Origin of the sequence: Burkholderia sp. FL-7-2-10-S1-D7, assembly GCF_001524185.1 — a bacterium.
Taxonomy (GTDB): domain Bacteria; phylum Pseudomonadota; class Gammaproteobacteria; order Burkholderiales; family Burkholderiaceae; genus Burkholderia; species Burkholderia diffusa.
The window spans coordinates 1-57671 of the sequence record NZ_LOWY01000079.1 but is presented as its reverse complement, the minus strand read 5'-3'; the positions used below and the strand labels follow the sequence as shown (position 1 = coordinate 57671).

Below are 57671 nucleotides of genomic sequence, written 5' to 3'. Positions count from 1 at the left end.
CGTCGTTGCAATCCGCGCATCTCGTGCGCGAATCGATTCAAAGGCCGGCGCGACGCGCGAGGGGCGTCGATCGAGCGTGCGCGCGGGCCCGTGTCAGATCTGCTCCAATGCTTGCGCGACATCGCTTTTCAGGTCGTCGATGTGCTCGATGCCAACCGAATAGCGAATGAAATTGAGCGGGATGTCGGCAGCGCGCATCTGCTCCGCCGACATCGTGCCCGCCCACATGGATGCCGTATGGATCGCGAGCGAATCGACGCCGCCGAGATTGCCTGCATTCAGCGGCAAGCGCAGCGCCTCGACAAAGCGCTGCGCTTCGCCGTAGCTGCCCCGCACACCGAACGCGACCACGCCGCCGAAACCGCGCATCTGCCGGCTTGCGAGCCCATGCTGCGGATGGCTGCGCAGGCCCGGATAGAACACGCGCTCGATCTTCGGGTGAGCTTCGAGGAATTCGGCGAGCGCCTGAGCGTTCGCGTTGATCCGCTCGACGCGCATCGGCAGCGTGCGCAGCCCGCGCAGCAGCAGCCACGCGTCCATCGGCGACAGCACCGCCCCGAGCGTGATGTGCGTATGCCAGATCTGCTCGGCGAGCACGCGGCTCGTGCAGATCACGCCGCCCGTCAGGTCGTGATGGCCGCCCAGATATTTGGTCGCGCTGTGCACGACGATGTCGACACCGAGCCGGTGCGGCTGCTGATTGATCGGCGACGCGAACGTGTTGTCCGCGAGCGTGAGGATGCCGCGGGCTCTTGCGATTTCGGTCACCGCGGCGATGTCGGTCACGAGCAGCAGCGGATTGACCGGCGACTCGAGCACGATCAGCCGCGTGTTCGGCCGGATCGCGCGATCGAACGCGGCCACGTCCGTCTGGTCGACGAACGTCACCTCGACGCCGAACCGGCGAAGCATGTCGTCGAGCAGCTTCGTGGTGCTCATGTAATGACGCGTCTGGCCGACCACATGATCGCCGGCCTTCACGACACTGAGGATCGCGGTCGCGATCGCGCCCATTCCGGATGCCGTGACGAGCGCGGTCTCGGTGCCCTCGAGTTCCGCCATGATCGCCTTCACGCGCTCGTGAACCGGATTGCCGTAGCGCGTGTAGTTGCGCGGATGCTGCGGCACGCTCGACATCTCCGCGAATTCCTCGCTGCCGGCGGCCTTGAATACCGCCGAATAGTGGATCGCCGGTGCGACCGACTTTTCGTCGGTCACGTCGCGGTCCGCGGCGAGCGCCAGCGTTTCAAGCTTGTATCCCATATCGTCCTCGGATCGTTCGTTGTGTCGCGTTCATGCGGCGCCCGTCAGGCACGCACGCTGCCCAGATGGCGATTCAGCAGACCTTCGACGCGTTTGAGCGCGGTCGAAAGCACAGCCGTGATACCGACGTACACGATGCCGGCCAGCATCAGCGCGTCGGTCGTATAGGTTTCGATGGAGATGCGTCGCGCGACACCGGTCAGGTCGAGCACGGTGATCGTGCTGGCAAGCGCGGTCGACTTCAGCTGCAGCACGATCTCGTTGCCGAGCGTCGGTGCGACGATGCCGATCGCGCGCGGCACGATCACGAACCAGGTGAGCATGAAGCGGCTCATCCCGAACGCGAGCGCGGCTTCCTTCTCGCCGGCGGGGACGCCGGCAATTCCGCCCCGGATGTCTTCCGCCATGTAGGCCGCGAGATTGAGCGTCAGCGCGCACAACGCACACGAGAACGATCCGCCGACCAGCAGCCACAGAGGCGATGCACGCACGATCGAGAACTGCGCGAGCCCGTAATACAGCACGAAAATCTGCACCAGCAGCGGCGTGCCGCGAAACACCGACATGAACAGGCGGCTCGGAATCGACAACCACCGGCACGCCGACGTGCGCGCGACAGCCAGCGGCACCGCGAGCGCGAACGCAAGGGTGCATGACAGCACCAGCAGCTCGAGCGTGATCCCTATGCCGCGCGCGACGTCCGGGCCGGACTGCTCGATGAGGGAAAGAAAGTCGTTCATCACATGGCCCTCTTCAGGTGCGTTTTGCGTAACCGCGGCCCGCGATGCGCTCGAGCCATGCGAACACGGGGTTGGATGCGGCGAGAAAGCCGAAATAGACGAGTCCGACCGTCACGTAGAAGACGAACGGCTGCTTGGTGAACTGCGCGGCGATGTTGGCCTTGCGCAACATGTCCTCGAGCCCGACGATCGACACCAGCGACGTGTCCTTCAGCAGGTTCTGCCACATGTTGTTCAGGCTCGGCAGGCAGATGCGCCATGCCTGCGGCAGCCGCACGTACCACAGTGTCTGCAGGCGTGTCATCCCGTACGCGCGCGCGGCCTCGATCTGTCCGGCCGGCACCGCGATGAACGCGCCGCGGAACATCTCCGACGAGTAGGCGCCGAACACCACCGCGAGCGCGATCACGCCGGCGGAGAACGGGCTGATGACCAGAGCGCCATCGAATTGCGCGTTGAGCAGATGCGACAGCCCGAAGTAGCAGATCAACAGGATCAGGAACTCGGGAATGCCGCGCAGGAAATTGGTCAGCGCATAGGTCGCATGCCTGAGCCACCCCAGGCTCGACAGTTTTGCCGACGCACCGGCGATGCCGAGCAGCATGCCGGCGCACAGCGCGGCGACTGCAAGCTCCAGCGTGACGAGCGCGCCAGCCGCGATCTGCGCACCGTAGTTCATCAAGATGTCCATCGTCATGTCGCTCCGTGTAAGACGCGGATCGCGCAGGCCGCCGTCCGGCGCCCGCGCGGTGCCGATGCGCGGTTATTGCGGCGCGATGCTGAACGGGAAATAGCGCTTGTTGGCCGCGGCGAACGTGCCATCCGCCTGCACCTGCGCGATACCCTTGTCGAACAGCGCCTTCAACGGCGCGTCGCCCTTGCGTACCGCGATCGCCGTACCGTCGCCGAAGATCTCCGCATCGGCGATCGGCTTGCCGACGAAGTCGAAGCCCTCCTTCCTGCCGGCCTTCGTCAACCAGTCGTACGCGACCGTGTTGTCGGCAAACACCGCATCGACGCGCCCGGCCGCGAGATCGAGCCACGCCTCGTCGAGCGTCTGATAGACCTTCACGTTGATCCCCGACTTGCTCGCCGGCAGGCGGCGGCGCAGATAGGATTCGTGCGTCGATGCCGTCTGAACGCCGATCGTCTTGCCGCGCAGCGAGGCGGCGTTGTCCGTGATGCCCGAGCCCTGCTTCGCGACGAGCTGCACGGGCGCCGTCGTGAAAATGCGCGTGAAGTCCACCGACTGCTCACGCTCCGGCGTCTTCGACATTTGCGCGAGCACCGCATCGATCTGCTTCGCCTTGAGTGCCGGAATCAGCGCGTCGAAATCCATCGTCACCCACTGGCACTTGACCTTCATCGCGTCGCACATCTTCTTGCCGATGTCGATCTCCATGCCCTGCAGCTTGCCGGACGCATCCTTGTATTCGAACGGCGCGTAATCGGCGAGCGTGCCGACCCGCACGACCTGCTCGGCATGCGCGACCGAACCGAGCAATGCCGCGCCCACGCACAGCGACTGAAGCAGCTTTTTCATGATTTCCCCCTCCGGTTGACATTGAATCCGCATCAGATGATGCTGGACAGAAACTTCTGGAAACGCGGCGATTTCTGGCTCGCGAACACCTCGTCAGGACTGCCGTCTTCCTCGATTCGCCCCTGGTGGACGAACACGACGCGGTTCGCGACTTCGCGCGCAAATCCCATCTCGTGCGTGACGACGAGCATCGTGCGTCCCTCGTCCGCCAGCGAGCGCATCACCTTCAATACTTCGCCGACGAGCTCCGGATCGAGCGCCGACGTCGGCTCGTCGAACAGCATCACGTCGGGGTCGGTCGCGAGCGCTCGTGCAATCGCGACGCGTTGCTGCTGGCCGCCCGACAGCTGGTTCGGATAGTGTTCGCACTTGCCGGCGAGCCCGACCCGTTCGAGCATCGCGATCGCCTTGTCGCGGGCGTCGCGCTTCGGCACGCCGAGCACGCGCACCGGCACGAACATCACGTTCTGCAGCACGGTCATGTGCGCCCAGAGATTGAACTGCTGGAACACCATCGCAAGCTTGCGGCGCACGCGCATCACCTGCCGCGCGTCGGCCGCGACGAGCGCGCCGTCGCGGCCTGCCTGTTTCAGCGCGAGCGTTTCGCCATTCACGCAGATCCGGCCACGGTCGGGCATTTCCAGCAAGTTGATGCACCTGAGAAACGTGCTTTTTCCCGACCCGCTGCTGCCGAGGATCGACACGACCTCATGATTCTTCGCAGTCAGCGAGATGCCCTTCAGCACCTCGACACCGCCGAACGACTTGTGAATATCCTCGACCACCAGCGCGTCCGCCGCCGGTTTGCATGCAGGAATTGCTGCTGGCATCCTCGACTCCTTCTTCGATACGTTGCTCACACCGCTCCGGTTCGCGCCGCGCCGGCCCGCGAGGGGCCCGCGCCTGCGCATCAGCTCGACAGCCGCCGGTTGCGCCTGAAGCAGACCACCTTCGGCTGCGTCATTTCCGTCATCGCGAACCGAACGCCTTCGCGGCCCAGCGACCCATGCTTGAATCCGCCGAACGGCATGCCGTCGAAGCGGTAATCGGACGAATCGTTGATCATCACGCCGCCCGCCTGCAGGCGCTCGGCCGCGCCGAGCGCCACCTCCAGGCGGTTGGTGAACACGCCTGCATGCAGGCAGCTCTCCGACGCGTTGGCCGCGTCGAGTGCCTGCTGCAGGTCGGTGAATTTCTCGATGGTCACGACCGGCGCGAATACCTCGTCGGTCCATACACGCGCGTCGTGCGGCACATCCGCGAGCACCGTCGGTTCATACAGCGCCCCGCGCCGCCGATGGCCGGTCAGCACCGTCGCACCGCCCGCGACTGCTTCGTCGACCCAGCGCTCGATGCGCGTCGCCTGTTCCTCGCCTATCATCGGCCCCATGTCGGTCGCGTCGTCCAGCGGATCGCCGACGATCATCCTGCCGGTCAGTTCGACGAAATACCGCACGAACGGCTCGTACGCGGCCTCGGCGACGAAGATCCGCTGCGTGCCGATGCAGTTCTGTCCCGCGGCCCAGAACGCGCCCGACACGCACGATTCGGCGGCATCCTTCAGGTCGCAGTCGGCCATGACGATCACCGGCGCATTTCCGCCCAGGTCCATCGCGATCTTCTTGAGCCCCGCATCGCGCGTGATGGCCTCGCCGGTCTGCGGGCCACCGGTAAAGGTCACCATCCGGATCCGCCGGTCGCGCACCAGAGCGGACGCGATATCCGCGCCGCCGTGCACGATCTGCAGCGCGGCGCGCGGCGCACCGGCTTCCCACAGGACCTCGACGAGCGCCTGTGCGGAAAGCGGCGCGAGCAACGAGGGTTTCAGGATGACCGCATTGCCGGTCGCGATCGCCGGCCCGAGCTTGTGTGCGACGAGGTTCAACGGGTCGTTGAAAGGCGTGATCGCGAGAATCACGCCCAGCGGTTCCAGCGTGTAGTAGCCGCTGCGATCCTCCGAGCCGGGATACCCGTCGAACGGGATCGTCTCGCCGTTGAGTCGTTTCGCTTCCTCGCCCGACAGGCGCAGCGTGTTCACGCAGCGCGCGACTTCCTTGCGGGCCTGCCGCAGCGGCTTGCCCGCTTCAAGCGCGATCGTGCGTGCGAACGTCTCCGCTTGTGCCTCCACGCTCACGGCTGCGCGAAACAGGATGTCGGCCCGCTGGCTGCGCGGCATGGTTGCGGCCGCGCGCGCGCCGTCGAGCGCGCGCTCGACGAGGACCGGCGCTGCATCGGCTCGCGCCAGACGAACCTGACCGACGATCGAGCCGTCATACGGCGACCGAACATCGGCTACGCCGGCTGCCGTGCAGTTGCTCATCACCGCATCGCGCGCGCTCATGCCGCCACCTCGTGCGAGGCTGCGCCAATCCTGTCCGCCAGTTCGATCAGGTCGGAGAGGATCGCGAACGCCGTTTCCTCGCGGCCGGCACCCGGCCCGCTGATCGTCACGCCGCCGAGCACGTCGGTGTCGAACGTGATCGCATTCGTCACGCCGCTCGCGGCAAGCAGCGGATGGCCGGCCGGGAGCTTGCGCGGTTCGACGCTCGCGGTCACGGTGCCGTCCGGATGGCGGGTGGCGGATCCGATCAACCGCCAGGACATGCGCTCCGCCGCCGCTGCGCGCACGTCGTGCTCGGTCAGTTCCACGATGCCGCGGCAGGTCACGTCGCTACGCTTGAGGCCGGCATTCCACAGTGCGTTCGCCAGAATGACGACTTTCAGCTGTACGTCAGAACCGTTGACGTCGGCCGCCGGGTTCGCCTCCGCATAGCCGCGCTGCTGCGCATCCCGGATCGCCGCATCGAAGCTCGCGCCGGCCTCGACCTCACCGAGCACGTAATTCGACGTGCCGTTCAGGATGCCGGCGAAGCCGTGGATGTCGCAGCCGCGCAGCGACGTCGCGAGCTGCCGCAGCACCGGCGTGCCGCTCATCACCGTGCCCTCGTACATCACACAAGCACCCGATTGCGCGGCGATCCGCGCCAGTGCCGGCTGCGCGAGCGCGATCGGCCCCTTGTTGGTCGTGATCACGTGCTTGCCGCATTCGAGCGCGGTACGGCAATGCGACAGCGCGGGCTCACCGGTGTTCGGATCGGTGAAGGTCGCCTCGATGACGACATCCACGTGATCCGACGCGATGGCCTTCAGCACCGCGCCGAAGCCAACGTCCGGCGACACCAGCGTGCCGGGATCGCGACGCAGCGCTTCGGCATCGACGCCCCGCCGAGCGGTTTCGTCGAGGACGTCCAGCGCGATACCGCGAGGATTCGTCGCGATCCCGAGCCGCAGGTCGGCGACCATCGTCACCGATACGTCGAGTCCCGCCGCACCCAGCATCGCACGCTTCTTTTTGAGCAAATCGACGAGTCCCTGATTGACTCCGCCGAAACCGACCAGTGCCAGTTTGAGTTCCATCTTGATCTTCTCCTGTTCATTGACGACACGACACAGGTTAGTTATGCGAATCGATTTTCAAATTAGGCGTTTCGCCCGATTCAAGTCATCATCCGTTGCGGTTTGTCATGCGGGACGGACGGATCGCCCGTCCCGCGCGAAACGAGTACGTCAGGTGGCCGGCGGTTCGTCGTCGCCGTCCTTGTCGACCGGCACGAACAGCCCGACCTTGACCGCGCTCAGCACGACATTCGTGTTGATCCGGCGGATCATCGGATTGCTCTGCATGATTCGCGCGGACAGTCGGTCGTATGCCTCGACGTCGTGCGCGGTGATGATCGCGATCAGGTCGACGGAGCCGGTCACGTAATAGATCTGCTGGATTTCGTCATGCGCCTTCGACCACTCGCGGAACCGGGCGACCGTCTCGTAGTTTTCGCGTTCGATCTCGATCGCCGCGATGAACGTCATCGGCCTGCCGACCGCCGCGCGGTCGACCACCGCGATTTCCGCCGAAATGATCTTTTCGGTGCGCATGCGCTTCAGCCGCTTTTGCACGGCCGACGTGGACAGGCCGATCCGTTCGGCGATGGCATCCGCAGTCGCGGTGCAATCGCGCTGGACGATATTCAGGATCTTGCGGTCGAAGGAGTCGAGTGCGTCGGTCATGGCGTGGCCTGCCGGAGAACGGGTGTTTGCGTCAAAGATAGAAAGGGCGCGCCGATCTGAGCCCGACCAGATGCCGGACACGGTCGAACGCGGTAACGAGTGTTTCGCGCCACTGCGCCGCCGGCCCACAGATACGCACCGGTGCGAAATGGATCGTATCCACACCCGCAGGAATTCGGAACGGACGCTCGATGCCATCGTCCGATTCGGTCACGAGTGCGGTGCCGTCGACTTCGGTCAGGCTCATCATCAGATGGGCGGATGCAGTCGCACCAAGCAAGTCGCGCAGAGGCGACGCGTTCGCGCACAACTGTTCAAGCAGCGGCAACTCGTAAGCGCCGGGCCACCAGGTGTCGTGCTCGTCGAGCCACGGGCCGACGCCCGGCATGCCGACCATCTCGAGGACGCGGTCCGCCCCGAGATGCGCATAGGCGCGACACCGGCCGGCCCCGTCGGTCGACGAGCGCGCCAGCCAGCCGCCGGCGCTCGGGACAGGCTCCGTCAACACGACGTTCGCAGGCTTCAGTCGGCCGAGCGCTTCAGCCGCGCTTGCAGCGGATCGGTGCCCTTCGCGGGACCGCTGCGCGTGCTCCGGGACGATCCTGCACACCCACTTGGGACCATCCTGCAACGCGGCCGGGACGTCGCCGGCCCGGACTTGAGCGGTTCGCCTGCGGGCGTGTTCAACGATGACGATTGGCGTGTCCGGCATACAACTCTCTCGTGCTTGCGGGGCCGCGGCGCAGCGATGCTGGCGCGCTTCATGGTTTGGCCGACGATGTTGAGGCTGGAGAAATCATATCGCCTCGATGCGACTGAAAAAATCTCAACCGTATCGAACATCGACGCAAAACGTCGAAAAACGCCGCTCGACGGACGTTTTGCATCCAGCCAGGCGCCGGGCAGGCTGGCGTCCCTCGCGAACGCCAGAGCCGCAGGTCACTGCGATGCACCGAACAGTTGAATCACGACGCCGCGCAGCCACCGGTTGCCTGCCTCATGGTGATATCGCGCATGCCAATGCTGCCGTACCGCGAACCCGTCGACCGGGATCGGACACGCATGAACCGCCAGATCACTCGCCTGAGCCAGTGTCTGGCCGATATGACGGGGGAGCGTCGTGATCAGGTCGGTCGTCTGGACGATCGCACCCAAACCCAGAAAACCCGGCAACTCCAGCACGACGTCTCGCTCGATGCGCGCCTGCCGCAGCGCCTGTTCGAGGAGTTGCGCCCCGGTTCCCGCGGTAATGGCGACATGTCCTTCGGAACGGTACTGCCTGGCCCCGAGCCGGCCGCGAATCCTCGGATGATGCCGGTTGGCCAGACATACCCAGTCCTGGTCGTACAGCTTCTGCTGATAAATGCCGCCACCCAGCCACGGCACATAGCCAATCGCGAGATCGGCTTCGCCGGATTCGAGCGCGCGTTCCGTATTGCCGTCGATCCGTGCGACTTCCAGCCGGACGCCGGGCGCCTGCGCCCGGACATGGGCCAGCAACCTTGGAAGCAGCGTGATGTGGCTCGCGTCGGTCATGCAGATACGAAAGCGCCGCTGGGCCGTCGCTGGATCGAACGCGATCTCCCACGCGGTGAAGCGCCGCAGGGATTCGAGAATTTCCCGGCATGGCCCGATCAGCGCATCGGCTTGCGGCGTCGGCGCCATGCCGCCGGGTGTCCGGATGAAGAGCGGATCGTGCAGGTGTTCCCTCAAGTGGCCGAGCCAGATGCTGACCGTCGGCTGGCTCTGGCCCAGTTGCTCGGCGACGCGCGTGACGCTGCGCACGTCGTACAGGAGATCGAACAGCTGAAGCAGCTTCAGGTCGGGCAGGTCGGCGGGCATCGTGGCGTTATTGTCCATAGCAATGATGCCATTGTATCCATTGCATTGTCGGCATGAGCGGCGACTCCTATCGTGATGCCATACGTCAAGGAGAAGCCATTGAAAATAGCAATTCTGGGCGCTGGCGCGCTGGGCTGCGCGATCGGCGCCACCCTTACCCAAGGCGGCCACGAGACCTGGCTGATCGACCGCTCGCCTGCACACGTCGATGCGATGCGCCGTGACGGCCTGCGCGTCGACGACGCGGGCGGCACCCGCCACGTACGCGTCCACGCGACGACTCAGGCTGCCGATGTCGGCGTGGCCGACCTGGTGGTGGTGCTGGTCAAGTCGTTCCAAACCGACGCGGCCATCCGCGGCGCCCAATCGCTGGTGGGTCCGGATACCGCCGTGCTGTCGCTGCAGAACGGCCTCGGACACGAGGACATCCTGATCGACGTCGTCGGCCGCGAGCGCGTCCTCGCGGGCAAGACCTACGTCGGTGGCGTGCTGCGCGGCGCGGGCCATATCGAGTCCGGCGTGATCGGCAAATACACCTATATCGGCGAACTCGACGGCCGCATCACACCGCGCGTGCAGGCAATCGCCGCCGCGTTCGATGCCGCCGGCCTCGCCACGACGATCAGCGACAACATCGTCGGCACGATGTGGGACAAGCTGCTGGTGAATGTCGCGACGGGTGCGCTGACCGGCCTCACCGGCCTCACCTACGGGCAGCTTTACGATGAGCCGCTGCTGAAGGCGACGTCGCTCGCGGCGGTGGCCGAGGCGATCTCGGCGGCGCAGGCCGCTGGCGTCAAGCTGTCGATGACCGATCCGGAACAGGCCTGGACGCTCGCCGCCGAGGGGCTCCCCGCGACCTTCAAGACGTCGATGCTGCAAAGCCTGGAGAAGGGCTCGATCACCGAAATCGACTTCATCAACGGTTCGGTCGTGCGCTGGGGGCAGCGCTACGGCGTGCCGACCCCGGTCAATGCAACGCTCGTCGCCTGCATCAAGGGACTGGAACGCGCGATGGCCGATCGCCAACGGCAGGAGGCCGGCGCATGAATGCCACGAAAGCCTATCTCGAACACGTCGCGATCTGGGTGAAGGACATCCGCTGGCACATCCGCTTCTTCGAGGAAGTGCTCGGCATGACGCTGCGCGAAGTGGACGGCACGCTCGACGCGCCGCGGCAGTACTGGACGCTCGGCGGCCTGCAGTTCATCCACGCGCCGGAACACGATGGCCCGGAAGGCCGGCTCGCGCATCTCGGCGTGATGTGCGAAGACCTGGAAGCCGCGCTGGCCGCGGCACAACGGTTCGGCGTGTCGGAGATGCCGCAAGGGCGGAACTGGCTTCGCCTGCCCGACGGCCTCGCCGTCGAACTGATCCAGGCCCGGCCGGCTTCCTGCGTCGCGCAGGCACTGGCGATCAACCCGCGCGCGGAGGCATGACCATGACGATCGTCGAGAAATACTGGGACGACGCCCGCGAGGGCGACACGTGCACGAGCCCGACCTACATCGTGACCAAGGAGCGCATTCTCGCGTACGCCGACCTCACCGGCGACCATACGCCCGTCCACGTGGACGAGGAATACGCCAACGCGAGCCATTTCGGATGCCTCGTCGCGCACGGGCTGTTCGGCTTGTCCATCGCCGACGGCCTGAAGACGCAGAGCGACTATCGCTTTCTGCCGGGCATGTCGCTCGGCTGGAGCTGGGATTTCCTGCTGCCGATCAAGGTCGGCGACGTGCTGCACGTGAAGTTCCGCGTCGGCTCGATGCGGGCCAGCAAGAGTCGCCCGGATTGGGGCATCGTCGTGCTGCCGTCGGAGCTGATCAATCAGGACGGTCAGGTCGTTCAACGCGGCGAGCATCGCCTGATGGTGCCGCGCCGCCCGGAGGCACTGTAATGCAGGCTCGCCCACTCGAAGGCATTCGCGTCATCGACTACAGCCACTTCCTTGCCGGTCCGTATGTCGGGCGCTGTCTCGCGGCGCTCGGCGCCGAAGTCATCAAGGTCGAGCGCCCCGGATCGGGCGACGCCGGACGCCAGCACGCGACCGTGCTCGACGACCAGCAAAGCGGCTACTTCCTGCAGCTCAACATGGGCAAGCGCGGCGTGAGCGTCAACATGAAGGACGCGCGCGGCAAGGCGTTCATGCAGCAGCTGTGCGACTCCGCCGACGTGTTCATCGAGAACTATCGGCCGGGCGCACTGGACAAGCTCGGGCTCGGCTATGCCGAACTGTCGGCGCGCAATCCGGGCCTCGTCTACTGTTCGATTTCGGCGTACGGGCACACCGGTCCGGACGCGCATCGCGCAGGCTTCGGGCTGATCGCGGAAGCCAAGAGCGGAATCATGCAGATGGTGGGCACGCCGGGTGAGCGGCCGCCGCTGCTGCGCATCTCGCTCGGCGACATGTACACCGGCATTCATGCGGTCGCGGCCATCAACGCCGCGCTGCTGGGGCGCGTGAAGAGCGGCCGCGGGCAACACATCGACATGGCGCTGTACGACACGCTGGTATCGATGCACGAATATGCGGTGCAGTGCTACACGCTGCAGGGCGTGCTGCCCGAGCAGACCGGGCACGACATGCCGACCTCCACACTCTATGGCGTGTTCCGTGCCGCGGACGGCGATCTCGTGATCGCCGCACAAGTCGACGACGCGTGGAAACGCTTCGCCGAGCTGATCGCGACGCACGGCGGCCCGTCGGACTTCGGCGCCGACACACGGTTTCACGACAGCACCGGGCGCAACGCGCACCGCGCGGAGATTCTGTCGGTGGTCGAGCCGTGGGTGGCCGCGCGTTCCGTCGCGTCGGTGCTCGATCTGCTCGACGGCATCGACGTGCCGTGCGCGAAGGTGCAGCGCATCGACGAGGTATTGAACGATCCGCAGATCCAGGCGAGAGGCATGGTGGTCGAGCAACAGCATCCGCGCTACGGGACGCTGCGCCTGCCCAACCTGCCGTTCCGGTTTTCCGATTGCGATACGACGATTCGCGACGTCGCGCCCGACCTCGGGCAGCACAACGCGGAAGTCGCGCGCTCCCTCGGGTTCGATTCGGCGGAAATCGACGCGATGCAGGCCGACGGCGTCCTCTATTCAAAAGCGAGCCAATGATGACCGACCAATACGCGGTGATCGGCAATCCGATCGGGCACACGAAATCCCCACTGATTCACGGCTTCTTCGCGCAGCAGACGCGTCAGGACATCAGCTATACGCCCATCGAGGGGCCCGTCGAGCCGGCAGGCGCTTTCGCCGCCGCGGTTCGTGCCTTCTTCGAGGGCGGCGGCAAGGGCATCAACGTCACGGCGCCGTTCAAGCTCGACGCGTTCGCGATGTCGGACGAACGCAGCGAGCGGGCACAGCTCGCGGGCGCGGCCAACGCGCTCAAGTTCGACGGCGGCCGCATCCTGGCCGACAACTTCGACGGCATCGGCCTGGTTCGCGATATCGAGGTGAACCTCAATCTGCCGATGGCCGGCAAGCGTGTCCTGGTGCTCGGTGCGGGCGGCGCGGCACGCGGCGCGCTTTTGCCGTTCCTCGAAGCCGGACCGGCTGAACTGGTCATCGCGAATCGCAACGTCGACAAGGCGCGCGCCTTGGTCGCGCAGGTTGCCGGACGCGGTCCGCTCGTTGCCGGCGGCTACGCAGACCTCGCACGGATGGGGCGTTTCGACCTGGTCGTCAATGCGACGTCGGCGAGCCTGACCGGCGACCTGCCGCCGGTCCCGCCGAGCGTGTTCAGTCCGACCGGCACCGCCTACGAACTTGCATACGGCAAGCGTCTGACGCCGTTTCTCCGGCTCGCGAAAAACGCAGGCGTACACGGCATTGCGGATGGTGTCGGCATGCTGGTCGAGCAGGCGGCCGAAGCGTTCGCATGGTGGCGCGGCGTACGCCCCGAGACCAGTTCGGTGATCGATCGGCTGGCCGTGCCCTTTGATTGAACACGCGATGGAGATTCGCATGAAGAAGATCCTGATGCTGCACGGCATCAATCACAACATGTTCGGCAAGCGCGACCCCGCACAGTACGGGACGATCACGCTCGCGCAGATCGACGCACGGCTGCAAGGGCTGGCGGAGGAACTGGGCGTACAGGTGGAATCGTTCCAGACGAACAGCGAAGGCGCGATGTGCGAGCGCATTCATCGCGCCTTCGAGGAACGCCAGGATGCGGTGCTGATCAACGCCGGGGCATGGACGCATTACAGCTACGGCATTCGCGATGCCCTTGCCATCCTCACGTGCCCGATCGTCGAACTGCACATGTCCAACATTCATGCGCGCGAGCCGTTCCGGCATCACTCCGTCCTGGCCGAGATCGTCAGCGGGCAGATTTGCGGTTTCGGTGTCCAAAGCTATCTGCTGGCGCTGAGGGCCGCGGTTTCGGCGCTCGGCGAGGAATGACCGATTCCCGCATCGGCTACCGATGCGGGATCGACGCACATGCGCAACCGTTCCGCGGTTGTTCGCCGTGCGTCGTATCGATGGGCCTCGGTCCGGTCACACAACGGAGTCGATACATCGGGCAGTGACGACTCCCGCATCACCCGCGTTGCCCGGCACACATATCAATATCTGGAGACGACGATGACCACGACCTTGCGGGACGAGCCCCGGGGCAGGCACCAATCGAGAAAAGCCGCCGCCAGCGGCTGGATCGGCTCGGTGCTCGAATACTACGATTTCTTCATCTACGCCACGGCATCGGCGCTGATCTTCCCGCAGATATTCTTTCCGCACGGGAGCCCCACGACAGCCATCATCGCGTCGCTGGCCACTTACGGTGTCGGCTATGTGTCGCGCCCGATCGGCGCGTTCGTGCTGGGCCATCTCGGCGACACGCGCGGACGGAAAACCGTCCTGCTTTTCTGCATGTTCCTGATGGGCATCTCGACCGTCGGCGTCGGCCTCCTGCCGACCTATCAGCAAGCCGGGCTGATCGCGCCGGCATTGCTGGTGATGCTTCGCCTGCTGCAAGGTTTCGCCGTGGCCGGCGAGATCACCGGCGCGAGCTCGATGATCCTGGAACACGCGCCGTTCGGTCGGCGCGGATACTTCGTCAGCTTCACGCTACAGGGCGTGCAGGCCGGGCAAGTGCTGGCCGCCGCCGTGTTCCTGCCGCTCGCCTACTACATGCCGTCCGCGCAATTCGACAGCTGGGGCTGGCGCATTCCGTTCCTGCTGAGTGCGCTGGTCATCGTTGCGGGTTTGATCATTCGTCGCGAGGTCGACGAGTCGCCGGCCTTCGATGAAGCGGTACGCAACCGATCGCAAGCCGGCTCGCCCGTTGCCGACGCTTTCAAGCACCACTTTCCCGACATGGTGCGCGTTGCCTGCATGTCGATGATGAACGTGATTCCGGTCGTCGCCACCATCTTCGGCGCAGCCTATGCGGTCCAGCCAGCGTATGGGATCGGATTCCAGAAAGATGTCTATCTCTGGATCACGGTGGTGGGCAATATCGTTGCGATGATCGTGATTCCGTTCGTCGGCAACCTGTCCGACAAGGTCGGACGCCGCCCGCCGATCATCGTCGGCTCGCTGGCGGCCGGCCTGCTCGCGTTCGCCTACCTGTATGCGATCAGCATCCGCAACGTGCCGCTCGCATTCGTGATGTCGATGCTCATGTGGGGTGTGGTGTACCAGGGCTACAACGCGGTATTTCCCGCCTTTTACCCGGAACTCTTCCCGACCCGCACGCGCGTCTCGGCGATGGCAATCGCGCAGAACCTCGGCACCGCGGCCACGGCGATGCTGCCCGCCCTGTTCACGGCAGTCGCGCCGCCTGGAGGGCACCACGTCTGGCTGATCGTCGGCGCGATCGCGTTCGGCATCACCGTGATTGCGTCGCTCGCGGCCGCGAGCGCACGCGAGACCCATCGTGTCCACATGAACGACCTGGGGCGAGCGAACGCTCAACCGGTCGACAAGGCGGAATACGATCGGCTGCGCGTGGACGCGATGGCGCGCCATCGCATCGTGCGCGAACACGTGCCAGGATCCCTGGGCAGCTAGCCAGCGCTCGACGGGGCGTCGTGTTCGGCGCCCCTTCCGCCGAGCATTTCCAGCTTGCTGCCGCGCCCTCACCGGCAGCGCGAACGTGCGTTGCCGCTGTCTTCACCCGATGCCTGATACCGTGCCGAAAACCGTCATGCCGGACACCACGCGCCCTGCCCGCCTGAACTTCGCGCTCATGCTGCCGCTTCTGCTGGCGGCCCAGCCGGTGGCGACCGACAGTTACCTGCCGGCGCTGCCTGAAATCGCCGCAACTCTGGGGTCCGCCAGCGTCAGCCTCACGGTTTTCGCATTGATATTCGGTATCGGGCAATTGCCGATGGGGAGTCTTTCGGACCGATACGGCCGCCGCCCCGTGTTGCTGAGCGGCCTGGCGCTCTATGCGCTGGCAGCGCTCGCGGCGGCGCTCGCTTCGAGCGCAGCGATGCTGGTAGCCGCTCGCGCGATGCAGGGCTTTGCCATGGCCGCGATCCTGGTATGCGCGCGCGCGACGGTGCGCGACCGGTATTCGGCGGCCGATGGCCCGTACGTGATGGCACGTGGTTTCATGGGAATGGGGATGATGGCGTTCCTCGCGCCGATTCTCGGTGCGTACGTCACGCAGCAGGCCGGATGGCGATGGGTGCTCGCGGGGATGAGCCTGTATGCATTCGGGCTGCTCGTCATGTGCTGGTACGGCTTCGAGGAAAGCTACACCAGAATCGCTTCGAGCCGCGGCTCGATCCGGGACGTGCGCGAGATATTCGGCAATGCCACGTTCCGGGTATGGGCGCTGCTGGCCGCGTCGACGTACACCGGCATGTTCTGCTTTCTGTTGCTGTCTCCCGCAATCTACATCCGGTATCTCGGCCTCTCGCCCCAGCGATATGGCTGGATACCGGCGAGCGGTACGTTCGTCTATGTCCTGAGTACGTATGGCTGCCGCCTGTTGCTGCGACGTCAGAGCATGCTGCGAACGGTACGACAAGGCGCGACGTTGAGCCTCTCCGGCGCGGTGATTCAGGCATTGGGGTGCGCGCTGCTTCCCGGCAGCATCTGGCCGCTGCTCGTGGGGCATGGCGTGTATTGCCTCGGCCACGGGATCCATCAGCCATGCGGGCAGGCAGGGGCTGTCAGCAGCCTGCCTCATCTCGCGGGCCGCGCGGTGTCGTGGTCCGGCTTCATCATGATGTTCTTCGCTTTCAGCGCGGGACAGACGGCAGCCGTTTTCACCGATCCGCGCTATCAACTGGGCGCGTGGCCAATGGTGGTGCCGATGCTCGTCGTCGGTGTGATGCTGGTAACGATCGCGTTTGCCTGGCTGCCGAAAATCACCCACGCGACTTCGATCGGCAGGCAATCCGGCGCATCGGCGCGTTCATGCAGCTGACCGGGCTGCCAGGCCGACGCGCTCGCCCGGTCCGTCGAATTCGTCGAGCGTGACGTGACGCCGCCCGCTCGTGACGGCGAACGACGCGATGTGGACGATCTTCGCGATGCGCCATTCGCGACACGACAAGCGCAACAGCATGCCGCACGCATGATGACGCGTGACGATGGGGAGCCGTCCATGGGAGCGCGCGAAGGATGCCGGTTATGGGAGCGGAATTGAAATCGCGTTTGAAAAACCCGCGCTACGCGCGCCGCCGGTAAGTCCCCGGCGTGCTGCCCGTCCAGTGACGGAACGCGCGATGGAACGCGCTCGGATCGTCGAAGCCGATATCGGCGCCGATCGCGGCGATCGTGTCGAGCGTATCGGTGAGCCGCTGGATCGCGATGTCGCGCCGCAGTTCATCCTTGAGCGCCTGGAACGTCGTGCCTTCCGAGGCCAGGTGGCGGCTCAGCGTGCGCACCGAACAATGCAGATGCTCGGCCGCCTGGTCGATCACCGGCAGGTCGGGCAGCGCCGCCGACAGGTATTGCCGCACGCGATGGCACACGAGCTGTTCGCTGAACGATTCGAAGATCCAGTCGCCGGGCGCGCGCGCGAGGAACTTGCGCAGGTTGCGCTTGCTTTGCCGGATCGGCGCGTCGAGATAGTCGGCGCTGAAGCGCATCAGCGTGCGTTCGCAGTCGAACTGCACGGAGCCGGTGAAGAAGTACAGGTGTTCGACCGCATGGCGCGGCCGCGGGCACGCGAACTCGATCTGCAGCAGCGGGATCTTCTGCCCGATCAGCCAGGAACACACGCCGTGCACGAGTTTGAGCATCAATTCCTGGCCGAGCGCGCCGATCGGGCCCATGGCCGGGTTCGGCCGCAGCAGCACCTGCGCGACCAGACCGTCGCGCTTCGATTCGACGAAGAAGTCGTCGAGCAGGATATGGAAGAACTGGCCGAAACGATGCAGCGCCGTTTCGAGGTTGCGCGCATCGAGCAGGCTCAGGCAGAGGTACTTCAGCGTGCCGCCGCGCAGCGGGCGCGAGAAGATGCCGGGCATCTCGTCGTCGAGATCGATCGCGAGCGTGCGGTACAGCGTCGAGAACTGCTCTTCCGTCACGCGCGCATGCGGCTCGCCGAGCAGCTCGAGCGGGATGCCGGCCCCGCGCAGGTAGCGCTCGACCACGTCGCGCCGCGCGCCGGCGCTCGCCAGAAAACCGTTGACGAGCGAGATCGGCACCGTCGCGCTCGGCGACGGCAGCGCATGCCCTGGCCGGGCGGAAGGTGAGTCTGAACCGGTCATCGCGTCCCCGTCAGTCGAACCGCTCGCATTGTACTTGAGCGGCCCGGACTGGGCCTTCGGGGCCTTTGGAGCTTTCGTGGCTATCGGCGTGCCGGCCCGCGCGCCGACGGGCGCGCGGCGCTTCGGCGCCATCAGTCGGCGCGGCTGAGTTCCCGGCGCAGGATCTTGCCGACCGTCGACTTCGGCAGCCGCTCGACCAGGCGGATCAGCTTCGGCACCTTGTAGGCCGCGAGGTTCTCGCGGCAGTGCGCGACGATCTCCGCTTCGGTGACGGCCGCATCCGGCGCAAGCACCACGAACAGCTTGACGGCCTCGCCCGTGCGCTCGTCGGGCACGCCGATACAGGCGCATTCGGCCACGCCCGCCAGCGACGTCGCAGCGGCTTCCACCTCGTTCGGGTACACGTTGAAGCCGGACACGATGATCATGTCCTTCTTGCGGTCGACGATCTTCAGGAAACCGGCCGCGTCGAACACGCCGATGTCGCCGGTGCGGAAGTAGCCGTCGGCGGTGAACGCCGCCGCGTTCGCTTCCGGCTTCTGCCAGTAGCCGCCCATCACCTGCGGCCCCTGCACGCAGATCTCGCCTGCTTCGCCGATCGCCACCTCGCGATCCTGGTCGTCGAGCAGCTTCACGTCGGTCGACGGCAGCGGCAGGCCCGTCGTGCCGGTGAACGCGTCGATCGACTGCGGGTTGAACGTGACCACCGGCGACGTTTCCGACAGCCCGTACCCTTCGCGGATGAAGTTGCCCGTCACCGCCTTCCAGCGCGCGGAGATCACGTCGATCACCGCCGCGCCGCCGCCGGCCGACAGCTTCAGCCGCGACCAGTCCACTTCCTTCAGCCGCGGATGGCCCGCGAGCCCCGCATACAGCGTGTTGACGCCGACGAACACCGACGGCCGCGCCGCCTTCAGCACGTCGATGAAGCCGTCCATGTCGCGCGGGTTCACGACGAGCCAGTTCTCCGCGCCGATCGCGAAGTAGGACAGGAAGTTCACTGTCAGCGCGAAGATGTGATACAGCGGGATCGCCGTGACGACGACCTCCTCGCCCGGCTGACGCGCGGCGGGCACGATCGCCGCGAACTGCTCGATGTTCGCGACGAGATTGCGGTGCGACAGCGCGGCACCCTTCGACAGCCCGGTCGTGCCTCCCGTGTACTGCAGCAGCAGCAGATCGGCGCCGCCGAGCGCGACCGGCTCGAAGGCGAGCGATTCGCCCGCGGCGATCGCGTCCGCGAGCGGAATCGAGCCGGGCGGCAGCGCGTCGCACGCGCCGGCCGGCGCATCGACGACGCCGAGATCGCCGCGCCCGACGCTCAGCACGGTTCGCATGCGCGTCTTGCCGACCACGTCGGCGAACGTGCCCATCGATCCGCCGCACACCACCGCCACGTCGACGCCCGCGTCGTTGAGCTGATGCTCGAGCTCGTGCGCGGTGTAGAACGGGTTCACGTTGACCTGGATCGCGCCAATCCGCGCGAGCGCGACGAACGCCACCGGAAACGCGAGCACGTTGGGCAGCATCACGGCCACGCGGTCGCCCTTGCGCACGCCCACGACCTGCTGCAGGTATGCGGCGAGCGCGGCCGACAGGCGATCGACGTCGGCGTAGGTCAGCGTGCGGCCGAATGCACGGAACGCGGGGCGATCGGCAAAGCGGCGCATCGCTTCGTCCAGCAGCGCGGTTACGGAAGGATGGCGATCGGCATCGATCTCGGCGGGGATCGAGCCGTACGAGCCGATCCAGTGTCTCTTCGTCATGTCCTGCTCCTCGGGGGACGGCGCCGGGCAGCGCCGTTCGCACGGCGGCCCGCGCACCGGATGCGCATGGGCCGTCGCCTGACCGACGACTATCGCCTGCCAACGGTGCTTTGAAAATGATCCGGGCGGTCGAAAAGATGATCGAAACGGACACGCGGGCGCGCGGCGCACCGCCAGCCGCGGCTTGCGCTCGCGCGTCGGTTTGCCGTTGCCGGGCCGTGCAAGCCCATGTGCATCAGGGTGAACCCTATGGCGCGCCCGCGCGTTCCGGCGCAAAATCGCGAACCCGGAACGGTATCGAATCGGACGCAGAACCAGCCATGCCGCGCAGTGCGCTCTTGACCCAGACGGCCGCCGGCGCTGCCCCGCTGCCGGACGCCCCGCTCGCCCACGCGTTACGCGAGAAGCGCTTCTCGCCGGCCAAGCTGGCCGTGCTGGTCGGTGTCACCCAGGAACTCGGCCTGGACCCGACCGCCGTGCTCGACGGCACCGGCCTGTCGCCGGACGCCGTCACCGACCCGTTCACGCTCACATCGCGACTGCAGTTCCTGACCGCCGCGCGCAACGCGATCGGCCGCTATGACGGCACCGATCTCGGCGTGCGCGTCGGCCACCGGCTGCATGCGTCGAGCTACGGCATGTACGGCTACGCGATGCTGTGTTCGGAATCGCTCGCGCATGCGTTCGATTCGGCAGTCAAATATCACCAGCTCGCGAACGGGATGCTCGCGATCCGCTGGGTCGAACAGGGCGACACCGCGTCGTGGCTGTTCCCGGATCCGCACGAAGCCGCGCTGCCGGAGCCGGACCTGCCCCTCTACCGCTTCCTGATCGACATGCAATTCGCGCTGCACGTAACGATCATCAAGGACGTGATGGGCGCGTGGTGCGTGCCGGCCCGCGCGCAGTTCGCGCAGCCGCGACCGCCGCATGCGGCGCTGCTGTCCGATGCGCTCGAATGCCCGATCGCGTTCGACCAGCCGCACCATGTGTTGAGCTACCCGGCCGCGTGGCTCACGCGCGCGCCACAGCTCGCGAATCCGATCACCGCCGCGCAGGTGTCGTCGCACTGCGCGCGCCTGCTCGACGAATTGCGCAGCCAGGCGGGCGTCACGCGGCGCGTCTACCATGAACTCACGCGTACGCCCGGGCAGTTTCCGGACATCGACGCGATCGCCGACACGCTGTGCATGACGTCGCGCACATTGCGCCGCAAGCTCGACGCCGAAGGCACGTCGTACAGCGAGTTGCTGACGAGCGTGCGCAAGGCGCTCGCGATCGACTACCTGAGCACCACCACGCTCAGCACCGAGGACATCGCGCTGACGCTCGGCTTCAGCGACGCAGTGGGATTCCGCCACGCGTTCAAGCGCTGGACCGGCACGACGCCGAGCGACGTGCGGCGCAAGCGCGGCGGGTAGACGCTACGCACAAGGGAGCGCGTAGCGCCGCCCCAGCGCGACCTCGCCGTGCATAAGCGTGCCTAGGGGTGTTCCGCGTCCGCATCGATAAGCGAGGCATCGGCGTCCTTCTTATCGGTCGGTCCGCTGCGCGCGGCTTCGTCGGCTGCGTTCCACCGCGCGTTGTTGGCTCCGTCGTCAGGTGTGCCTCGAGAACGATCTGCCGTTCATCGCGCCCCGTGCCGAGCGGAATGTGCGTGTATTCGATGAAGTCGTCGAAGGCCGCGGCACTGGCGGCCAAGGTCGCGACGACGGCACCGGTCGGTTTCAGCGCGCTTCGCCGGCCGCCGGCTGCGCGACCGCCAGCGCGAACTCGAACACCGCGCCACGCCCTTCCCGGTCGACGAGCCGGATCCCGCTGCCGTTGAGCGCCAGCATCCGGTGCACGATCAGCAGCCCGAGCCCGCCGCTCGTCGCCGCACCGCCGCTCATCGGCCGTTGCGGCCGCTGGAACAGCCCTTCGCGCCGCGCCGGCGGAATCCCTTCGCCGGTATCCGACACGGTCACGACCACGCGGTCTTCCTGCGGCGTCAGCGCCACTTCGACTTCGCCATGCTGCGGCGTGTGCCGCAATGCGTTGTCGAGCAGGTTGGTCAGCACGCGCTCGATCATCCCGAGATCGGCCGACACGACCGGCACGCGCGGCGGGATGCGTGCATGCAGCGTGACGCCGCGCGACTGCGCGGCGAGTTCGAACTTCTCGAATACGTCCTGCACGAGATCGACGAGCGAGAACGGCTCGCGCTCGGCCTGCACGCCGCCCGATTCGAGCCGGGCGAGTTCGAACAGCGCCTGCGCGAGGCGGCCGACCTTCGTGCTCTGCGCGAGCGCGATCGACAGGTAGCGGCGGCGCTCGGACTCCGCGAGCGCGTCGGACTTCAGCGACAGCGTTTCGAGATAGCCGTGCAGCGACGTCAGCGGCGTGCGCAGGTCGTGCGAGATGTTCGTGATCAGTTCGCGCCGCTGCTGATCCTGACGCGTCAGCGCGCGCCACTGGTCGCCGATCCGGTCGGCCATCTGCGCGAACGCGGATTCGAGCACCGCGATGTCGTCGCCGCGTCGCCCGGGCGGCGAACGTGGCACCGGCGGCTGCGTGTCGGGCGCGGCGTTCGCGTCGAAGCGGCGCATCGCATCGGTCAGCCGGCGCAGCGGGCGCGTGATGAAACTGAACGCGGTCAGGCCCGCGAGCAGGCCGAGCAGCGCGACGAGCGCCATCGACCACAGCGTCGTGCGCAGCACGTTGCCGGCGTCGACGCGCGCGGCCAGCCGGTCGTGCGCTTCGCCGAGCAGCACCACGTAGATGTAGCCGGACGGCGGCTGTCCCGCACGCTGCAGCGGCGCGGCGCTGAACACCTTGCGCGCGTCGGGGCTGCGTGGATCGTCGCCGAGGATCGGCAGCGGATCGCCCGCGATGAAGCGCTGCACCGGCGCCAGATCGACGCGGTCGCGCTTCACGTGGCCGGGCGGCGCGTCGTCGCCCCGGATGCGCCCCGCGTTGTCGAGCAGGTACACCTCGACGCTCGGATTCACGCCCATGAGCTGGCCGAACAACGAGCGCACGGCGTCCGGGCGCAGCCCGTTGGCGTCCGTCAGCGGCGTGCTGCTCGCGATATGCGCGGCGAGATCGCGCGACAGGCCCTGCACGACTTCCTTCTCGCGCATGTCGTTCGCGCGGATCTGCAGCCATGCCGACGCCCCCGAGCACGCGAGCAACAGGACCGAGAACACGAGCGACAGCCGCTGGGTGAGGGTCAGCTTCATCACGCGTCCCGCTGATCCGGCGCGGCGAGCTTGTAGCCGCGTCCCCACACGGTGAGGATGCGCACGGGTTCGGCCGGATCGGCCTCGATCTTCGCGCGCAACCGGTTGATGTGGGTGTTCACCGTGTGTTCATAGCCTTCGTGCTGATAGCCCCACACGGCATTGAGCAGGTCCATCCGCGAGAACACCTTGCCCGGATGCCGCGCGAAGAAATACAGCAGGTCGAACTCGCGCGGCGTGAGGTCGATGCGCGCGCCATTGACGGCTGCTTCGCGCGCGATCGGGTCGATCGACAGCCCGGCCACGTCGAGCGTGCCCGCGTCGATCCGCGAATCGCGCGCGAGCGCGTCGACGCGTCGCAGCAACGCCTTGACCCGCGCGACGAGTTCGAGCACCGAGAACGGCTTCGCGAGGTAGTCGTCGGCGCCGAGCTCGAGGCCGAGGATGCGGTGCACCTCGCTCGAGCGTGCGCTCGTGATGATGATCGGCGTGTAGCGCGCCATCGCGCGCGCGCGCCGGCAGATTTCCAGGCCGTCGACGCCGGGCAGCATCAGGTCGAGGATCAGCGCGTCCCAGTTGCCCTGTTCGAGCAGGCGCAGCCCTTCCGTGCCGTCCGCGCTGTGGACCACTTCGTAGCGCTCGTCGCGCAGGTGCAGGCTCAGCACGTCGGCGATGTCGGCATCGTCCTCGACGATCAGGATGCGTTTGGGGTGGTCCATGGCGGTCGGCGGCGGCACTTCGTAGTGGTTCCGGAAGTCGAAAGACGGGTTCTGGTCTGCCCAGGGCCGAAAGACCGGCCAGCGAGGGCGCATCACGGCAGCAACGCCGCGCTGCCGCCATTGTGCAAAATTTTGCAGCGGGAAGGGGTCACATTTCGTTTAAGTTTGGGTAGCGAGCGGGCGCAGGGGCAATACCGGCGCGACGTTTCATTCCGGCCCCCAAAAATTCAGACGGCAATCGCCCGGGCTCGAGCACCGCTTCGATCGATCATCACGTCGGCGCAGCCGTTCTTCATTCCGATTCGGAAACCGGCAAGCCGAGCCGCCAACTCAAATTCCTGCGCGCCTGCATCTCGCAACGCGTGTAGAAGAAGTCCGTCAGATAGATGCGCGGACGCACGAGCAACCCGCGCAGAATGGCCCGCTCATGAAGGTCGTAGGCCTGGTCGTCAAGATCGGGACGCTCCGCCCGCAGACGCCGGCCGTCTTCGCGAAACTGGCTGCGGGAAGCGCCGAGCACGGCCAGGTCGATGTCGCAGACGAAACGGGCATCGAGTCCTGCGGCAATACCCGAGTGAGTCGTCGCGAGAATCATCGCGCAAATGTGGTCGCAGGCGCGGATTCGCTCGCCCGCCCGGCGCCGGAACCAGTCCGCGCTGTTCTGCTCGTTGTCCTTCGCGCCGGGCACGAAGATCACGTCATGGAACCAGAGCGCGAGTTCGACGGCGTCCGGTTCGGGAATCGACTCGCGTGCCAGGTCGAACTGGCGCAAGCATCGCCGCACGTGGACGAGCGTGTGGTAATGGCGCACCGGCTCCGCATAGCATCGCGCCAGCATCCGATAGACACCCTCGGCATCTGTCCCGCCGCTCCACGACCACAACGCGACGAACCGCTCCTGCATCCGGCTCACGTTCGCTCCTTGGCCCGGGGCGTCTGCGCATGATCGCCCCATGCCGACATTACCGCGATGCGTTCAGAGAAACTCCCTGCGGATGTCGATACTCGACCGCTGCCCGATGTTTCCGTAGTGATGCGCAAGCCATGCGTCGGCTTCGCGCCGACCATGGTCATGCAGTTCGCTGAGAAATGCCCAATCCGCGTTGTACTTGCTCGATACGCTCAACGCGCACATGGCGTCGTCGGCGCGAATCGAATGGATCAGCATTTCCTTCATCTCGCCGCGATCGATCGTGCCCTGCTGGATCAGGTCGGTGACGAACGCGATCGCCCGCATCTCGCGCATCAGCGACGAATTGAAACTGATCTCGCTGATGCGATTGAGGATTTCCGCCGCCGTGATCGGCACGCCGCGTCGCACGAGCGGATTGATGTGCACGATCACGACGTCGCGCGTCGCGCAATTGTAGATGAGCGGATAGATGGCCGGATTGCCCATGTAGCCGCCGTCCCAGAAATATTCGCCATCGATCGAGACCGCCTGGAACAGTGTCGGCACGCATGCCGAGGCCAGCACCGCGTCCGCACTGACGTCCTCGCCCGTGAAGATGCGTATCTTCCCCGTCTCGACGTTGGTAGCGCACAGGTACAACCGGATCGGACAGTGCTTGCGCAGTGCGTCGAAATCGACGTGGCTTTCGAGCACTTCGCGCAGCGGATTCAGGTTGTTCGGATTGAACTGATACGGCGAAAAGACGCGCAGCATCATGTCGGCGAACGCATAGAGCGGCGAATGATCGAGCCCGAAGCTGTGCGTACCCTTCAGCCACGGCACCCAGCGCAGCGGGTTGTAGTGCTCCGCCGATCGCGCGACCGCCTGCCAGAAGTCGTGCAGTGCCTGACGCGCGCCGTCTTCGCCGCCTTGTTGCAGCCCGTACGCGAGTATAGCGGCGTTCATCGCGCCGGCACTGGTTGCACTGACACCCTCTATTTCGAGCCTGCCGTCTTCGAGCAGCCGGTCAAGCACGCCCCAGGTGAAGGCGCCGTGCATCCCGCCCCCCTGCAAGGCCAGCGCGATCTGTTTGCGCGGCAGATCGTTGCGGCGACGTGTGTGCGTGAGCGTCATGTCCGTCTCCCCAGTTCTTCGCTATACGGAACAACAGCCGGTCATGGACGGTACGTCGTCACGCGATACGTCGTCGTGCGTCGCGGGCCCATTCATTCTGCGCGCCCGTCCAAGGCATCCAGCAGCGCTTTCGCCTCTCGCAGATCGCGCGTGTCGAATCCTTCCGTGAAGCAGGCGTACACCTCGGACAGCGCATGCCATGCCTCCACGATCTTCCCCTGCCGTTGCAGTAGCCGAGCGAGGTCCGATGCTGCGCGCAATTCCAGCGCTCTGGCACCCTGCCGGTGCGCGCGCGCGATCGCCCGATGAAAACAGTCGACCGCTTCGTCATCACGTGTGGCGGCCGCCCCCTCCTTGCTCGCCGCGCCGGCCAGATAGATTCCCGTGAGCCGGGACAGCTCGGCCTCGTAGCAATGCTCGCCGGAATGCTCGACGATCGTCGTCGCCTCTTCCAGCATGTCCAGGGCGGCCCGCTCGTCACCCGCGCGCCAGTAACTGTCGGCGAGCAACGCAAGACAATAAGGCCGCTGATCTTCGCCGCCCGCTGCCCGCTGCGCGTCGAGGCCCAGCCGCATCTGCTCGATGCCGCCCTGGATGTCGCCTTGCGCGCTCATCGCCCAGCCTCGCAGAAGCGTCCCCCACGCGAGCCAGTACGGCATTCCGTGCTCGGTCGATACGGCAATGACCGCTTCCGCGCGCTCGGCGGCAAGCATCGGCTCCCGCCTCAGTTGATGCAGGTGCGCCGTGTAGGTCAGACTGAACGCCAGGGACGGCCCATAAGAAAGATTCCGTGCGAGGGCAAGTGCTTCAACGCTGCGCTTGAGCGCCTGGTCGGGATACCCCTGAATCCACAAGGTCAGCACGAGGAAACTGAGCGCCCGGATACCGGGATCCACTCCGTGTGCGAAGACGTGCGCCTGATGCTGCTCCGGATCGTAGATCGCAAGGGCCCGTTCCAGGTGTATGCGAGCCGTGCCGAAATCGCCCTGCAGAAAAAAGCACGAGCCCAGTGCACTGTGCGCCTCGACGAGGAGACCTGGATCATTCGCATTCCTAGCGGTTACGAGCATCTGCTTGCCGAGATCGGTCGCGAGAGCGTACTCGCCGCGCACCAGATGGTACATCCGCAATCCCAGCTGCGTCGCAAAGCGCTGCGATGCCTCGCCCGTGCGCTCGCACAATTCGAGCGCGCGCGTATAGGTCGTGCCAACCTCCGTCGCGCCATACCCGCGCACGTCCATCAGGACGGGCCCGAGGGAAAGCAACACCGTCAGCTCCCAATGCGCACGCATCGGTGTGTCCGGCAGGCCCTTCAGCAACGCAAGCGCCGCGCCAAGGTGATTCATCGCATCGTGATGGGCGGCATGGCGCAGCGCCTGCTGTGCCGCGCGATGCAGGTATTCGACAGCCTTGGGAATGTTGCCGCTCTGACCGTAGTGGTGCGCAAGTTCGCTGCAGTAATCGGCGATGCGTGTCGGGAACAGCATTTCGATCGCCTGCGCGGTGCGCTCGTGCAGCGTGGTGCGCCGCTCCGTGAGCAACGAGCGCCCGGCCACCTCCTGGGTCAGCGCGTGCTTGAACGAGTAATTGACTTCGGGAAAGGCTGGGCGCTCGTAGATGAACTCCGCTGCTTCCAGGTGGGCGAGCAGACGACGCAGTTCGTCGTCGCGCGCCGGCGCCTCACCGCAAATTTGCCGGATCAGGCTGAACGGGAATTCGTGGCCAATCACCGCGAGCGCCTGCAGCAGCTCCTTTTCCTCGATGGGAAGCCGGTCGATACGTGCGGCCAGCACGCCCTGCACGGTGGTGGGAATGTGCAGTGTCGTCGGGGTCTCGACGATGTGATAACGCCCGGCATCGCCGAGCAGCGATTTCTCTTCCACGAGCGTCTGGACCACTTCCTCCATGAAGAACGGGTTGCCCTCCGTCTTCTCCAGAATGAGCTGCTTGAGCGGCACGAGCGTGCGATCCTCGCCGAGCAGCACCGTGAGCAGTCCTTGCGCATCGGACAGGCCAAGCGGTTCGAGCCGAATCCTGCTGCAATGATCCGCGCCGGCCCATGCGGGCTGATACTCGGGCCGGTAGTTCACGAGAAGCAGGATTCGTGCGTCGGGCACGTGGTCGATCAGGTAGGTGAGAAACGCTTCCGTTTCGCGGTCGAGCCATTGCAGATCCTCGAACAGCAAATGGACCGGCTGATTCCAGCTTTCTCGCACGAGAAGCTGCCTGATCGCGTCGAAGGTGCGGTCGCGCCGGATCTGCGGATCCATGTCGACGAGTACCGACCCGCCGTCGCCGATTCCAAGCAGATAGAGGACGTAGGGCACGAGGTCCTCGAAACTGCGCTCGAGCGCGAGCGCCTTGCCGATGACCTTCTCCCGGCAGCGCCGCTCGTCGTCCTGCGCCGTGATCTGGAAATAGTTCTTCAGGAGTTCGATGAGCGGTAAATTCGGAAACGCCTTGCCGTGCGAGACCGAGAACGTCTCCAGTACCAGCGCGCCACGTCGCGAGCGCTCCTTGAACTCGTGGAACAGACGCGACTTCCCGACGCCCGCCTCCCCCACGACGCCGACGACGCGCCCGTGCCCCGACCTCATCGCCTCCAGCGCACGGTTCAGATGCTCCATTTCCGTCTCACGACCGACGAACCGTGCGAGACCGCGATGCGCCGCCAGTTGCAGGCGCGTGCGCAATGCGCCCAGGCCAAGCACCTCGTATACGCATAGCGGCGCGGGAATGCCCTTGAGTTGTGTCGCGCCCAGCGCCTTGAACTCGAAATAGCCTTCAGCGAGCTTATGGGTGGACTCGCTGACGAGAATCGACGTGGGCGTGGCGATGCCCTCGATCCGCGACGCGATGTTAATCGTATGCCCGAGCGGATCGTATTCGGTGTGCAGGTCGACGGTGCGGATGGAACGGACGACGACTTCGCCCGTATGAACGCCGACGCGAATCTGCAGAGGAATGCCTTCCTGCAGACGAACGCGGTCGCCATGCTGCCGCATCGCCTGCTGCATGCGCAATGCGGCGAACAGCGCGCGCTGCGCATGGTCTTCGTGGGCAATCGGTGCGCCGAACAACGCGAGGATGCCGTCGCCGAGCGATTTCGCGACGTATCCCTCATAGTAGTGGACCGCTTCCATCATCAGCTCGACCACTGGCACGATCAGGCGATGCGCCACTTCGGGATCGAGATCGTGGATCAGCGCGGTCGACCCGGCCATGTCGGCGAACAGCGCGGTCACGGTCTTGCGCTCGCCGGCGGGCTCGCCGCGCGCTTCCATGGCCGCATGTTCGGCACGGATGCGCTCGGCAAGATGATCGGGTGTGTAATGAATCGGGGTGGGTGGCGGTTCCCGGCCCGACGGTCGGGAAAACGACGGCGCGGCGGCGGGCGGTGTCAGCGACGTTCCGCAATTGCTGCAGAAGCGGGCCGCCGGCGCCGCCTCATGCCCGCATTGCGGACACGTGCGGGACAGCACGGCCTGACATTCCTGGCAGAACCTCGCACCGGGAGGATTCTCGGACCCGCATATTGTGCAGCGCATAAAACCCTCTTCCAGCCAAGGGTCGACCTCGAAACATTATGCGCCACTCCCTGCGGGGAATCAGGGCCGCGAGCGTGATCGTACGTGCCGGCAGGGGAAGAACGAATGGCTCGACAGCCTCCGCATCCCTACATCGTCCCCGCCAGATGAAACCGCGACGCCGGATGCCACAGCCTGACCGACGTGGCGACGTGCTCGCCGACCCACGTGCGGCGCTTCAATACGAGACACGGCTCGCCGATTTCCATCACGAGATGCCGGCGCACCTGCGCATTGGGTTTCTCCGCATAGATCCGGAACTCCGCGCGCTGAATCGGTGCCAGCCGCACCATGTAGTGGTTCGGCGTCTCGATCGCGAAATCCTGCTCAAGATAGGCGGGAAACAACGCCGGATTGACGTAGCGATCCTCGAACTGGATCGGCTCGTCTTCCTCGAAATGCACGATGCGTGAATGAAACACGGGACCGGAACGCAGCTCGAGCGCCTCGATCGCGTCCGGGTCGACGCTGCGCTCGATCAGCAGCACGCGCGCGCTGTGCCGATGACCGCGCTCGGCGATCTCGTCGGCGATGTTGCGGATTTCCAGCACCGTCGATTCGTAATGCCGGCGCTCGACGAAGGTGCCGGCGCCCTGGATGCGGGTCAGCACGCGTTCGGCCGTCAGTTCTCGCAGCGCGCGCGACACCGTCATCCGGGCGACACCGAATTCCTTGACCAGTTCGGCCTCGGTCGGGATCGCGCCACCGGGCTTCCAGTCGCCCTTCGCGATCCGCTCGACGACGTAGCGCTTGATCTGTTGATAGACCGGCAATGCGCGCGCCGGCACGGCATCGCCCGATTCCCTTGCCGGTCGTGCGGAAGGTTGTCGTTCCGTTTCGTTCATGCGCCCTCGACCGAATGAATGATGGATGATCCGCCCGTCGCCGCCCGACGCTACCGCAGCGACGGCGGTTCGCCCGCGACGATGCCGGCCGCGATCGCGATGTCGTCCGCAAGCGGCCGGTCGTCGTGGTAAGCCGGCACGCGTTCGCGCACGTATCGCCACAGCGCGTCGGTCGACGGGGCGGGCGCCGCTCCGTTCGCCTGCAGATCATAGGCCTGCGCGGCGGCAAGCAGTTCGATCGCGAGCACGCGCGTCGCATTCTCGATGATGTCGAGTGCCTTCAGCGCGGCCGGCGTCGCGTGACACAGGTGATCTTCCTGCAGCCCGGACGTAATGCCGCCGTCGAGGCTCGCCGGCGCCGCGAGTCGCTGGTTCTGCGCGACCAGCGCGACCGCCGTGTACTGCGCGATCATGAACCCCGAACACGTGCCGCCCGGCGCCGCAAGAAACGCCGGCAGCCCGCTCACGAGCGGATTGACGAGACGGTCCAGCCGCCGCTCGGCGATTGCCGCCACCTGTGCCATCGCGGCCGCGAGGCTGTCCATTGCCAGCGCGATGCCCGCACCGACGGCATGCGCCTGCGAATGAACGGCCGGTGCGTCGCGCGTGCCGGCGACGATCGGATTGTCGGTGACCGACGCGAGCTCGCGATCGACGACTTCCGCCGTCACCGCGAACACGTCGCGGGCCGCGCCATGCACGTGCGGAATCGTGCGCAGGCTGAGCGGGTCCTGCGTATGCCGACCGCTCGCCGCCGCAAGCATCGGGCTGTCGGCAAGCATCGTCCGCAAGCGCGCGCCGACGTGCCCGATGCCCGGCGAAATCCGCAGCGCGAGCGAGGCCGGATCGAATGCCGCGAGCTGCCCGCCGAGATTCTCGAAGCTCGTCGCCGCGATCCAGTCGGCCCAGTCGAGCAGCCGTTCCGCGCGCGCGAGCGCCAGCGCGGCGAGCCCCGTCACGCACGGCGTGCCGTTGACCAGGCTCAGCCCCTCTTTCGCGCCGAGCACGAGCGGTTTGCGGCCGAGGCGGCGCAGCGCCTCGTCGCCACGTATGCGCTCGCCGCGGTGGCGCGCATGTCCGTGCCCGATGCAGACGAGCGCGACGTGCGCCATGTGGGTCAGATAGCCGACCGAGCCGTGCGCCGGCACCTCCGGCAGGCAATCGTGCTCGAGCAGCGCGACAAGCTGGTCGACGACGTCGGCGCGCACGCCCGAATGCCCGTGCGCGTAGTTGTTGATCGCCGCGGCCATGATTGCACGCGTTTCCGCCGCGCCGAGTGGTGCGCCCACGCCGACCGCGTGGCTCATCAGGATGTTGCGCGACAGCGCGCTCTGCTGCGCCGGCGACACGATCACGTCGCACAGTGCGCCCACGCCGGTATTGACGCCGTATGCGCGAATCCCGCGCGCGACGATCTCGTCGACGAGTTCGCGCGCGGCGACGACGCGCGCGCGCGCGTCATCGGTCAGTGCAAGCGGCTCGCCTGCGGCCACTGCCGCAACTTGTCGCCAGTCGAGCGGCCGTGCCGCACGGAATACGGTCATGGCAGCCTCAGTTCGATGTACGGTCGTGGTGGCTCGACACGAACTGCCGGAAACGCTCGGAGCACTGGCCGCCGAACAGGTCGTGGGGCGTGCCGTCCGAATCGACTTCGCCCTGATGCAGGAACATCACGCGATTCGATACGTGCCGTGCGAAGCCCATTTCATGGGTGACGACCAGCATGGTTCGTCCCTCCTCCGCGAGCGAACGCATCACGCGCAGCACTTCGCCGACCAACTCCGGATCGAGCGCGGACGTCGGTTCGTCGAACAGCATCACCTTCGGATGCATCGCGAGCGCGCGTGCGATCGCAACGCGCTGCTGCTGGCCGCCCGACAAGTGTGCCGGATAGTAGCCGCGCTTGTCGGCGAGACCGACGCGCGCCAGCAGCGCCTCGGCTTCCTCGACCGCTTCCGCGCGGCTGCGTTTTTGCACGCGCAGCGGTCCCTCGACGAGGTTGTCGAGCACCGTCATGTGTGACCACAGGTTGAAGTTCTGAAAGACCATGCCGAGCTGGGAACGGATCCGGTCGACCTGGCGCCGATCGCTCGGATGCAGCTTGCCGTCGCGCGCGCGCTTCATCGCGAGCGTTTCGCCGGCGAGCGCGACGGAGCCGTCGTCGGGTGTCTCGAGCAGGTTCAGACAGCGCAGGAAGGTGCTCTTGCCCGACCCGCTCGCGCCGAGGATCGAGATGACGTCGCCCTCGTGCGCGTCGAGCGAAATGCCCTTCAGCACATGATGATCGCCGAACGACTTGTGGATGTTCTTGACCGACAGCGCAACGGGAGCAGCGGTGTTCATCGGATTCTCCTGGAAAGGATGGGGGCGCTCAGGATGCGGCGCGCCGGGGATTGCGCGTCGTCGCGACGGGCGCACCGGACGGCTTGGGCGCACGCAGGTGCCCTGAGAGCCGCCATTCGAGCGTGCCGAGCAGGCGCACGACGATGAAGTTCAGGGCCAGATAGATGAGGGCAGCGCAGACGAAGACCTCGGTCGTCCGATAGGTTTGCTGAATGATCTGCTGCGCGACGCCCGTCACTTCCCACACTGTGACGAGGCTGGCCAGCGCGGTCGACTTGACGAGCAGCACGGCTTCGGTCGAGTAAGCAGGCAGGCACTGACGCAGCGCGATCGGGCCGATCACGCGCCGCAGCAGCGCGAAGCCCGACAACCCGATCGAATAACCGGCTTCGATCTGGCCGACCGGCACGGCCATCAGACCGCCGCGCAGGATTTCAGCCGTGTAGCCTGCCGTACACAGCGCGAGCGACAGCACCGCGCACACGTACGGCTCGCGCAGCAGCGGCCACATGAAGCTTTCGCGGATCACGCCGAACTGGCCGAGCCCGTAATACACGAGGAACATCTGGATCAGCAGCGGCGAGCCGCGAAACACGAGGATGTAGGCACGCGCGAAACGGTTCGGCAACCAGTGCGGTGACACGCGCATCGTGACGATCACGAGCGACAGCAGGCCGCCGAGCACGAGCGACGCGAAGAACAGGCCAAGCGTGGTCGGCACGGCCGCGAGCAGCTGGCGCAGCGTATCGAAAAGAAAGTCGAAATCGATGGACATGCACGTTCTCCGTCAGTTACGCGCGAAATTGCGACGGAACGACCGGCCGACGATCGCTTCCGCCCGGTTGAACACGCGGTTCGACAAGCCCGTCATCACGAGGTACAGCGCGCCGCCCGCGACGAAGAACACGAAGTACTGATGCGTCGAGCTCGCGGCGATCTGGCTCGTGCGCAGCAGCTCGGCGAGGCCGGTGACGGAGATCAGCGCCGAATCCTTGAGGCTCAGTTGCCACACGTTGCCGATACCGGGCAGCGCGAAGCGCAGCACCTGCGGAATCAGGATGCGGCGCAGCACCATGCTGCGCGGCATGCCGATCGAACGCGCGGCTTCGAGCTCGCCCTTGGACACCGCGAGCACCGCCGCGCGATACACCTCGGCCTGATAAGCTCCAGAGATCATCCCGACCGCGAGCGCGCCGATCACGAACGGCGGCACGCCGATGAAGCCTTCCGCGCCGAACCACTGCCCGACGGCCGTGACGAGCGTCGAGCCGCCGAAGTAGAACAGATAGATGACGAGCAGTTCCGGCACGCCGCGAAACACCGTCGTGTAGAGGTCGCCGAGCAGGCGGGCACTGCGGTGGCGCGACAGCTTCGCCGCCGCGATCGCCGCGCCGATCACGGCGCCGACCGCGAGCGCCGCGAGCGTCAGCGCGACCGTCATCAGCGCGGCGATCAGCAGCACACCGCCCCAGCCTTCGGTTCCGAAGCCGAGCATTTCAAGAATCGCCATGCGTGCCTCCCGGCAAGCGTTGAGTGAATCTGCGGGATGCGTGCCGCCACGCGTCGTTCGAATCCCTTACGTGGCGGCCGCCGAATGCACGCTTACGGCGTGACGTCGGTCTTGAACCACTTGTCGGCGAGTTTCTTCACCGTGCCGTCCGCAAGCGCCGCGCCGATCGCCTGGTCGAACTTCGTCTTCAGATCGGCATCCTGCTTGCGGAACGCGAGGCCTTCGCCCGGCCCCCAGATCGGCCCGCCGAGCTTCGGCCCCGCGAGCACGATCGACGCGTTGTCCTTCTTCGTGTTGTTCGCCGCGTAGTACGTCACGTCGTCGAACGACGCATCGATGCGCCCGGCGACAAGGTCGAGATCGCGCTCGGGCGAGGTCTTGTACACGCGAATCGACGCGATGTCCTTGAAGCTGTCGTTGATGAACTTCGTATAGACGGTGCCCGACTGGATACCGATCGTCTTGCCCTTCAGCTGCTTGCGCAGCGCGTCGACGGTGGGCTTGTCCGCGTTCGCGTCACCGGTCAGCTTGACCATCGGCGCGCCGAGCGCGGCCTTCGGCAGGATCTTGGTATCGGTGACGGCGAACGTCGCGGGCGTCGCCGCATACGGACGCGAGAACAGCAGGATCTTTTCGCGCTCAGGCGTGATGGAAATCGCATCCATCAGGATGTCGAACTTGCCGGCCTGCAGACCGGGAATCATCCCGTCCCAGTCCTGCGCGACCATGTTGCACTGCACCTTGATCCGCTCGCACACGTTGGCGAGCAGTTCCGGTTCGAAACCGCCCAGCTTGCCGCCCGGCAGCGTGAGGTTCCACGGTGCGTAGCCGCCTTCGAGCGCGACCGTCACCGTCTTCCATTCCTTTGCCTGCACCGGCGCGGCGAGCGTTGCCGCTGCCGCCGCGATGACGCCGATCGTCCTGATTGCCCACTTGATGCGTTTGCCGTTCACGAGATTCTCCTTGCGTTGAAGTGCGTCATCCCTTCGGTGCGCCAAGCCGCCTCAGGAATTTGTCTATACAAGCATCATGCAAGAAGAAAAACAGCGAAACAAGCAGCGATCAAAAAAAATCGTGAAAACGCGGGAAATCCCCATGTTTTACGGGCTCTTACGTGCCTTGTCGCGGGAGTTCAGGCACGCACTTGGTGCATGCCGGATGGTCCAATCGTCAGAATGACTAGACAAATTTTGAATTTGATCGCGCGGCGGAGGCACAGGGAGCCCGACCGCAACGAGCAGAACTCGATTCGGTCATCACACCAACCTGCCAGGGGCACAAATTCGTTCTGGCCCTAGCCGTGCAGCTCGCCTTTCGAGCGATTGCCGGACGCGCAGTCGAGCATGTGCTGGAAGATCGCGGCGCCGAGCTGATCGACACTCGACATGCGGTCGATCACCCGGCCGCAATCGATATCGATGTCGTCTTCCTGACGCACCCACAGCGCGGGATTCGCCGAGATGCCCGCATAGCCGTCCGAGCCGCCGCACTGCAGCCCCACCACGCGATGCGCCGCCGGCATCATCTCGTCGCGCGTCAGCGCGCACACCGAAAGCCGTCAGACATGGGCCAACGCGTTCGACGAGCACGAGTCCATTCTTCACGCGCTGGAAAACGGCGAGGTGCTTCTGGCCCAGGCGGCCATGCGCACGCGTCTCTCTACATCGCAACGACGCTGGCTGGAACAGGAGCGAAACTAACGCGAGGGCGGCCCACGAGCCAAACCATTCGGAATCCTGTTTAATCGCTGGATTCTCGCGTAGGATCGTCGGGAAACCGGTATCGGGCGCCAGGTTGACGTTGCCGTCGCGGCCCGACGACGGCCTGAAATCGGGCTGCTACGAATCCGCCCCGCCTCCGGCGATCTCAGTCGACGTCTCCCGGCCGAAATAGCCGGACACGGCACCATCGCGATCCAGTACCGCGAAATCGGCCGTACACGTGGCGGCGCACGCGGCAAGCACATCGCTGCGCCAGTAGTGGCCCGGCATGGGCCGGCATTGTGGATGGAGCAGGTCGTCGTCGGATGGAACCGGTGTCGAGGCGTCGTGCACCGCCGGCTTAATCGGCGCGACGATGCCGGCATCCTTCAACGCGAACCGGATGAACAGAACGCTCGCTTCGGTACGCGGCGCCAGCGCCGTTTCGCGCAGGCGGACGGCTGGTCGCCCGGCGACCGGCCGGCAACGTGCCGGCTGTCGTTGCGGCCGAGCGGCCGGCCCGGTGTCGCCAGGGCTCACCCCATAGATGTGCCGGGCGCGCGCAACGGCATTATTTCGCACTACACGCGACCAGATACGATGTTTAAAAACGCCGAACCATAACCACGCCCGCTACTCGACATTGTCCGAAACATCCGTCATCCGGATCATGTGCGGCTTCACACCCTCATCGTCCGCCGCCTCCTCCTTCGGATGGATCAGCGCTTCGAGCCGCGCCTTCGTCGCGATGAATTCGGGCGTATTGACCTGCGAATAGTCGCGCGGCCGCGCCACCGGCACCTCGATCAGTTCCTGCACGCCGCCCGGGTTCGCCTTCAACACGAGAATCCGGTCCGCGAGGAAGATCGCCTCGTCGAGATCGTGCGTGATGAACAGGATCGTCACGTCGATATTGCGCCAGATGTCGAGCAGGTGTGTCTGCATTCGCGCACGCGTCTGCGCGTCGAGCGCGCCGAACGGCTCGTCCATCAGCAGGATGCGCGGACGGTTCGCGAGCGCGCGGGCGATCGCCACGCGCTGCTTCATGCCGCCCGACAACTGATGCGGATACACGTCGGCGAAACGCGTCAGTCCGACCAGGTCGAGCCACTGCAGCGCCTCGCGCTCAGCTTCGCCGCTGCTGCTGCCGTTCATGCGGAGACCGAACATCACGTTCTTCTTCACGGTGAGCCACGGAAACAGCGTATAGCCCTGGAACACCATCCCGCGATCGGCGCCCGGCCCCTGCACGGGCTTGCCGTCCAGCAGCACCTCACCGCTCGTCTGCGCCTCGAGCCCCGCCAGGATGCGAATCAGCGTCGACTTGCCGCAGCCGGACGGACCGATCACGCACACGAACTCGCGCCGGTGGGTGCGGAAGTTGATGTCGTCGAGCGCGACGCACTCGCCCTGCGGCGTCGCGAAACGCTTGCCGACATGCCGCACGTCGAGAATCACGTCGCGGGCTTTGAGTCGCGCGAAGCGCTCGCGCACCGCGTCGGATTGAATCAGGTAATCGGGAACGGCTTGCGGATTCTGCATGATGCCCTCTACGAAAATCGGTCGATGGATGCGCGTCGACGGGCGTCACGCCTTCAGCGTGCGGTCCCACGGAAACAGCTTGCGGCCGAGCAGTCCGAGCACGATGTCGGTGCCGAGGCCGATGATCCCGATCATCAGGATCGCCGCGTATACGTTGTCGAAATGCTGGTAGCGCGCCTGCTGGCTGATGTACCACGTGATGCCCGAGCTCGTGCCGACGAGTTCGGCGACGATCAGGTAGGTCCACGCCCAGCCGAGCAGAATCCGCTGGTCGCGATACAGATCCGGCAGCACGCCCGGAATCACGACGTGCGTGAGCAGCTGAAGCTTCTTCGTGCCGAGCGTCATCGCGGCCTCGAACAGCCCGTATTCGAGCTTGCGCGTCGTGTTCGCAATGATCAGCACCTGCTGGAACAGCGTGCCGATCACGATGATCGCGACCTTCGGCGCATCGTAAATGCCGAGGATCGCGACCATCAGCGCGCCGAATGCGGGCGCAGGCAGATAGCGGAAGAACTCCAGGAACGGCTCCTGCAGCCGCGCGAGCGCGCTGAAGGTGCCGCAGACGATGCCGAGCGGCACGCCGATCGCGGACGAGATCACGAAGCCCCAGAAGATGATCCGGATGCTGTGCCAAAGGCTCTCGTGCAGCCACACGCCATCGCGCGATGCGGGCGGCGTCGTGAACGCCGTGTAGAACGCGCGCAGCACCTGGTGCGGCGCAGGCAGGTACACCGGGTTCGCGCGCACGCCCTCGGGCACGGCCGCGTGCGTCGCACGCGCATGCGCGAGCTCGTCGTCGAACACGTCGCGGTCGATCTGCATGCCGGTCTGGAAATAGTCGACGCTTCCCGGATTCGTGATGCGCATTTGCGGATGCCAGACGAACGGCACATAGCTGATCAGGCACCAGACGGCGAACGGCAGCAGAAAGGACGCCAGGCCGAGCGTCCATTTGCCGCGCGCCGTCAGCTCGCGGCGAACGGCGAGCCAGCCGGTTGGGTTACGGGTCGTTGACATGGGAATCTCCGTATCGTTTCGGGTGCCGGTCGCGCGGGTGCCGGAGCGACGCGCGACCGGGCGTTCATTGCAACGCGCCGCTGGCGGCCTGAGCGCGGTATGCGCGCCAGCCGCCGAAGCGCGTGATGTCCTGCGCATCGTCGAGCGCCGCGCTTTCACACAGGAAGCCCTGCACCCGCGAGCCGTCCGCGAGCGTCAGCGTGCCGATGCCGAGCGGCGCCGCAATCCCGGCGACGAAGCTGCCGTACGCGTCGACGGGCATCTCCCAGATCTCGACCGCGATCGGCGCGCCGCCGTCCGGCACGCGCACGAGGCCAGGCTTGGCGACGCCACCGCAGGCCGCCGCGGACAGCGCATAGAGTCGATAGGTGGCAGCCGTCGTCGTCGCGGCGACGAAGTGCGCGCCCCGCTGCGTGAGCTGCCCGTTCAACGGCTCGCCACGCAGATGCGCGCCGACGACGGCCACGCGCACGGCAGCGGACGACGCGTCGGAGGCCGATGCCGCCGGCGCTGGCGACCCGGCATCCCCGACGGCCGCATCGCCAGCAGCGACGGTGCCGTCGGCCCACGCCTGGGCGAGATCGAGCAGCCGCGCATCGTCGTTCGCGCGGCCGACGAACGTGATCCCGAACGGCAAGCCCGCATGCCGCCCGCTTTCGCACGTGCCGGCCGGCACGGCGATCGCCGACAGGTCGAGCAGGTTGACGAAATTCGTGTAGTAGCCGAAGCGCGAGTTGACGCCGATCGGATCGGCTTCGAGCGCGTCGACGGTCGCGGTCGTCGCCGAGGTCGGCATGACGATCGCGTCCAGCCCGCTCCATACGCGCGCCGCCTCGACGCGCAGCATCGCGAGCCGGTCGAATGCCGCGAACGCATCGGCCGCGCTGAAGCGCGACGCGCCGCCGACGATTTCGCGGATCACCGGATGCAGCGCATCGGGTTCGCGCGCGGCGAATGCGCCGATCGCGGCGAGCCGCTCGGCAACCCACGGGCCGTCGTACAGCAGCCGCGCGACCGCCAGGAACGGGCTGAAATCGATCTCGACGACTTCCGCGCCGGTCGCGCGCAGGCGTTCGAGCGCCGTGCCCCAGGCCGCGCGATACGATTCGTCACCGAAGAATTCGAGCTGATCGGCGCGCGGCGCGCCGAAGCGCACCTGCGCGAGCGGCCGCGCCGGATGCGCGCGCAGTCCGCCCGCGCCCGCCGGCGGCTGCCATGCGCGCCCGTAAGGATCGCCTTCGATCACGCCATGCGCGACGTCGAACACCGCCCGCGCATCGGCCGGCGAGTGCGCGAACACCGACACGCAATCGAGCGAGCGGCAGGCCGGCACGACGCCGAGCGTACTCACCACACCACGGGTCGGCTTGAGCCCGACGAGGCCGTGGAACGCGGCCGGCACGCGCCCGGAACCGGCCGTGTCGGTGCCGAGCGAGAACGTCGCGACGCCGAGTGCGACCGCCACCGCCGACCCGGAACTCGACCCGCCCGACGCATAGCGTGGATCGAGCGCGTTGCGGCACGCGCCGTAAGGCGAGCGCTGTCCCGAGAGCCCGGTCGCGAACTGGTCGAGATTGGTCTTGCCGACCGGAATCGCACCGGCCGCGATCAGCCGCTCGACGACGGGCGCGCTGCGCGCCGGCGTGTACGCATACGCCGGGCAGGCCGCCGTCGTCGGTATGCCGGCGAGGTCGATGTTGTCCTTGATCGCGAACGGCACGCCGTAAAGCGGCAACGACGCGACGTCGCGCCCGGCGAGCGCGTCGGCATACCGCGTCATCTCCGCGCGCGTCAGCGGACGGATCCACGCATGATGCGGGTCGCCGGCGTCGAAATGCGCGGCGATCGCGTCGACGAGCGCATGCGGCGTCAGGTCGCCCGCCACGTAGCGCGCGCGCAGCGCGGCAATCGAGCGCAGCCCGGGCAGGATGGAACGTTCCGCCGTGCTCATGCGACCTCCTCGGCGGCGCCCGCCTTCATCACCATCAGCCGCTGGCCGGCCACCACCGCCGCGCCCGGCGCACAATCGATCGTCTCGATCGTGCCGTCTTCCGTTGCCGTCACCACCACCTCCATCTTCATCGACTCGACGATCGCGACGACCTGCCCTTCGGTCACGCGCTCGCCCGCCTCGACCAGCACCTTCCACACGCTGCCCGACACGTCCGCGGCAATCGCCCGCTGCGTGTCGTCGAGCGCGCCCGCTGCCCGCGCCGCCTGCGCGTCGCCCTGCTCCGCGTCGCCGACGTATTCCGCGTGCCCGGCCGCCCGCCATCGCTCGCGCTCGGCTTCGAACGCGGTTTGCTGCGTGGCCTTGAACGTCGCGATCGAATCCGCCTCGTCGCGCAGAAAGCGGTTGTAGGCGCCCAGATCGAACACGGATTCCTCGATCTTCAGCGCCGCGCGGCCCGCGATGAAATCCGCGCGCAGCGCGGTCAGCTCCGCCTCGCTGACTTCGTAAAAGCGGATCTCGTCGAAGAAGCGCAGCAGCCAGGGCTTGCCGGCCTCGAACTCGCGCGTGGTGCGGTGGCGGTTCCACATCTGCACGGTCCGGCCGACGAACTGGTAGCCGCCGGGCCCTTCCATCCCGTACACGCACAGATACGCGCCGCCGATGCCGACCGCGTTCTCCGGCGTCCAGGTGCGCGCGGGGTTGTACTTCGTGGTCACCAGCCGGTGCCGCGGATCGATCGGCGTCGCGACCGGCGCACCGAGGTAGACGTCGCCGAGCCCCATCACCAGATAGCGCGCGTCGAACACGATGCGCTTCACGTCGTCGATGCTCGTCAGGCCGTTGATGCGCCGGATGAACTCGATATTGCTCGGGCACCACGGCGCATCGGGCCGCACCGACTGCATGTAGCGCTCGATCGCGACGCGCGTCGACGGGTCGTCCCACGACAGCGGCAGATGCACGATGCGGTTCGGCACGCGCATGTCGGCCACGTCGGGCAGTTCGCGCTCGGCGGCCTGCAGATGCGCGAGCAGCGTGGCGAGCGGCAGCGTCCGCGCGTCGAACTGCACCTGCAGCGAACGTATCCCCGGCGTCAGGTCGAGCATGCCGGGCAACCGGTGCGCGTCGAGCCAGCACATCAGCGCGTGCACGCGAAAGCGCAGGTTGAGGTCGAGCACGAGCGGCCCGTATTCGACCAGCACGTTGCGATCGCCCGAGCGCCGGTACACCACGCCGATGCCGCCGCCGGCCGACGGGTCGCGATGCAGCACGCAATCGTCCGGCGCGCCAGCGGATGCCGCGGGCGCGATCGCGATCGAGGCGGCGGCAGGCGCGGGCGACACGCGGGCGCGCACGAACTGCACGGTATCGCCCGGGCGCAGCTGCCCGAGCTTCCACAACTCGTCGCGCACGACCGTCACCGGGCACACGAAGCCGCCGAGGCTCGGACCGTCGGGGCCCAGGATCACCGGCATGTCGCCGGTGAAATCGACCGCACCGATCGCATACGCGTTGTCGTGGATGTTCGACGGATGCAGGCCTGCCTCGCCGCCGTCCACGCGGGCCCATTGCGGCTTCGGGCCGATCAGACGCACGCCGGTGCGGCTGGAGTTGTAATGGACCGTCCACTGCGTGCCGTAGAGCATCGCGATGTCGTCGGGCGTGAAGAAATCGGGCGCGCCGTGCGGCCCGTCGAGCACGCCGAGCGTCCAGGCATGCGTCAGCGCGGGAACGTCGGCCGTGGCCAGCGTCGCGCCCGCGTCGCCGCGCCCCGCGTCCGCGTGCAGATGCAGCACGTCGCCCTTGCGCAGCGCGCGCCCCGCGTGGCCGCCGAACTGGCCGAGCGTGAAGGTCGCCTTGCTGCCGAGATAGTCGGGCACTTGCAGCCCGCCCTTCACGGCGAGGCATGCGCGCACGCCCGCGCCCATCACGCCGCCGAGCTTCAGCACAGCGCCGGGCCGCGCGCGCAGCACCTGCCAGAACGGCGCGGGCTCGCCATCGAGCGTGGCCGCGAGCGGCGCGCCGCCGAGCACGAACAGCGTCGCCGTGTTGAAGCGCAGCGTCGCGCCGACCATCGTGAATTCCAGCCCCGCCGCATCGCGCGCATTGCCGAGCAGCGCGTTCGCGAGATCGAACGCGCGATCGTCCATCGGGCCGGACGGCGGCACGCCGACGCTCCAGTAGCCGACCCGCCCGGGGGCCTGCTGCACGGTGGTCTGCACGCCGCCGTCGAGCACGTCGATCGTGTGCGGCGCGAACGCGAAGCGCGACAGGAATGCCGTCGTCGGCGCGCCGCGCGCGAACGTGTCCGAGCCGACAACGGCGCGCAGGTAGTCGAGGTTGGTCTCGATCCCGTACAGCTCGGTACGCGCGAGCGCGGCCTGCAATGCGGCCAGCGCGTCGCGCCGCGTATCGCCGCGCACGATCAGCTTCGCGAGCAGCGGATCGTAATGCGCGCTGATCTCGGTGCCCGCTTCGATCCAGCCGTCGACGCGCACGTCGTCCGGAAACGCGACGTGCGTGAGCAACCCCGCGCTCGGCTGGAACTGCTTGTGCGGATCCTCCGCATAGAGCCGCACCTGGATGCTCGCGCCGCGCGGCGCGACGACGAGCGTGTCGAGCGGCGGCAGGTCGCCTTCGGCCTGCAGGATCATCCATTCCACGAGATCGATGCCCGTCACCGCTTCGGTCACGCAATGTTCGACCTGCAGCCGCGTATTCACCTCGAGGAAATAGAACTGCCGCGCGTTCGCGTCGAACACGAATTCGACGGTGCCGGCCGATGCGTAGTCGACCGCGCGGGCGAGCCGCACCGCGCTCGCATGCAGCGCATCGCGCTCGGCGCCGCTCAGGTCCGGCGCGGGCGTTTCCTCGATCACCTTCTGGTTGCGGCGCTGCACGGAGCAATCGCGTTCGCCGAGCGCGATCGCGCCGCCCAGCCCGTCGCCGAAGATCTGCACTTCGATGTGCCGCGCGTGTTCGACGAACTTCTCGAGATAGACCCCCGCATGCGCGAAGTTCGCGTTGCCGAGCCGCACGACGGATTCGAAGGCCGCCTCGAGCTGCGCGGCATCGCGGCAGAGCGACATGCCGATCCCGCCGCCGCCGGCGGTGCTTTTCAGCATCACGGGATAACCGATTGCGTCGGCTTCGGCGAGCGCCGTCGCCACATCGTCGAGCAGGCCCGTGCCCGGCAGCAGCGCGACGCCGTGCGCGGCGGCGAGCGCGCGCGCGGTGTGCTTGAGGCCGAATGCACGCATGTGATCGCCGCGCGGCCCGATGAAGCGCAGGCCCGCTGCCTCGCATGCATCGGCGAAACCGGCATGCTCGGACAGGAAGCCGTAGCCCGGATGCACGGCCTGCGCGCCGGTCTCGCGTGCGGCGGCGAGGATCGCCGCGACGTTCAGGTAGCTGTCGGCCGCCGGCGCGGGCCCGACACGCACCGCTTCGTCGGCGAGCGCCACGTGCCGCGCGTCGCGATCGGCATCCGAATAAATCGCGACCGACGCGATGCCGAGCCGCTTGAGCGTGCGGATCACGCGGCACGCGATTTCGCCGCGGTTCGCGACGAGGACCTTGGCGAACCTCATGTTGCCTCCCGCGAACGAGCGTGAGCGTGGGTGTAGTTCATTCAGCCTCCCAGATCGTGAGGCGCACGGGCGTCGGGTTGTAGCCGTTGCACGGATTGTTGAGTTGCGGGCAGTTCGAGATCAGCACGGTGACGTCCATCTCCGCGCGCATCTCCACGTACTTGCCGGGCGCGGAAATGCCGTCCTCGAACGTGAGCCCGCCGAGCGGCGTCACTGGCACGTTCATGAAGAAGTTGACGTTGCCGACGAGATCGCGCTTGCCGAGCCGAGCGCCCGCGCCGCACGTGCAGTGCGCAATCGCGTTGAGGAAGCTGTCGCGGCAGTTGTGCATGTAACGCTTGTCGAGCGCATAGCGCACGGTGTTGCTCTCGGCCGCACACGCGCCGCCGAGCGTGTCGTGGCGGCCGCAGGTATCGGCGACGATCGTCACCATCGGGTTGCCCCGGCTGGACAGCAGCACGCTGCCCGCGCTCAGGTACAGGTTGCGCTGCGCGCGAATCGTGTCCTGCGCGCTGTAGCGCTCCTCGATGTCGTCGGTGCGATAGAACAACGTGTCGACCGCCTGGTTGCCTTCCAGGTCGAGGATGCGGAAGACCTGTCCGAGTTTCAGGTCGTGCAGCCACGGTTCGCCCGCTTTCAGCGTGGTGTCGTGGATCGCGTCGCGCGGGTGGAGACGGCTTTCGATGATCGGCATTGAAGGGCTCCTTACGCGAACAGACGGTCGGTGTTGGCGAAGCCGCGCATGTTCTCCGCGCATGCGCGGCGGCACGGGTCGTCCTCGGGCGCGGCGCCGTCCGCCGGATACGCGCGGTACGCGATCAACTTCACGGGCTTCGGTGCGTAGTCCGCACGCGGATCGAGCGGATGCGGCGCGGTCGAGAATGCCGCCAGCGTGTTCATCTCGAAGCGCAGGTCGAGCGCGCTGCCGGCCGGCGAATGGCCGGCGACGAAATCGAGCGTGCCGTCGTCGCGCGCGTCGAGCCTGCTGAAGAAGTTGACGTTCGCGGCGAGATCGCGCGCCGACAGTCCGTATTTCGCGAGCTCGAGCACGAGGCTGTCGCGCCCGTTGCGGATCATCGCGTTGCGATCGGCCTGGTACGAGGTCGTGCCGTACTTGTGCGCGAACAACCGCGCATCGCCGACACCGCCGAGCGGGTCGTGCCAGCCGAGCGTGTCGGCCGTGATCGACGCGATCACGCGTCCCATGTCCGTATACAGCGCATGGCCGCGCGTGAGGTGCGCGGTGTGCTGCGCCTTCAGCGTGTCGGCCATGTTGTAGCGTTCGAGCGGATCTTCCTGGCGATGAAAGACGGCGGACAGGTTCGCGCCGCCGTCGACATCGACGATGCGCAGTGCGAGGCCGCGGCGCAGGATGCCGGACCAGTGGGTTCCTGCGGGGATCAGCGTTTCCCACGCGACGTGTGGCGGTGGCACAAGGACAGGGACGGCTTGGGGGCTCGGCGACATGGCGGCTCCGTGGTCGGTTGGACAAAAGGCGTGAGAGGGCGACCGAACGACATCGCGACCTCCCGGGCTTTTATCCCTCCGTGGAGCCTCGCCGTTACCTCGAATCGAGGCGAAGGCAAGACCGGATTGCTCTCGGACCAGTCATCGCGCGGCGCGAACGCCGCACGACCGGAACCCTAGCGATCCTGAAGATGATGCAAATTGCTTCGCACCTCTCGGGGGTCGATAAAGCGAGTTGCGTGCCAGCCGTCGCGCAATCACCGCACGACGCGGCACGACGGCCCGATGACGCACGGCATGCACGCATCGGCGGCGGCGGCTTGCCCTCGCGGCGGGCGTGCGACGCACCATGCGCACGCGATCGCGCACCGTCGCAGTGCGCATCGCGCACGTGCGCACCGCGCGGTCCGCGATGGCATGGGCATTGCTGAACAGGTGCATCCTCACTCGATACCCCACTCTTCATGAACAAGCTCGACCTGCTCCGGCGCGCATTGAGCGCGCTGTTCTCCGCCCGCTTCATCGAACTTCAGCGCGCCGTCCGCCGCCGTTGAATCGCGTTGCCGCGCGTCATTGGCACGCTTCTCGCTCGGCATGATGCCGAGAGGTGCGGCGGCGTCGCATCTTAGGGGTGCTAGGGTTCCGGTTCATCGAACGTCTGGTCCGAGAGCAGCCCGGCACGGGTTCGTCCGATCGCGAGACCGGATGCACGCGCGCTACACGGCGGGACAAAAGCCCGGGAGATTGGCGATGGCAACGGCCGTCGCGCCTCTCCGTGGCCGCTTCTCGTTCCGCATCCACAGGAACCGGCCACGCGGCCGGACCGCGCACAGGCACGGTCCGAATCGACGATCCCGATCCCGGTCTCCTGGAGAACAACGATGACCCGTCCCGCCCTGGCGTTCCGCCGCCTGCCGTCCCTCCGTTTCTTCCGCTTCTTCCGTTCCATCCGTCATGCATTCGGCGCCACCGTCGCGGCAGCCGCGCTGCTGGCAGCGCCCGCCGTGCATGCGGCGGCGCCGCTGAAAATCGGCTACAGCGACTGGCCGGGCTGGGTCGCGTTCCAGGTCGCGCTCGACAAGGGCTGGTTCAAGGAAGCCGGCGTCGACGTCGACTTCGAATGGTTCGATTATTCGGCATCGCTCGACGCGTTTTCCGCCGGCAAGCTCGACGCGGTCGCGGCGACCAACGGCGATGCGCTCGTCACCGGCGCGGCCGGCGCGAAGAACGTCATGATCCTGTTGACCGACTACTCAGCCGGCAACGACATGATCGTCGCGAAGCCGCCGCTGCGCACCGTCGAAGGCCTGAAAGGCAAGAAGGTCGGCGTCGAGCTCGGCCTCGTCGATCACCTGCTGCTCGAAACCGCGCTGCAGAAACACGGGCTCAAGGACGGCGACGTCACGCTCGTGAACGCGAAGACGAACGAACTGCCGCAGGTGCTCGGTTCGTCGACCGACATCGCCGCGGTGGCCGCATGGCAGCCGAACGCGGGCGAGGCGTTGAAACGCGCACCCGGCGCACGGGCGATCTTCACGTCGGCGGATGCGCCGGGGCTGATCTACGATGCGATCACGGTCGCGCCGGCGAGCCTCGCCGCGCGTCGGGCCGACTGGGCGAAGGTGGTCAAGGTCTGGTATCGCTGCGTCGCCTATATCAACGACCCGAAGACGCAGGCCGATGCGGTGAAGATCATGTCGGCGCGCGTGGGCCTTACGCCCGCGCAATATCTCCCGCTGTTGAAAGGCACGCACCTGCTCGACGCGGCGGCCGCGAAGCAAGCGTTCCGCAAGGGCGACGGGCTCGACTCGATCTACGGGTCGACCCGCAACGCGAATGCGTTCAACGTGCGCAATGCCGTGTACAAACAGTCGCAGGACGTCGACGCGTATATCGATCCGCGCTTCAGCGAGCTGCATTGACCGTCGCGGGCTCGCTTGCAGGCCGAGCCGGGCATACCGGCGGCTGGTCCGGTTCGGCAACGCCGGATATCCGCGCGAGCGCATGACCGATCGAATCGGTGGTACGTGGGCCTGGCATTGCATCAGGTCCGCGTACCGACGCTACTGACGCGACGCCTGGACGAAAACGCGCGACGCAAATAAGGCCGGTAGCGGAATTCAGTCCGAACAGGGGGGGCGCGCGTCCTTGGAGACGACGTCGACGCCCCTTGGACGTGCCTTCCTGCTTCACGCAGTGCGAAACGATACGGCAACCGTGCCATTGAACCGGTTCGTCGTAACGCCGATCGTGGCTGCGACAAGCAACGACTCCGCCATGCACGGCGCTCATGCGCCGCATGAAAACTTATCGATTGTTGGCAGCGCCGATCGACGCCGACAATCCGCTTCATGCCCCTTGCTTGCGGTACGGGCCACTCCCCCTCCCAATCGGCACGTCACGATCCATGAACCATCCAGCCCCCGTCTCCTGCATCGCCGAGGCCCTCGCGGCCACGGCGGCACCGTTCCATGCCCGCCCCCGCACCTGCGGCGAAGCGCTCGTCGACCTCCTCGAACGCCAGGGCGTCGAATGCGTGTTCGGCATTCCCGGCGTGCATACCGTCGAGCTGTATCGCGGCCTGGCCGCATCGTCGATCCGTCACGTGACGCCGCGCCACGAACAGGGGGCCGGATTCATGGCCGACGGCTATGCCCGCGTCACGGGCCGGCCGGGGGTTTGCTTCATCATCACCGGGCCGGGGATGACCAATATCGCGACCGCGATGGCACAGGCCTATGCGGATTCGATTCCGATGCTGGTGATCTCGAGCGTCAACGCGCGGCGCGAGCTCGGCAGCGGCGACGGCCGCCTGCACGAGCTGCCGTCGCAGCGCGACGTGTTCGCGGGGCTCACCGCGTTCTCGCACACGCTGCTCGATGCGGCGGACCTGCCGCAGGTCCTCGCGCGCGCATTCGCGGTTTTCGAAAGCGCGCGTCCGCGGCCCGTGCACATCGAGATCCCGCTCGACGTGATCGTGATGCCGGCGCCCGCGCTGCCCGCCGCTCCGCTCGCGCTGCCCGCGCGCCCGGCACCGGACGCGAACGCCCTTGCCGCAGCCGCCGACCTGCTCGCGCACGCTCGCCGGCCGCTGATACTGGCTGGCGGCGGCGCGGTCCACGCCGCGGCGGAACTGCGCGAACTCGCCGAACGCCTGCACGCCCCCGTCGCGCTGACGATCAACGCGAAGGGCCTGCTGCCGGCCGGCCACCCGTTGCTGATCGGCTCCACGCAGTCGCTGCCGGCCACTCGCGCGGCAATCGGCGAGGCCGACGTGGTGCTCGCCGTCGGCACCGAACTCGGCGAAACCGATTACGACGTCACGTTCGACGGCGGCTTCGCGATCGACGGCCGGCTCATCCGCATCGACATCGACGCGCAACAGTTGATGCGCAATGCGCGCGCGGAAATCGCCATCGCCGGCGATTCGCGGCTGGCGCTCGGCGCGCTGTCGACCCGCCTGCATGAGCGGCCGGCGCCGGCGCCCGAGCCCGGCTGGGGCGCGCCGCGGGTGGCCGCCGTGCGCGCGGCGATCGCGTCCGGCCACGACGGCGCCGCGCGCGCCCAGGCGCTGCTGATCGACACGATCGTCACGGCGCTGCCCGGTGCGATCATCGCCGGCGATTCGACGAGCCCCGTCTATGTCGGCAACTTCACGCACGACGCGCCGGCGCCTCGCAGCTGGTTCAACTCGTCGACCGGCTACGGCACGCTCGGCTACGGGCTGCCCGCCGCGATCGGCGCAAAGCTCGCCGCGCCCGCGCGGCCTGTCGTGTGCCTGATCGGCGACGGCGGCCTGCAATTCACGCTGCCGGAGCTCGCGAGCGCGGTCGAGGCCCGCATGCCGGTGATCGTGATCGTCTGGAACAACCGCGGCTACGGCGAGATCCGCAAATACATGGTCGCGCGCGACATCACGCCGGTCGGCGTCGATCCGTATACGCCCGATTTCCAGGCACTCGCGCGCGGCTTCGGCTGCGCGGCGCACACGGCCGCGACACCCGACGCGTTGACCGACGCGCTGCGCGACGCCACGGCACGGACGATTCCGACCGTGATCGAAATCGACGAGGCAACCTGGTTCGATCAGGTGCAGCGATGAGCACGACACCGGATCTCGCGTTCGAGCCACCGCTGCACACGCGCCACTTCATCGACGGTACCTGGCGCACCAGTTTCAGCGGCGCGACGCTGCCCGTCGTCGACCCGTCGACGGAAGCGGTCATCGCCAACGTCAGCGCGGGCGGCGAGGCCGACGTCGAGCGTGCCGTGCAGGCTGCATCGCGCGCGTTTCCCGGCTGGAAACGCACGACGGGCGCCGGGCGCGCAGCCCTGCTCCGCGCGATCGCGCGCGGCGTCGACGCTCGACGCACGCGGCTCGCGACGCTGCAGTCGCTCAACAACGGCAAGCCGTTCGCCGAAGCCGAGATCGACGTCGCGGACGTGATCGCCACCTTCGACTACTACGCGGGCCTTGCGGACGCCCTCGACACCGACGGCGAAACCGAGATCGCGCTGCCGGGCGGTGACCATCGTGCATGGATCCGGCGCGAACCGGCCGGCGTCGCCGCGCTGATCGTGCCATGGAATTTCCCGATGGTGACGACCGCGTGGAAGCTCGCGCCCGCGCTCGCCGCCGGCTGCGCCGTCGTGCTGAAGCCGTCCGAAATCACGCCGCTGCCCGAGCTCGAACTCGCCGCGATCATTGCCGAAGCGGGCCTGCCGCCCGGCGTGCTGAACGTCGTGACGGGCACCGGCCACGACGTCGGCGCCCCGCTGTGCGCGCATCCGCTCGTCGCGAAGGTGTCGTTTACCGGCAGCACGGCGGTCGGCGCACAGGTCATGAAAACGGCCGCGGACACGATCAAGGGCGTCGGTCTCGAACTCGGCGGCAAGTCGTCGATTGTCGTGTTCGACGACGCCGACCTCGATCACGCAGTCGAACTGATCGCGGGCGGCGGCCTGTTCAACGCCGGGCAGATGTGTTCGGCGACCTCGCGCGTGCTCGTTGCGGCCCCTCTCGCCGACGACCTGATCGCGCGCCTCGCACGACGGATCGATACGACCGTCGTCGGCCCCCCGTTCGCGCCCGGCGTACAGATGGGGCCGCTCACCAACCGCGCCCAATACGAACGCGTGATGCGCCACATCGCGCAAGGTCAGGCAGACGGCGCGCGGCTTGTGACGGGCGGAGACGCGCTCGCCGGCCCCGGGTACTTCATCCGGCCCGCGCTGTTCGCCGACGTGCCGGACACCTGCGCGTTATGGCGCGACGAGATTTTCGGACCGGTGCTGTGCGTCCGCAGGTTCGACACCGAGGACGACGCGATCGCGGCCGCCAACGATACCGAATACGGGCTCGTCGCCACCGTCGTCACGCGCGACGCGGCGCGCGGCAGGCGGGTCGCCAATGCGCTCGAGGCGGGCGTCGTCTGGATCAACACGCCGCAACTGATCTATCCGCAAACCTCATGGGGCGGCTACAAGCGCAGCAGCCTCGGGCGCGAGCTCGGCCCGTTCGGGTTGGCCGCATTTCAGGAGATCAAGCAGGTCATGACACCGGCCGGCTGAGGTCGACGGCCCATGCGTTTATGTCATGCCGCGCATGCGGATATTTCGTTTGTTGCGGAAATTTGACCTCCCTACAGTTCATCCACACCCCACGCCGCAGTTCGGCGACCGGCATCGGACCACACGGCATCGTTCATCAGGAGACGGCCATGCAACACTTCAAGGCGGGAAGACGGCAGGTGATCAAAACGCTCGGCACGGCACTCGCCGCATCCGCCATTCCGATGCCGTTCATCAGTACTGCGAAGGCACAGTCGAGCCGTTTCGCCGGCAAGACACTGCGCCTGCTCACGTGGTCTGACGATACCGGCGCGGCCGCGCTGCGCAACATCGCGGAAACCTTCAGCAAGCAGACGGGCGCGCGCGTGATCGCCGACCGCGCGGACGGCACGTCAGGGATGGTCGCGAAGGTCAAGGCCGCGGGCGAGCGGCCGACCTACGACGTCATCACGCTCGCGGGCGTCGGCGCGGCCGGCCTCGCCGACGCGGGCCTGCTCGCGAAGCCCGACCTGAACCGGCTGCCGAACCTGAAGGACGTCGCGCCGCAATACCGCACGGGCGCGAACGGCTTCGGCATCGGCTACCTGCTGTGGTCGGACGGGTTGATCTACAACACGGCGACCGTGAAGAGCGCGCCGTCGAGCTACGAGGCGCTGTGGGATCCGAAGTATGCGGGTCGCTTGTTCCTGCCGCCGCCGGAGTGGGCCGAAGCGGTCGACCTCGCGATCATCGCCGCGAAGCTGGCGGGCGGTTCGCAGCAGAACATCGATCCGGGGTTCACGAAGCTCGCGCAGCTCAAGGATCGCGTGATGACCCTCGGTGAAAACCCGAACCAGGTCGCGGACCTGTTCCGCACCAGCTCGCTCGACATCGGCGGCATCTATTCACCTGCGTTCTTCCCGGATCAGATCCGCAAGCCCGACTACAAGATGGGCGTCACATACGGGATGAAGGAAGGCTTCGCGACGCAACTGATGTTTACCGTGATCCCGAAGGCGCATCCTGGCGACCTCGACCTGATCCACGCGTTCATCAACCATTCGCTCGACGCGGGCGTGCAGGGGCGGATGGCGGCCGACGTGCTCAACGGGCCCGTGAACGCGAAGGCCGTGATTCCCGCGGAAAGCCGCGCGTTCGTGCCGTCGCCGCAGCAGATCGCGGAGAAAGCCGTGCTGCATGACGACAAGGCGCTCGCGATCGTCCAGCCGGCGTGGATCAAGCGCTACACGAGCCTCTTCTCGGCGTAACGACATGGCCTCTCTGTCCTCCCCCCGCGATACGGCGCCGGCCGCCGCTCCGGCCGGTGCCGGGTCGGACGCCGCGCCCGCGCTGCCCGGCGTGCCGCCCTGGCTGCTGCTCGCGCCGATCCTCGCGTTCCTCGCGGTGCTCGCCGCCGCGACGCTCACGGTGTTGCGAATGAGCATCGGCGTGTCCGGCGACGAATGGCGGACCTTCACGCTGCAGAACTACATCGACCTCGCGGACCCGTACTTCGCGACGTCGCTGTGGCTCACGCTGCGCCTCGCGTTCCAGAGCATGGTGTGCGCGGTGCTGCTCGCGATCCCGGTCGCGCTCGCGATGGCGCGCACCGAATCGCGGCTCGCGCGCCGGCTGATGCTCGCCGGCGTATTGCTGCCGCTGCTCGTGAACCTGCTGCTGCAAGGCTATGGCTGGCTCGTGATGCTCGGGCCGGCCGGATTGATCAACCGCGCGCTACTGGCCACCGGCCTGGTCGATCGGCCGCTGCAGCTGCTGTACCGCGAGCACGGGGTGCTGCTCGGACTGATCCAGACCGCATTCCCGCTCGCGGTGCTGCCGTTGTCGAGCGCGCTGCGCGCGGTGTCACGCGCGTACGACGAAGCCGCCGCGACGCTCGGCGCGAGCCGCTGGCAGACGCTGCGGCACGTGACGCTGCCGCTCGCGATGCCCGGCCTCGTCTCCGGCGCGCTGCTCGTGTTCGCGTACAACGCCAGCGCGTTCGCGGTGCCGCTGCTGCTCGGCGGCCGGCGCGTGCCGATGCTCGCCGTGCTCGTGCACGACCAGGTCGCGCCGCTGCTCAACTGGCCCGCCGCCTCGGCATCCGGCGCCGTGCTGATGGGCGCGACGCTCGTCGTGATGGCGGTTTCGCAGCGCCTCGTGCGCGCCCTGCAACGTGCCGACGAGGTGAACCGATGAATGCCCTGCTCCTGCGCGCGCCCATGCCCGGCCGCCTCGGACGCGTGACCGGCGCACTCGCGACGCTCGTGCTGTTCCTCGCGTCGCTGCCCATCGTGACGATGATCACGATGTCATTCGGCGCATCGGGCACGCTCGAATTCCCGCCGCGCGAATTCAGCCTGCACTGGTATCGCACCGCGTGGCAGACGTTCGTGTCGTCCGATGCGGGTAGCGCGCAATCGATGGGCGCCGCGCTGACGACGAGCCTCGTCGTCGCGGTCGCGACGATGCTGATCGCGACCGCCGTATCGGTACCCGCGGCTTACGCGCTGTCTCGCTACCGCTTCCGCGGCAAGACGCTCGTCGAGCAGCTCGTCGCGTTGCCGATCGTCTATCCGCTCGTGATGCTCGGCCTCGCGCTGCTGATCGTGTTCAACGCGCTGCCGGTCGAACTCGGCATCGTGCGGCTCGTCGTCGCGCACGTGATCCTGACACTGCCGTTCACGGTGAAGAACTGCGCGGCCTCGGTCGCGTCGATCGGCCCCGATTTCGAAGAAGCCGCGTGCCTGATGGGCGCGAGCCCGCGCCGCGCGCTCGTCGACGTCGTGCTGCCGCTGATGCGGCCCGGCATCCTCGCCGGCATGCTGTTCGCCTTCATCGTGTCGTTCAACGAATTCACGGTGACGTTCTTCCTGTACAGCATCGACACGATGACGCTGCCGGTCTGGCTCTACAGCCGCACCGTGTCGTCGCTCGACCCGACCGTGTTCTGCTTCGCCGTGTTCACGGTCGCGATCGACTTCGCGCTGATCTGGATGCTCGAAAAACTCGTCGGCGACAAGGGTGTCGCGCTCTGACGCGCGCACCGCCTCGCCCTCGCCCGTGCAAGGAACCCTCATGAACCAGCTCATCCTCCAGAGCGTGACGAAGCGCTTCCATCAGGCGTATGCGGTCGATCACGTCGACCTGTCGGTGCCGGACGGCAAGCTCGTCTGCTTTCTCGGCCCGTCCGGCTGCGGCAAGACCACGCTGATGCGGATCATCGCCGGTCTCGAAACGCCGACCTCCGGCACCGTGACGTTCGCCGGCCGCGACCTCACGAACGTGCCCGCCAACCGGCGCGACTTCGGCATGGTGTTCCAGTCGCTCGCACTGTTTCCGCACATGACCGTCGCGCAGAACATCGCGTATCCGCTGCGGCTGCGCAAGACGGACAAGGCCGCGCAGGCTCGGCGCGTCGCCGAGCTGCTCGAGCTGATCCAGCTGCCGCACATGGCCGACCGGCTCGTCACGCAACTGTCGGGCGGGCAGCGCCAGCGCGTCGCGATTGCGCGCGCGATCGCATCGTCGCCGCGCCTGCTGCTGCTCGACGAACCGTTGTCGGCACTCGACGCGAAGCTGCGCGAGGCGATGCAGGTCGAGATCCGGCTGCTCCAGCAACGGCTCGGCATCACGACGATCATGGTCACGCACGACCAGCGCGAAGCGATGACGATGGCCGACGAGATCGTCGTGATGGAGAAAGGCCGGATCCAGCAGGTCGGCCGGCCGCTCGATATCTATCGCAATCCGGTCAACGAATTCGTCGCGGACTTCATCGGCCTCGGCAATATCCTGCCGGTCGCGTGCGACGGCGACGACGCCATCGTCCTGCCCGGCGGGCAGCGTCTCGCGATCCGGCGCGCGCCGGACACGCCACGCGCGACCGACGCCGTGCGCCTGCTGATTCGTCCCGAGGACGTGTGCGTGCGGCCGGGCCAGCCGGCTGCGGCGCCGAATACGCTCGCCGGCACGATCACGTTCGTGCGCGACGTCGGCGCATCGATCGAAGCGACGATCAACTGCCGCGGCTTCACGCTGACGGCGACGACGACGCCGCGCGAGACGCCCGACCTGCACGTCGGCATGCCGGTTGCCGCCGAACTGCCCGCGCATGCATGCAAGCTGATCGCCGCACGCGGCGCCTGATTTTCCCTTTCCTCCCCAGCGCAGCAACAAGGATCTCACCATGAACGCATCGACCCAAGCCAACCGCCTCGTGCGACGCCTGCTCGCCCGTACCGCCCTCCTCTGCGCCTGCGCCAGCGGCCTTGCCGCCTTCGCGCCGCTCGCGCACGCCGACGCGCTCGACACGATCGCGAAATCGGGCGTCGTCCGCATCGGCGTGTTCGAGGACTACCCGCCCTTCGGTTCGATCGGGCCCGACATGAAGCCGCAAGGCTATGACATCGACATGGCGAACCTGATCGGCAAGGCGCTCGGCGCGAAGGTCGAACTCGTGCAGGTCACCGGCGACAACCGGATGGCGTATCTCGCCGACCGCAAGACCGACATGCTGCTGTCGGTCGGACAGACGCCGGAACGCGCGAAGGTGATCGACTTCTCGAACGCGTATGCACCGTACTATCTTGCGGTGTTCGGCCCGAAGTCGCTCGCCGTGAAGGGCAACGCCGATCTCGCCGGCAAATCGGTCGCGGTCGCGCGCGGCACGCTCGAGGACCTGAGCGTCAGCAAGGTCGCGCCGCCCAGCGCGACGATCAAGCGCTTCGACGACCCGAACGGCGCGATCGCGGCGTTCCTGTCGGGGCAAGCGCAGTTGCTGGTGGTCGGCAACGACGTCGGCGCCACGATCATCGCGCGCCATCCGTCGATCGATCCCGAACAGAAGTTCTCGCTGTTCAGCTCGCCCGACCACGTCGGCCTGAACAAGAACGAACCGCGTCTGATGCAGAAGGTCAACGACGCGATCGCCGGCGCGAAGAAGAACGGCACGCTGAACACCTTGTCGCAGAAGTGGCTGCACGCGGCACTGCCGACCGATCTGTGATGCGCACCGCCACCGCCCCGCATTCTCGACCCAAGGCATCGCGATGACCTACGTGTTCGACTTCAGCGATTTCGGCCCCTACGCCGGCATGCTCGCGCGCGGCATCGGCGTGACGCTCGGCCTGACCGCGGCCGCTACCGTTCTGGGCGGCCTGATCGGCACCGCCGGCGCGTGGGCCGCGCTCGCCGGCCCGCGCTGGGCGCGCGCGCTCGTCGCGTCTTACGTCGAGCTGATCCGCAATACGCCGTTCCTGGTGCAGTTGTTCTTCATCTTCTTCGGGCTGCCCGGAATCGGCGTACACATCGACGAAGCGCAGGCGGCCGTGCTCGCGATGACGATCAACCTCGGTGCCTATGCGGTCGAGATCCTGCGCGCCGGGATCGAATCGGTGCCGCACGGGCAAGTTCAGGCCGCGCGTGCGCTCGGGCTGCACGGCCGGCAGGTGTTCGGCCACGTCGTGCTGCCGCAGGCGCTCGCGAACGTCTACCCCGCGCTGCTCGGACAGGTACTGATCGTGATGCTCGGCTCGGCGGTCGTGTCGCAGATCTCGGTGCCCGACCTGACCTACGCGGCCAACTTCATCCAGTCGCGCAATTTCCGCGCGTTCGAGATCTACATCGTCGTGACGGCGATCTACCTGCTGCTGTCGATCGCACTGCGCATGCTGCTCAATCGCGTCGGCCGACGGCTGTTCTCCGGCCGCGCGCCGCACGGCGCGGCTGCCGCGCCGCGGCGCACCCGGGTTGCCCGCCTCGCGTGGCGCGCCCGCTCCCCCGAGACCCACTTGCCGACGGAACGCGCGCGATGATCGAATTCACTTTCCAGGACATTGCATGGAACCTGCTGCTCGCCGCGCGCTGGACCGTGTTGCTGTCGCTGATCACGTTCGGTGGCGGCAGCGTCGCCGGGTTCGCGCTGCTTGCGATGCGCATCTCGCCCGTGCCGGCACTGCGCCGCTTCGTGATCCTGTACGTCGAACTGTTTCAGGGCACACCGTTGCTGATGCAACTGTTCCTCGGCTTCTTCGGGTTGCCGCTCGTCGGCATCGACGTGACGCCCTGGGTTGCGGCGTCGGTCGTGCTGACGCTGAACGCAACCGCCTATCTGGCCGACATCTGGCGCGGCTGCGTCGACGCGGTGCCGCACGGCCAGTGGCACGCGGCGGCGAGCCTCGGCATGACGTGGGTGCAGCGGCTGCGCTACGTGGTGTGGCCGCAGGCGTGGAAGATCGCGCTTGCGCCGACCGTCGGTTTCCTCGTGCAGGCGGTGAAGAGCACCGCGCTCACGTCGATCATCGGGCTGACCGAACTGACCAAGACCGGCAACATCATCACCAACGCGGTATTCAAGCCGTTTCCGATCTACGCGATGGTCGCGCTGCTCTACTTCGCGATGTGCTTCCCGCTGACGTGGTATGCCCGCGCGCTCGAGCAGCGCCATCGCGTCGCGAAGGCGCGCTGAACCGGCGCCGCGCGCGCCTCATTACGATGCAGGTACTTTCATGATTTCCATCAGTAACGTTTCGAAGTGGTACGGCCAGTTTCAGGTCCTCGCCGAATGCACGACCGACGTGAAGAAAGGCGAAGTGGTCGTCGTGTGCGGCCCGTCCGGCTCCGGCAAGTCGACGCTGATCAAGACCGTCAACGGCCTCGAGCCGTTCCAGCAGGGCGAGATCCTCGTGAACGG

The 57671-nt window shown here is 67.0% G+C and carries 53 protein-coding genes, 1 pseudogene and 2 riboswitches; of the genes and pseudogenes, 22 read left to right on the top strand and 32 right to left on the bottom strand.

What is annotated here, in order from left to right:
* Positions 1–93: 93 nt before the first annotated feature.
* The 9 genes from WS75_RS24145 to WS75_RS24105 all read right to left on the bottom strand — a co-directional run bounded on the left by WS75_RS24145 (position 94) and on the right by WS75_RS24105 (position 8323).
* Complete coding sequence (locus WS75_RS24145) at positions 94–1263, bottom strand: trans-sulfuration enzyme family protein (RefSeq protein WP_059683960.1); 1170 nt, start codon at positions 1261–1263, stop codon at positions 94–96.
* Positions 1264–1307: 44 nt separating this feature from the next.
* Positions 1308–2003 carry an ABC transporter permease gene (locus WS75_RS24140; protein WP_082729723.1) on the bottom strand — a complete coding sequence of 232 codons (696 nt, stop codon included), beginning with the start codon at positions 2001–2003 and terminating at the stop codon, positions 1308–1310.
* Between the two features lie 13 nt (positions 2004–2016).
* On the bottom strand, positions 2017–2700 hold the full coding sequence (locus tag WS75_RS24135; RefSeq protein WP_257129443.1) for an ABC transporter permease: 684 nt from the start codon (positions 2698–2700) through the stop codon (positions 2017–2019).
* A 66-nt stretch (positions 2701–2766) separates the two neighbouring features.
* Positions 2767–3546, bottom strand: coding sequence for a transporter substrate-binding domain-containing protein (locus WS75_RS24130; RefSeq protein WP_059683955.1), 780 nt, complete (start codon positions 3544–3546; stop codon positions 2767–2769).
* A 32-nt stretch (positions 3547–3578) separates the two neighbouring features.
* On the bottom strand, positions 3579–4376 hold the full coding sequence (locus WS75_RS24125; protein WP_059683953.1) for an ABC transporter ATP-binding protein: 798 nt from the start codon (positions 4374–4376) through the stop codon (positions 3579–3581).
* Positions 4377–4456: 80 nt separating this feature from the next.
* Positions 4457–5887 (bottom strand): aldehyde dehydrogenase family protein, encoded by a 1431-nt coding sequence (locus WS75_RS24120; protein WP_059683945.1) that lies wholly within the window; start codon positions 5885–5887, stop codon positions 4457–4459.
* Positions 5884–6963, bottom strand: a complete 1080-nt coding sequence (locus tag WS75_RS24115) for a homoserine dehydrogenase (RefSeq protein WP_059683940.1) — start codon at positions 6961–6963, stop codon at positions 5884–5886. Before WS75_RS24115 ends, WS75_RS24120 begins: the two co-directional genes overlap by 4 nt.
* Positions 6964–7113: 150 nt before the next feature.
* Positions 7114–7611, bottom strand: coding sequence for an Lrp/AsnC family transcriptional regulator (locus tag WS75_RS24110; protein ID WP_048021211.1), 498 nt, complete (start codon positions 7609–7611; stop codon positions 7114–7116).
* 31 nt (positions 7612–7642) lie between these two features.
* A complete protein-coding gene (locus WS75_RS24105; RefSeq protein ID WP_059683937.1) occupies positions 7643–8323 on the bottom strand; it encodes a hypothetical protein in 681 nt (226 codons plus the stop codon).
* 36 nt (positions 8324–8359) lie between these two features.
* Between WS75_RS24105 and WS75_RS33835 the strand changes: the two genes are divergently transcribed.
* Entirely contained in the window at positions 8360–8575 is a 216-nt protein-coding gene (locus tag WS75_RS33835; protein WP_156429876.1) for a hypothetical protein, read from the top strand.
* Here the strand turns inward: WS75_RS33835 and WS75_RS24100 are convergent.
* Positions 8551–9471 carry a LysR family transcriptional regulator gene (locus tag WS75_RS24100; protein ID WP_059683934.1) on the bottom strand — a complete coding sequence of 307 codons (921 nt, stop codon included), beginning with the start codon at positions 9469–9471 and terminating at the stop codon, positions 8551–8553. The genes WS75_RS33835 and WS75_RS24100 overlap by 25 nt on opposite strands.
* Positions 9472–9552: 81 nt before the next feature.
* On the opposite strand from WS75_RS24100, the gene WS75_RS24095 reads away from it, so the two are divergent.
* From WS75_RS24095 to WS75_RS24060, 8 genes are all read left to right on the top strand, one after another.
* Positions 9553–10503 carry a ketopantoate reductase family protein gene (locus WS75_RS24095; protein WP_059683992.1) on the top strand — a complete coding sequence of 317 codons (951 nt, stop codon included), beginning with the start codon at positions 9553–9555 and terminating at the stop codon, positions 10501–10503.
* Positions 10500–10892 carry a VOC family protein gene (locus WS75_RS24090; RefSeq protein WP_059683932.1) on the top strand — a complete coding sequence of 131 codons (393 nt, stop codon included), beginning with the start codon at positions 10500–10502 and terminating at the stop codon, positions 10890–10892. The genes WS75_RS24095 and WS75_RS24090 overlap by 4 nt, the downstream gene beginning before the upstream one ends.
* A gap of 2 nt (positions 10893–10894) precedes the next feature.
* The gene (locus tag WS75_RS24085) at positions 10895–11353 is read left to right on the top strand and encodes a MaoC family dehydratase (protein ID WP_059683929.1); all 459 of its coding nucleotides are present in this window, start codon (positions 10895–10897) and stop codon (positions 11351–11353) included.
* Positions 11353–12573 (top strand): CaiB/BaiF CoA transferase family protein, encoded by a 1221-nt coding sequence (locus WS75_RS24080; RefSeq protein WP_059683927.1) that lies wholly within the window; start codon positions 11353–11355, stop codon positions 12571–12573. The genes WS75_RS24085 and WS75_RS24080 overlap by 1 nt, the downstream gene beginning before the upstream one ends.
* The gene (aroE, locus tag WS75_RS24075; RefSeq protein WP_059683987.1) at positions 12573–13406 is read left to right on the top strand and encodes a shikimate dehydrogenase; all 834 of its coding nucleotides are present in this window, start codon (positions 12573–12575) and stop codon (positions 13404–13406) included. Before WS75_RS24080 ends, aroE begins: the two co-directional genes overlap by 1 nt.
* Positions 13407–13425: 19 nt before the next feature.
* Positions 13426–13869 carry a type II 3-dehydroquinate dehydratase gene (aroQ, locus tag WS75_RS24070; protein WP_059683990.1) on the top strand — a complete coding sequence of 148 codons (444 nt, stop codon included), beginning with the start codon at positions 13426–13428 and terminating at the stop codon, positions 13867–13869.
* A 183-nt stretch (positions 13870–14052) separates the two neighbouring features.
* Positions 14053–15480, top strand: a complete 1428-nt coding sequence (locus WS75_RS24065; protein ID WP_059683925.1) for an MFS transporter — start codon at positions 14053–14055, stop codon at positions 15478–15480.
* A gap of 136 nt (positions 15481–15616) precedes the next feature.
* Positions 15617–16849: an MFS transporter gene (locus WS75_RS24060; protein WP_059683984.1), complete on the top strand. Its 1233-nt coding sequence runs from the start codon at positions 15617–15619 to the stop codon at positions 16847–16849.
* Here WS75_RS24060 and WS75_RS33830 read toward each other — a convergent pair.
* From WS75_RS33830 to WS75_RS24050, 3 genes are all read right to left on the bottom strand, one after another.
* Complete coding sequence (locus WS75_RS33830; protein ID WP_156429875.1) at positions 16838–16990, bottom strand: hypothetical protein; 153 nt, start codon at positions 16988–16990, stop codon at positions 16838–16840. The two genes, WS75_RS24060 and WS75_RS33830, sit on opposite strands and share 12 nt — an antisense overlap.
* A 103-nt stretch (positions 16991–17093) precedes the next feature.
* Positions 17094–18272, bottom strand: coding sequence for an AraC family transcriptional regulator (locus WS75_RS24055; protein WP_373558514.1), 1179 nt, complete (start codon positions 18270–18272; stop codon positions 17094–17096).
* Complete coding sequence (locus WS75_RS24050; RefSeq protein ID WP_059683921.1) at positions 18272–19906, bottom strand: AMP-binding protein; 1635 nt, start codon at positions 19904–19906, stop codon at positions 18272–18274. Before WS75_RS24050 ends, WS75_RS24055 begins: the two co-directional genes overlap by 1 nt.
* A 320-nt stretch (positions 19907–20226) precedes the next feature.
* On the opposite strand from WS75_RS24050, the gene WS75_RS24045 reads away from it, so the two are divergent.
* Entirely contained in the window at positions 20227–21327 is a 1101-nt protein-coding gene (locus tag WS75_RS24045; RefSeq protein WP_059683918.1) for an AraC family transcriptional regulator, read from the top strand.
* 306 nt (positions 21328–21633) lie between these two features.
* Here WS75_RS24045 and WS75_RS24040 read toward each other — a convergent pair whose 3' ends face one another.
* The 13 genes and pseudogenes from WS75_RS24040 to WS75_RS34735 all read right to left on the bottom strand — a co-directional run bounded on the left by WS75_RS24040 (position 21634) and on the right by WS75_RS34735 (position 36262).
* The gene (locus WS75_RS24040; protein WP_059683915.1) at positions 21634–23127 is read right to left on the bottom strand and encodes a HAMP domain-containing sensor histidine kinase; all 1494 of its coding nucleotides are present in this window, start codon (positions 23125–23127) and stop codon (positions 21634–21636) included.
* Positions 23127–23846: a response regulator transcription factor gene (locus WS75_RS24035; RefSeq protein WP_059683980.1), complete on the bottom strand. Its 720-nt coding sequence runs from the start codon at positions 23844–23846 to the stop codon at positions 23127–23129. Before WS75_RS24035 ends, WS75_RS24040 begins: the two co-directional genes overlap by 1 nt.
* Positions 23847–24138: 292 nt before the next feature.
* Positions 24139–24684 carry an HD domain-containing protein gene (locus tag WS75_RS24030; protein WP_174912742.1) on the bottom strand — a complete coding sequence of 182 codons (546 nt, stop codon included), beginning with the start codon at positions 24682–24684 and terminating at the stop codon, positions 24139–24141.
* Positions 24685–24822: 138 nt separating this feature from the next.
* Entirely contained in the window at positions 24823–25872 is a 1050-nt protein-coding gene (locus tag WS75_RS24025) for a patatin-like phospholipase family protein (protein ID WP_059683910.1), read from the bottom strand.
* A gap of 92 nt (positions 25873–25964) precedes the next feature.
* The gene (locus tag WS75_RS24020; RefSeq protein WP_059683908.1) at positions 25965–29420 is read right to left on the bottom strand and encodes an adenylate/guanylate cyclase domain-containing protein; all 3456 of its coding nucleotides are present in this window, start codon (positions 29418–29420) and stop codon (positions 25965–25967) included.
* A 128-nt stretch (positions 29421–29548) separates the two neighbouring features.
* Positions 29549–30304, bottom strand: coding sequence for a histidine utilization repressor (hutC, locus tag WS75_RS24015; protein ID WP_059683904.1), 756 nt, complete (start codon positions 30302–30304; stop codon positions 29549–29551).
* Positions 30305–30354: 50 nt separating this feature from the next.
* Complete coding sequence (locus WS75_RS24010) at positions 30355–31848, bottom strand: HAL/PAL/TAL family ammonia-lyase (protein WP_059683901.1); 1494 nt, start codon at positions 31846–31848, stop codon at positions 30355–30357.
* A 7-nt stretch (positions 31849–31855) separates the two neighbouring features.
* Positions 31856–32647, bottom strand: a complete 792-nt coding sequence (locus WS75_RS24005; RefSeq protein ID WP_059683899.1) for an ABC transporter ATP-binding protein — start codon at positions 32645–32647, stop codon at positions 31856–31858.
* Positions 32648–32675: 28 nt separating this feature from the next.
* Positions 32676–33422, bottom strand: a complete 747-nt coding sequence (locus WS75_RS24000) for an ABC transporter permease (RefSeq protein ID WP_059683897.1) — start codon at positions 33420–33422, stop codon at positions 32676–32678.
* A gap of 12 nt (positions 33423–33434) precedes the next feature.
* Positions 33435–34157 (bottom strand): ABC transporter permease, encoded by a 723-nt coding sequence (locus WS75_RS23995; protein WP_059683895.1) that lies wholly within the window; start codon positions 34155–34157, stop codon positions 33435–33437.
* A gap of 92 nt (positions 34158–34249) precedes the next feature.
* On the bottom strand, positions 34250–35110 hold the full coding sequence (locus tag WS75_RS23990; RefSeq protein WP_059683893.1) for a transporter substrate-binding domain-containing protein: 861 nt from the start codon (positions 35108–35110) through the stop codon (positions 34250–34252).
* Positions 35111–35451: 341 nt separating this feature from the next.
* Positions 35452–35670, bottom strand: a pseudogene (locus WS75_RS23985) (hypothetical protein); the annotation flags it as partial.
* A gap of 325 nt (positions 35671–35995) precedes the next feature.
* Positions 35996–36262: an AidA/PixA family protein gene (locus tag WS75_RS34735; RefSeq protein ID WP_257129444.1), complete on the bottom strand. Its 267-nt coding sequence runs from the start codon at positions 36260–36262 to the stop codon at positions 35996–35998.
* On the opposite strand from WS75_RS34735, the gene WS75_RS34730 reads away from it, so the two are divergent.
* On the top strand, positions 36164–36481 hold the full coding sequence (locus WS75_RS34730) for a hypothetical protein (protein WP_257129446.1): 318 nt from the start codon (positions 36164–36166) through the stop codon (positions 36479–36481). The genes WS75_RS34735 and WS75_RS34730 overlap by 99 nt on opposite strands.
* Positions 36482–36490: 9 nt before the next feature.
* On the opposite strand, the gene WS75_RS23975 is transcribed toward WS75_RS34730, so the two are convergent.
* From WS75_RS23975 to WS75_RS23950, 6 genes are all read right to left on the bottom strand, one after another.
* Positions 36491–37399, bottom strand: coding sequence for an ABC transporter ATP-binding protein (locus WS75_RS23975; RefSeq protein WP_059683886.1), 909 nt, complete (start codon positions 37397–37399; stop codon positions 36491–36493).
* Positions 37400–37444: 45 nt separating this feature from the next.
* A complete protein-coding gene (locus tag WS75_RS23970) occupies positions 37445–38419 on the bottom strand; it encodes an ABC transporter permease (RefSeq protein ID WP_059683883.1) in 975 nt (324 codons plus the stop codon).
* Between the two features lie 64 nt (positions 38420–38483).
* Positions 38484–40370, bottom strand: coding sequence for an allophanate hydrolase (gene atzF / locus WS75_RS23965; protein WP_059683881.1), 1887 nt, complete (start codon positions 40368–40370; stop codon positions 38484–38486).
* Complete coding sequence (uca, locus tag WS75_RS23960; protein ID WP_059683879.1) at positions 40367–43963, bottom strand: urea carboxylase; 3597 nt, start codon at positions 43961–43963, stop codon at positions 40367–40369. The genes atzF and uca overlap by 4 nt, the downstream gene beginning before the upstream one ends.
* Positions 43964–44000: 37 nt before the next feature.
* Positions 44001–44657 carry an urea amidolyase associated protein UAAP2 gene (locus tag WS75_RS23955; protein WP_059683877.1) on the bottom strand — a complete coding sequence of 219 codons (657 nt, stop codon included), beginning with the start codon at positions 44655–44657 and terminating at the stop codon, positions 44001–44003.
* Positions 44658–44668: 11 nt separating this feature from the next.
* Positions 44669–45430, bottom strand: a complete 762-nt coding sequence (locus WS75_RS23950) for an urea amidolyase associated protein UAAP1 (RefSeq protein WP_059683875.1) — start codon at positions 45428–45430, stop codon at positions 44669–44671.
* Between the two features lie 57 nt (positions 45431–45487).
* A riboswitch (guanidine-I (ykkC/yxkD leader) is annotated at positions 45488–45621 on the bottom strand.
* Between the two features lie 432 nt (positions 45622–46053).
* Positions 46054–46175: riboswitch (guanidine-I (ykkC/yxkD leader) on the top strand.
* A 136-nt stretch (positions 46176–46311) separates the two neighbouring features.
* Here WS75_RS23950 and WS75_RS23945 point away from each other — a divergent pair.
* From WS75_RS23945 to WS75_RS23895, 11 genes are all read left to right on the top strand, one after another.
* Positions 46312–47352, top strand: coding sequence for an ABC transporter substrate-binding protein (locus WS75_RS23945; RefSeq protein WP_059683873.1), 1041 nt, complete (start codon positions 46312–46314; stop codon positions 47350–47352).
* Between the two features lie 485 nt (positions 47353–47837).
* Positions 47838–49532: a 5-guanidino-2-oxopentanoate decarboxylase gene (locus WS75_RS23940; RefSeq protein WP_156429874.1), complete on the top strand. Its 1695-nt coding sequence runs from the start codon at positions 47838–47840 to the stop codon at positions 49530–49532.
* Positions 49529–51001: an aldehyde dehydrogenase family protein gene (locus WS75_RS23935; protein ID WP_059683871.1), complete on the top strand. Its 1473-nt coding sequence runs from the start codon at positions 49529–49531 to the stop codon at positions 50999–51001. Before WS75_RS23940 ends, WS75_RS23935 begins: the two co-directional genes overlap by 4 nt.
* A 149-nt stretch (positions 51002–51150) precedes the next feature.
* The gene (locus WS75_RS23930) at positions 51151–52248 is read left to right on the top strand and encodes an ABC transporter substrate-binding protein (RefSeq protein WP_059683869.1); all 1098 of its coding nucleotides are present in this window, start codon (positions 51151–51153) and stop codon (positions 52246–52248) included.
* 4 nt (positions 52249–52252) lie between these two features.
* Complete coding sequence (locus tag WS75_RS23925) at positions 52253–53176, top strand: ABC transporter permease (protein WP_059683867.1); 924 nt, start codon at positions 52253–52255, stop codon at positions 53174–53176.
* On the top strand, positions 53173–54015 hold the full coding sequence (locus tag WS75_RS23920) for an ABC transporter permease (RefSeq protein ID WP_059683865.1): 843 nt from the start codon (positions 53173–53175) through the stop codon (positions 54013–54015). Before WS75_RS23925 ends, WS75_RS23920 begins: the two co-directional genes overlap by 4 nt.
* Before the next feature lie 40 nt (positions 54016–54055).
* The gene (locus WS75_RS23915) at positions 54056–55126 is read left to right on the top strand and encodes an ABC transporter ATP-binding protein (RefSeq protein ID WP_059683863.1); all 1071 of its coding nucleotides are present in this window, start codon (positions 54056–54058) and stop codon (positions 55124–55126) included.
* 40 nt (positions 55127–55166) lie between these two features.
* Complete coding sequence (locus WS75_RS23910; protein WP_156429872.1) at positions 55167–55985, top strand: transporter substrate-binding domain-containing protein; 819 nt, start codon at positions 55167–55169, stop codon at positions 55983–55985.
* A 43-nt stretch (positions 55986–56028) separates the two neighbouring features.
* Positions 56029–56793: an amino acid ABC transporter permease gene (locus WS75_RS23905; RefSeq protein WP_059683861.1), complete on the top strand. Its 765-nt coding sequence runs from the start codon at positions 56029–56031 to the stop codon at positions 56791–56793.
* The gene (locus WS75_RS23900; RefSeq protein ID WP_059683859.1) at positions 56790–57446 is read left to right on the top strand and encodes an amino acid ABC transporter permease; all 657 of its coding nucleotides are present in this window, start codon (positions 56790–56792) and stop codon (positions 57444–57446) included. Before WS75_RS23905 ends, WS75_RS23900 begins: the two co-directional genes overlap by 4 nt.
* 40 nt (positions 57447–57486) lie before the next feature.
* On the top strand, positions 57487–57671 hold a 185-nt coding region (locus WS75_RS23895; protein ID WP_156429871.1), incomplete at its 3' end, for an ATP-binding cassette domain-containing protein.

Coding starts and splice junctions, on each gene's coding strand:
- WS75_RS24145 (WP_059683960.1), bottom strand. CDS start 1,263: ATGGGATACAAGCTTGAAACGCTGGCGCTCGCCGCGGACCGCGACGTG.
- WS75_RS24140 (WP_082729723.1), bottom strand. CDS start 2,003: ATGAACGACTTTCTTTCCCTCATCGAGCAGTCCGGCCCGGACGTCGCG.
- WS75_RS24135 (WP_257129443.1), bottom strand. CDS start 2,700: ATGACGATGGACATCTTGATGAACTACGGTGCGCAGATCGCGGCTGGC.
- WS75_RS24130 (WP_059683955.1), bottom strand. CDS start 3,546: ATGAAAAAGCTGCTTCAGTCGCTGTGCGTGGGCGCGGCATTGCTCGGT.
- WS75_RS24125 (WP_059683953.1), bottom strand. CDS start 4,376: ATGCCAGCAGCAATTCCTGCATGCAAACCGGCGGCGGACGCGCTGGTG.
- WS75_RS24120 (WP_059683945.1), bottom strand. CDS start 5,887: ATGAGCGCGCGCGATGCGGTGATGAGCAACTGCACGGCAGCCGGCGTA.
- WS75_RS24115 (WP_059683940.1), bottom strand. CDS start 6,963: ATGGAACTCAAACTGGCACTGGTCGGTTTCGGCGGAGTCAATCAGGGA.
- WS75_RS24110 (WP_048021211.1), bottom strand. CDS start 7,611: ATGACCGACGCACTCGACTCCTTCGACCGCAAGATCCTGAATATCGTC.
- WS75_RS24105 (WP_059683937.1), bottom strand. CDS start 8,323: ATGCCGGACACGCCAATCGTCATCGTTGAACACGCCCGCAGGCGAACC.
- WS75_RS33835 (WP_156429876.1), top strand. CDS start 8,360: ATGCTGGCGCGCTTCATGGTTTGGCCGACGATGTTGAGGCTGGAGAAA.
- WS75_RS24100 (WP_059683934.1), bottom strand. CDS start 9,471: ATGGACAATAACGCCACGATGCCCGCCGACCTGCCCGACCTGAAGCTG.
- WS75_RS24090 (WP_059683932.1), top strand. CDS start 10,500: ATGAATGCCACGAAAGCCTATCTCGAACACGTCGCGATCTGGGTGAAG.
- WS75_RS24085 (WP_059683929.1), top strand. CDS start 10,895: ATGACGATCGTCGAGAAATACTGGGACGACGCCCGCGAGGGCGACACG.
- WS75_RS24080 (WP_059683927.1), top strand. CDS start 11,353: ATGCAGGCTCGCCCACTCGAAGGCATTCGCGTCATCGACTACAGCCAC.
- aroE (WP_059683987.1), top strand. CDS start 12,573: ATGACCGACCAATACGCGGTGATCGGCAATCCGATCGGGCACACGAAA.
- aroQ (WP_059683990.1), top strand. CDS start 13,426: ATGAAGAAGATCCTGATGCTGCACGGCATCAATCACAACATGTTCGGC.
- WS75_RS24065 (WP_059683925.1), top strand. CDS start 14,053: ATGACCACGACCTTGCGGGACGAGCCCCGGGGCAGGCACCAATCGAGA.
- WS75_RS24060 (WP_059683984.1), top strand. CDS start 15,617: ATGCCGGACACCACGCGCCCTGCCCGCCTGAACTTCGCGCTCATGCTG.
- WS75_RS33830 (WP_156429875.1), bottom strand. CDS start 16,990: ATGCTGTTGCGCTTGTCGTGTCGCGAATGGCGCATCGCGAAGATCGTC.
- WS75_RS24055 (WP_373558514.1), bottom strand. CDS start 18,272: ATGGCGCCGAAGCGCCGCGCGCCCGTCGGCGCGCGGGCCGGCACGCCG.
- WS75_RS24050 (WP_059683921.1), bottom strand. CDS start 19,906: ATGACGAAGAGACACTGGATCGGCTCGTACGGCTCGATCCCCGCCGAG.
- WS75_RS24045 (WP_059683918.1), top strand. CDS start 20,227: ATGCCGCGCAGTGCGCTCTTGACCCAGACGGCCGCCGGCGCTGCCCCG.
- WS75_RS24040 (WP_059683915.1), bottom strand. CDS start 23,127: ATGAAGCTGACCCTCACCCAGCGGCTGTCGCTCGTGTTCTCGGTCCTG.
- WS75_RS24035 (WP_059683980.1), bottom strand. CDS start 23,846: ATGGACCACCCCAAACGCATCCTGATCGTCGAGGACGATGCCGACATC.
- WS75_RS24030 (WP_174912742.1), bottom strand. CDS start 24,684: ATGCTGGCGCGATGCTATGCGGAGCCGGTGCGCCATTACCACACGCTC.
- WS75_RS24025 (WP_059683910.1), bottom strand. CDS start 25,872: ATGACGCTCACGCACACACGTCGCCGCAACGATCTGCCGCGCAAACAG.
- WS75_RS24020 (WP_059683908.1), bottom strand. CDS start 29,420: ATGCGCTGCACAATATGCGGGTCCGAGAATCCTCCCGGTGCGAGGTTC.
- hutC (WP_059683904.1), bottom strand. CDS start 30,304: ATGAACGAAACGGAACGACAACCTTCCGCACGACCGGCAAGGGAATCG.
- WS75_RS24010 (WP_059683901.1), bottom strand. CDS start 31,848: ATGACCGTATTCCGTGCGGCACGGCCGCTCGACTGGCGACAAGTTGCG.
- WS75_RS24005 (WP_059683899.1), bottom strand. CDS start 32,647: ATGAACACCGCTGCTCCCGTTGCGCTGTCGGTCAAGAACATCCACAAG.
- WS75_RS24000 (WP_059683897.1), bottom strand. CDS start 33,422: ATGTCCATCGATTTCGACTTTCTTTTCGATACGCTGCGCCAGCTGCTC.
- WS75_RS23995 (WP_059683895.1), bottom strand. CDS start 34,157: ATGGCGATTCTTGAAATGCTCGGCTTCGGAACCGAAGGCTGGGGCGGT.
- WS75_RS34730 (WP_257129446.1), top strand. CDS start 36,164: ATGGAGCAGGTCGTCGTCGGATGGAACCGGTGTCGAGGCGTCGTGCAC.
- WS75_RS23975 (WP_059683886.1), bottom strand. CDS start 37,399: ATGCAGAATCCGCAAGCCGTTCCCGATTACCTGATTCAATCCGACGCG.
- WS75_RS23970 (WP_059683883.1), bottom strand. CDS start 38,419: ATGTCAACGACCCGTAACCCAACCGGCTGGCTCGCCGTTCGCCGCGAG.
- atzF (WP_059683881.1), bottom strand. CDS start 40,370: ATGAGCACGGCGGAACGTTCCATCCTGCCCGGGCTGCGCTCGATTGCC.
- uca (WP_059683879.1), bottom strand. CDS start 43,963: ATGAGGTTCGCCAAGGTCCTCGTCGCGAACCGCGGCGAAATCGCGTGC.
- WS75_RS23955 (WP_059683877.1), bottom strand. CDS start 44,657: ATGCCGATCATCGAAAGCCGTCTCCACCCGCGCGACGCGATCCACGAC.
- WS75_RS23950 (WP_059683875.1), bottom strand. CDS start 45,430: ATGTCGCCGAGCCCCCAAGCCGTCCCTGTCCTTGTGCCACCGCCACAC.
- WS75_RS23945 (WP_059683873.1), top strand. CDS start 46,312: ATGACCCGTCCCGCCCTGGCGTTCCGCCGCCTGCCGTCCCTCCGTTTC.
- WS75_RS23940 (WP_156429874.1), top strand. CDS start 47,838: ATGAACCATCCAGCCCCCGTCTCCTGCATCGCCGAGGCCCTCGCGGCC.
- WS75_RS23935 (WP_059683871.1), top strand. CDS start 49,529: ATGAGCACGACACCGGATCTCGCGTTCGAGCCACCGCTGCACACGCGC.
- WS75_RS23930 (WP_059683869.1), top strand. CDS start 51,151: ATGCAACACTTCAAGGCGGGAAGACGGCAGGTGATCAAAACGCTCGGC.
- WS75_RS23925 (WP_059683867.1), top strand. CDS start 52,253: ATGGCCTCTCTGTCCTCCCCCCGCGATACGGCGCCGGCCGCCGCTCCG.
- WS75_RS23920 (WP_059683865.1), top strand. CDS start 53,173: ATGAATGCCCTGCTCCTGCGCGCGCCCATGCCCGGCCGCCTCGGACGC.
- WS75_RS23915 (WP_059683863.1), top strand. CDS start 54,056: ATGAACCAGCTCATCCTCCAGAGCGTGACGAAGCGCTTCCATCAGGCG.
- WS75_RS23910 (WP_156429872.1), top strand. CDS start 55,167: ATGAACGCATCGACCCAAGCCAACCGCCTCGTGCGACGCCTGCTCGCC.
- WS75_RS23905 (WP_059683861.1), top strand. CDS start 56,029: ATGACCTACGTGTTCGACTTCAGCGATTTCGGCCCCTACGCCGGCATG.
- WS75_RS23900 (WP_059683859.1), top strand. CDS start 56,790: ATGATCGAATTCACTTTCCAGGACATTGCATGGAACCTGCTGCTCGCC.